At 58.3% G+C, this 43,936-nt stretch carries 42 protein-coding genes and 1 pseudogene (1 of these 43 only partly in view); 24 read left to right on the top strand and 19 right to left on the bottom strand.

From position 1 onward, the window contains the following. The 4 genes from Q674_RS34645 to Q674_RS34630 form a co-directional block, all read left to right on the top strand. A partial coding sequence (locus Q674_RS34645; protein ID WP_023009388.1) for a hypothetical protein occupies nt 1-547 on the top strand: 547 nt, incomplete at its 5' end. Beyond that, on the top strand, nt 507-1,520 hold the full coding sequence (locus Q674_RS34640; RefSeq protein ID WP_227501234.1) for a formylglycine-generating enzyme family protein: 1,014 nt from the start codon (nt 507-509) through the stop codon (nt 1,518-1,520). The genes Q674_RS34645 and Q674_RS34640, both read left to right, overlap by 41 nt. A 127-nt stretch (nt 1,521-1,647) precedes the next feature. Continuing rightward, nucleotides 1,648-2,487, top strand: a complete 840-nt coding sequence (locus Q674_RS34635; RefSeq protein WP_023009386.1) for a hypothetical protein — start codon at nt 1,648-1,650, stop codon at nt 2,485-2,487. A gap of 123 nt (nt 2,488-2,610) precedes the next feature. Next, nucleotides 2,611-3,309 (top strand): DUF3592 domain-containing protein, encoded by a 699-nt coding sequence (locus Q674_RS34630; protein ID WP_023009385.1) that lies wholly within the window; start codon nt 2,611-2,613, stop codon nt 3,307-3,309. 12 nt (nt 3,310-3,321) lie between these two features. Here Q674_RS34630 and Q674_RS34625 read toward each other — a convergent pair whose 3' ends face one another. Then, nucleotides 3,322-3,708, bottom strand: coding sequence for a thiol-disulfide oxidoreductase DCC family protein (locus Q674_RS34625; protein ID WP_014420848.1), 387 nt, complete (start codon nt 3,706-3,708; stop codon nt 3,322-3,324). A gap of 201 nt (nt 3,709-3,909) precedes the next feature. Here Q674_RS34625 and Q674_RS34620 point away from each other — a divergent pair, with 201 nt between their 5' ends. The 5 genes from Q674_RS34620 to Q674_RS34600 all read left to right on the top strand — a co-directional run bounded on the left by Q674_RS34620 (nt 3,910) and on the right by Q674_RS34600 (nt 11,745). Then, a complete protein-coding gene (locus Q674_RS34620) occupies nt 3,910-5,010 on the top strand; it encodes an AI-2E family transporter (protein WP_011785614.1) in 1,101 nt (366 codons plus the stop codon). A gap of 105 nt (nt 5,011-5,115) precedes the next feature. Next, on the top strand, nt 5,116-6,258 hold the full coding sequence (locus Q674_RS34615; RefSeq protein ID WP_031210259.1) for a zinc-binding dehydrogenase: 1,143 nt from the start codon (nt 5,116-5,118) through the stop codon (nt 6,256-6,258). Continuing rightward, on the top strand, nt 6,258-7,313 hold the full coding sequence (locus Q674_RS34610; RefSeq protein WP_023009383.1) for a proline racemase family protein: 1,056 nt from the start codon (nt 6,258-6,260) through the stop codon (nt 7,311-7,313). The genes Q674_RS34615 and Q674_RS34610 overlap by 1 nt, the downstream gene beginning before the upstream one ends. Nucleotides 7,314-7,450: 137 nt before the next feature. Then, complete coding sequence (locus Q674_RS34605; RefSeq protein ID WP_023009382.1) at nt 7,451-8,632, top strand: efflux RND transporter periplasmic adaptor subunit; 1,182 nt, start codon at nt 7,451-7,453, stop codon at nt 8,630-8,632. After that, complete coding sequence (locus Q674_RS34600) at nt 8,629-11,745, top strand: efflux RND transporter permease subunit (protein ID WP_023009381.1); 3,117 nt, start codon at nt 8,629-8,631, stop codon at nt 11,743-11,745. Before Q674_RS34605 ends, Q674_RS34600 begins: the two co-directional genes overlap by 4 nt. A 17-nt stretch (nt 11,746-11,762) precedes the next feature. Here Q674_RS34600 and Q674_RS34595 read toward each other — a convergent pair whose 3' ends face one another. The 9 genes from Q674_RS34595 to Q674_RS34555 all read right to left on the bottom strand — a co-directional run bounded on the left by Q674_RS34595 (nt 11,763) and on the right by Q674_RS34555 (nt 19,379). Further along, nucleotides 11,763-12,581 carry an ABC transporter permease subunit gene (locus Q674_RS34595; protein ID WP_031210258.1) on the bottom strand — a complete coding sequence of 273 codons (819 nt, stop codon included), beginning with the start codon at nt 12,579-12,581 and terminating at the stop codon, nt 11,763-11,765. Beyond that, nucleotides 12,574-13,503, bottom strand: a complete 930-nt coding sequence (locus tag Q674_RS34590) for an ABC transporter permease subunit (protein WP_023009379.1) — start codon at nt 13,501-13,503, stop codon at nt 12,574-12,576. Before Q674_RS34590 ends, Q674_RS34595 begins: the two co-directional genes overlap by 8 nt. A 4-nt stretch (nt 13,504-13,507) precedes the next feature. Beyond that, nucleotides 13,508-14,620, bottom strand: a complete 1,113-nt coding sequence (gene potA / locus Q674_RS34585) for a polyamine ABC transporter ATP-binding protein (RefSeq protein ID WP_227501233.1) — start codon at nt 14,618-14,620, stop codon at nt 13,508-13,510. An 8-nt stretch (nt 14,621-14,628) separates the two neighbouring features. Next, the gene (locus Q674_RS34580) at nt 14,629-15,735 is read right to left on the bottom strand and encodes a polyamine ABC transporter substrate-binding protein (RefSeq protein WP_014420855.1); all 1,107 of its coding nucleotides are present in this window, start codon (nt 15,733-15,735) and stop codon (nt 14,629-14,631) included. Nucleotides 15,736-16,045: 310 nt separating this feature from the next. Next, nucleotides 16,046-16,477, bottom strand: a complete 432-nt coding sequence (locus Q674_RS34575; protein ID WP_014420857.1) for a hypothetical protein — start codon at nt 16,475-16,477, stop codon at nt 16,046-16,048. 107 nt (nt 16,478-16,584) lie between these two features. Next, nucleotides 16,585-17,313, bottom strand: coding sequence for an anti-sigma factor domain-containing protein (locus Q674_RS34570; protein WP_023009376.1), 729 nt, complete (start codon nt 17,311-17,313; stop codon nt 16,585-16,587). Further along, nucleotides 17,310-17,855 carry a sigma-70 family RNA polymerase sigma factor gene (locus Q674_RS34565; protein WP_023009375.1) on the bottom strand — a complete coding sequence of 182 codons (546 nt, stop codon included), beginning with the start codon at nt 17,853-17,855 and terminating at the stop codon, nt 17,310-17,312. Before Q674_RS34565 ends, Q674_RS34570 begins: the two co-directional genes overlap by 4 nt. Nucleotides 17,856-17,863: 8 nt before the next feature. Next, the gene (locus Q674_RS34560; protein ID WP_023009374.1) at nt 17,864-18,397 is read right to left on the bottom strand and encodes a hypothetical protein; all 534 of its coding nucleotides are present in this window, start codon (nt 18,395-18,397) and stop codon (nt 17,864-17,866) included. Nucleotides 18,398-18,476: 79 nt separating this feature from the next. Next, nucleotides 18,477-19,379: an AraC family transcriptional regulator gene (locus tag Q674_RS34555; protein WP_022993493.1), complete on the bottom strand. Its 903-nt coding sequence runs from the start codon at nt 19,377-19,379 to the stop codon at nt 18,477-18,479. Between the two features lie 143 nt (nt 19,380-19,522). Between Q674_RS34555 and Q674_RS34550 the strand changes: the two genes are divergently transcribed. From Q674_RS34550 to Q674_RS34495, 12 genes are all read left to right on the top strand, one after another. Next, nucleotides 19,523-21,016, top strand: a complete 1,494-nt coding sequence (locus Q674_RS34550; RefSeq protein ID WP_023009372.1) for a CoA-acylating methylmalonate-semialdehyde dehydrogenase — start codon at nt 19,523-19,525, stop codon at nt 21,014-21,016. 98 nt (nt 21,017-21,114) lie between these two features. Next, on the top strand, nt 21,115-22,281 hold the full coding sequence (locus Q674_RS34545) for an acyl-CoA dehydrogenase family protein (protein ID WP_023009371.1): 1,167 nt from the start codon (nt 21,115-21,117) through the stop codon (nt 22,279-22,281). A gap of 28 nt (nt 22,282-22,309) precedes the next feature. After that, nucleotides 22,310-23,089, top strand: a complete 780-nt coding sequence (locus tag Q674_RS34540; RefSeq protein ID WP_014420864.1) for an enoyl-CoA hydratase — start codon at nt 22,310-22,312, stop codon at nt 23,087-23,089. 12 nt (nt 23,090-23,101) lie between these two features. After that, a complete protein-coding gene (locus Q674_RS34535; RefSeq protein WP_014420865.1) occupies nt 23,102-24,175 on the top strand; it encodes an enoyl-CoA hydratase/isomerase family protein in 1,074 nt (357 codons plus the stop codon). 47 nt (nt 24,176-24,222) lie between these two features. Further along, nucleotides 24,223-25,110, top strand: coding sequence for a 3-hydroxyisobutyrate dehydrogenase (gene mmsB, locus Q674_RS34530; RefSeq protein ID WP_023009370.1), 888 nt, complete (start codon nt 24,223-24,225; stop codon nt 25,108-25,110). A 126-nt stretch (nt 25,111-25,236) separates the two neighbouring features. Further along, nucleotides 25,237-26,886, top strand: a complete 1,650-nt coding sequence (locus Q674_RS34525) for an AMP-binding protein (RefSeq protein ID WP_023009369.1) — start codon at nt 25,237-25,239, stop codon at nt 26,884-26,886. After that, a complete protein-coding gene (locus Q674_RS34520; RefSeq protein ID WP_014420869.1) occupies nt 26,883-27,299 on the top strand; it encodes a PaaI family thioesterase in 417 nt (138 codons plus the stop codon). Before Q674_RS34525 ends, Q674_RS34520 begins: the two co-directional genes overlap by 4 nt. Before the next feature lie 88 nt (nt 27,300-27,387). Beyond that, nucleotides 27,388-28,194: an ABC transporter ATP-binding protein gene (locus Q674_RS34515; RefSeq protein ID WP_023009368.1), complete on the top strand. Its 807-nt coding sequence runs from the start codon at nt 27,388-27,390 to the stop codon at nt 28,192-28,194. Further along, nucleotides 28,191-28,913, top strand: coding sequence for an ABC transporter ATP-binding protein (locus Q674_RS34510; RefSeq protein WP_014420871.1), 723 nt, complete (start codon nt 28,191-28,193; stop codon nt 28,911-28,913). Before Q674_RS34515 ends, Q674_RS34510 begins: the two co-directional genes overlap by 4 nt. Nucleotides 28,914-28,985: 72 nt before the next feature. Continuing rightward, on the top strand, nt 28,986-30,194 hold the full coding sequence (locus Q674_RS34505; protein ID WP_023009367.1) for an ABC transporter substrate-binding protein: 1,209 nt from the start codon (nt 28,986-28,988) through the stop codon (nt 30,192-30,194). Between the two features lie 111 nt (nt 30,195-30,305). Further along, the gene (locus Q674_RS34500) at nt 30,306-31,193 is read left to right on the top strand and encodes a branched-chain amino acid ABC transporter permease (protein WP_014420873.1); all 888 of its coding nucleotides are present in this window, start codon (nt 30,306-30,308) and stop codon (nt 31,191-31,193) included. A 2-nt stretch (nt 31,194-31,195) separates the two neighbouring features. After that, nucleotides 31,196-32,191: a branched-chain amino acid ABC transporter permease gene (locus Q674_RS34495; protein ID WP_014420874.1), complete on the top strand. Its 996-nt coding sequence runs from the start codon at nt 31,196-31,198 to the stop codon at nt 32,189-32,191. Nucleotide 32,192: 1 nt separating this feature from the next. On the opposite strand, the gene Q674_RS34490 is transcribed toward Q674_RS34495, so the two are convergent. Then, nucleotides 32,193-32,915 carry an SGNH/GDSL hydrolase family protein gene (locus Q674_RS34490; RefSeq protein ID WP_023009366.1) on the bottom strand — a complete coding sequence of 241 codons (723 nt, stop codon included), beginning with the start codon at nt 32,913-32,915 and terminating at the stop codon, nt 32,193-32,195. A gap of 277 nt (nt 32,916-33,192) precedes the next feature. Here Q674_RS34490 and Q674_RS34485 point away from each other — a divergent pair, with 277 nt between their 5' ends. After that, complete coding sequence (locus Q674_RS34485; RefSeq protein WP_023009365.1) at nt 33,193-33,915, top strand: PEP-CTERM sorting domain-containing protein; 723 nt, start codon at nt 33,193-33,195, stop codon at nt 33,913-33,915. 592 nt (nt 33,916-34,507) lie between these two features. Here the strand turns inward: Q674_RS34485 and Q674_RS41690 are convergent. Then, nucleotides 34,508-34,681: pseudogene (locus tag Q674_RS41690) on the bottom strand (helix-turn-helix domain-containing protein); the annotation flags it as partial. Nucleotides 34,682-34,827: 146 nt separating this feature from the next. Between Q674_RS41690 and Q674_RS34475 the strand changes: the two are divergent. Next, complete coding sequence (locus Q674_RS34475) at nt 34,828-35,463, top strand: glutathione S-transferase family protein (protein ID WP_023009363.1); 636 nt, start codon at nt 34,828-34,830, stop codon at nt 35,461-35,463. Nucleotides 35,464-35,572: 109 nt separating this feature from the next. Then, on the top strand, nt 35,573-35,782 hold the full coding sequence (locus Q674_RS41515) for an MFS transporter (RefSeq protein WP_023009362.1): 210 nt from the start codon (nt 35,573-35,575) through the stop codon (nt 35,780-35,782). A 39-nt stretch (nt 35,783-35,821) separates the two neighbouring features. Here Q674_RS41515 and Q674_RS41510 read toward each other — a convergent pair whose 3' ends face one another. The 7 genes from Q674_RS41510 to Q674_RS34440 form a co-directional block, all read right to left on the bottom strand. Further along, a complete protein-coding gene (locus Q674_RS41510) occupies nt 35,822-36,034 on the bottom strand; it encodes a hypothetical protein (protein ID WP_023009361.1) in 213 nt (70 codons plus the stop codon). Nucleotides 36,035-36,083: 49 nt separating this feature from the next. Beyond that, nucleotides 36,084-37,772 (bottom strand): AMP-binding protein, encoded by a 1,689-nt coding sequence (locus tag Q674_RS34465; RefSeq protein WP_023009360.1) that lies wholly within the window; start codon nt 37,770-37,772, stop codon nt 36,084-36,086. A 40-nt stretch (nt 37,773-37,812) separates the two neighbouring features. Then, nucleotides 37,813-38,721, bottom strand: a complete 909-nt coding sequence (locus Q674_RS34460; protein WP_023009359.1) for a hydroxymethylglutaryl-CoA lyase — start codon at nt 38,719-38,721, stop codon at nt 37,813-37,815. Continuing rightward, nucleotides 38,721-40,709 carry an acetyl/propionyl/methylcrotonyl-CoA carboxylase subunit alpha gene (locus Q674_RS34455; protein WP_023009358.1) on the bottom strand — a complete coding sequence of 663 codons (1,989 nt, stop codon included), beginning with the start codon at nt 40,707-40,709 and terminating at the stop codon, nt 38,721-38,723. Before Q674_RS34455 ends, Q674_RS34460 begins: the two co-directional genes overlap by 1 nt. Further along, nucleotides 40,709-41,515, bottom strand: coding sequence for an enoyl-CoA hydratase-related protein (locus Q674_RS34450; RefSeq protein ID WP_022990982.1), 807 nt, complete (start codon nt 41,513-41,515; stop codon nt 40,709-40,711). Before Q674_RS34450 ends, Q674_RS34455 begins: the two co-directional genes overlap by 1 nt. Nucleotides 41,516-41,527: 12 nt before the next feature. Continuing rightward, complete coding sequence (locus Q674_RS34445; RefSeq protein ID WP_023009357.1) at nt 41,528-43,135, bottom strand: carboxyl transferase domain-containing protein; 1,608 nt, start codon at nt 43,133-43,135, stop codon at nt 41,528-41,530. A 170-nt stretch (nt 43,136-43,305) separates the two neighbouring features. Beyond that, nucleotides 43,306-43,936: the 3' portion of an isovaleryl-CoA dehydrogenase gene (locus Q674_RS34440; RefSeq protein WP_014420930.1), read on the bottom strand. Its footprint extends 536 nt past the window's final position; the window shows 631 of its 1,167 coding nt (coding positions 537-1,167); the start codon falls outside the window, past its right edge — the gene reads right to left on this strand; it ends in the stop codon at nt 43,306-43,308.

The following is a 43,936-nucleotide window of genomic DNA, read 5'->3' as shown; positions in this document are numbered from 1 at the left end:
GCAGTTATTCAGACCTTCCTTGGAAATTGTTCTTCGGAAGTTTGGTGACCCCGACGATCGGATAGTGCTGAATCTATCAGGCGTTCCAGCGGGCAAGCGCTTACCAACCTTATTAAGTTTCTGGGAATATTTGAGAAGCTATATGACAGTTGGCCCGTGGTTTGACGAGACCGGCAATAAGACAGGATTTAAAAATTCGTTTATAGAAAAAAGCTTGAGATCCGGCGACATTTCCTTTCTTGACTTGGTTCTCGATTCAAGGAGAACTTTGGGGAGAGAATACAGAGAGGGGGAGGGTGTTTCTGGGGCGGCTTTTCTTTCTTGGGTGACCTCTTATATGCTGTTCCTGCCAGCATTCGGCATGGAATTTGTACAGAAGATTGACAGAAAGAAGGCCCGTAAACACTGGCCTGAAGTCGTCCGAGAACGTCTAAAACCGGATGGCCCCACAACGCGCCTTATCGATATCGAAGAAGACTACATCGTACGAAAACAGCAGCAGCTGAATGATCTTCATGATCGGATGCGTAAAACTCTGCCGAGGTAAATTGAAGCCTAATGCAATAGCTATGAGAGATTTTAGGACGTTACTCGATCACTTAAGGGTCTCCTGTTTAATTGCCTCCTCAGCGCTTATTTCTGGCTGTGTTGAGGAGAGTGCCGTCTCTCACTTAGTTGAGCTGGCGATAGATAATCAGGTGTTCGTGCAAGGTGGTGAGTTTGCTCTTGGAGATGTTGGGAAGCCTGATGGCACTCCTTACGTGACTCTGACGGATCATAGCCGCCCAGTGGTTAACGTTAGGATCGATAGTTACTCGATATCGCGGTTCGAGACGACTTGGGGTGAAATGGCAGTCTACTACGAAGATCTTGAGCGAGCTCACCTATATGCAGACCAGTTCAGCTTAAAAAAGTACCTGATGGTTTCGGATGACCCCTTGTCACCCAACTATTACCGAAAGCCCGCCCGGGTACCAAATTACGGAGAGGCTGAGGGGTATTGCGCCTGGCTTGCAGAACGCACCGGGCTGCCTTTTGCTTTGCCTACGGAGGCTCAGTGGGAGTATGCGGCTCGAAGCCGGGGGAGGGCGGTGCCCTATGCCACCGATACAGGCGATGTCGAGAGGGATCCCTACCTGCGCCGCCCAAAAGAGTATGTTGACCCTTCCATACCGCCTTCTGGCAACACCCTGATGCACTCTTCGCTGAAGTTCGAGCGGCGCCCGGTTGGAAGCTACCCACCAAATCCGCTAGGCCTCTATGACATGACCGGAAACGTAGCGGAATGGACTCAGGATTGGTTTCAAGGCGACTATTACAGGAACGCACCCAAGGAAAATCCAAAGGGTCCTGACGGTCCGCTTGATACCGACAATCCTGAAAAAACCGTGAGGGACTGGGCCGGTAGAGGGGAGCACATTGGCGGTGGCGGCACCGTGTTTGCTCGAAGTGGTCAGCACATTGATTCTTCGGGGAATGGTTTCCGTTGTGTCGTTAACCACTCTGAGCCTGTTAACTGATTAACGGAGTGCAATACTCTGACGCTGTACGACAAGTAATTCCGACGATAAATATGTGAGGTTTTCAAGTTCAGAGGAAAAGCTCAGCACTTTAATAAGAGTTGATAAAACAAGGACGTTACTATCAATGCAGTATATTTCAGCCTTTCTCTTCTTACCCTCAACGCTCGTTCTTCTCAGTTATGTAGCGACGACAGTGGCCGGCGGCTCTGGATATTCTTTTCTGGGAATCGAGAATAGGGCTCTGGACATCGGGTTCCTGATCGTCTTCTTTGTCAGCAGTGTGGCTGGATGGCTGACCGTGTTTTTCGGTGTGCCTTTTCGCGATGGAGATCGTATTACCCTCATTGGTAAAGGCTTGCTGATGGGGTTTCTGACGTGGCCTTTCGTAATTATCTCACTTTTTTTCGACGGCAGGATTGCTCTCGCAAGTTGCTTGTTCTTAGGTTGGCTTGGTTTGGCTGTTTCGTTCTTGCCCGCCATGAACAGCTTCTGGAATCGCCGGTTGCCTATACTTGGCATGCTTACGGTTGCACTAGGAATTCCTGTACTGATTAATCCGGCGCTATGGGCTACCTCCAAATCGGCTCCCATACGCGAGGCTTATTGGGGCGTTTATTATCCGGACTATGCAGTAGAAGAGGGTGAAGATTTTGTGGCGTACTATCAGGACCATGAGAAGCGCTTCGAAAAAACTCCACGTTTAATAATTTCCAAAACGGGAATGTTCTTGGTTAACGTCCTGGGTCGCCCGCTATCCAATAGCTTCAACCATTGCGGGGCAAGCGACAACGTTCACGTATTTGTCAGTAGTTCCGCGGACGGTTGTGGTTTCGATAAAACGGAGTTTTCGGGGAATACCCTGGAAATTGTGTTTTACATGCCGGGAAAACTACGTTGCGTTAGTTGCCGGCAGTTTGGCAAGCCAGAGCATTGGATGTGGGTCGAGTCCCTTCAGAATCTGTGATCTGATCCCAAATTTCTAACTCTCGATGCTACCGAAGCCCGTCGATGGCATAGTTCTCAATGGTTCTATAAAATCCCGGCCAACACCTCCCAGGGAAGAACCCAAAACACAAGGATTGAACCATTGAAAACCCTGAATATCCTCAAATACGTCTTCACACTCATTGGCGCCGGTATGCTTGTTGGTGCGGTGATGAGTTACAGCAGTACAGTGTCATTTATCGAGCGAGCTACGGAAGCCACGGGCACGGTCATTGATCTGGAGCGCTCGCGTTCCAGCGATTCAACTACCTACTATCCGGTGGTCGTTTTCGGGGATATCCGTGGTCGGGAGATCGAGTTCCGGTCGCGCTCCGGCTCAAATCCGCCGTCGTTCAGTCGCGGCGAGCGTGTGTCTGTGTTTTACGAGCCGTCGGCTCCGGAGAGTGCTCGAATCAACAGTTTCTTCTCGCTGTGGGGGCTGCCCATGATTCTTGGAGGTATCGGGCTCGTGTTTGGCGCCATTGGCGGCGGGATGCTGTTGTTTGGTTGGAAGAAGAGCCGCTCACAGGCTTACCTGAAAGATCACGGCACCGAGGTGCTCGCAACATTTTCGTCGGTTGAGCAAAACACCAGTCTGACCGTAAACGGTCGTAACCCGTTCCGCATTGTCTGCCAGTGGCAGCATCCGCAAACCGGTGAGCTTCATGTATTCCGAAGCGATAACCTGTGGTTCGATCCGAGTAATCATATTCACCAGGAAACAGTGCCCGTGCTGGTCGATGAGGCCAATCTCAAGCGCTATTGGGTGGATACCTCATTCCTGCCCAAGCTGGCCAGCTAGCAGTCTTTTGCCTCAGGTTCCCGGTGGGCACGATTTTTCGTGGCCCATCGCACAAATGTATTTACGCTCATACCGTTTGTCGGCCCAGGTTTCATAAATCCGGCTGGCAATCGGGTGAATCACCGGCCACAGAAGCGGCTTGAACAACCAGCCAAATCGGGTGTGCGACCAGGCTCGCACATTGGCGTGTAATCCCGTTACCCACTCCCCGGTCCAGCTCATCAGATGCAATCGCCGAAGCAGTTGCTCCCGGGAAGGGAGTTGCTGGTTGCTCGGGTTTTGTTCGTGAATATCCGCAAAGATCAGGTTGCCGGTCTGCAATCTTCGCAGGGTGCGTATCTCACGCGCGCACAGGGGGCAGGAGCCATCGTAGAACAATGTATCGTAGCGCGGTGCCATGGGTTCTCCGCTGTCAGCTGTTTATCCCGAAGGTATACGGTGTGCTGGGCGTGGATGGTTCAGTTTCCTCAAATGCACTTGGTAATTGTTTGATAATGCGGGTGCTTCCTGTAAACGCTACACTGTGTTGCTAATAGCCAGATTGTTGAGCTGGCGAAACTCCTGTGTCCTGAGCGGCACTCCGACAAGGTAAAACAGCCCATGGATGACCAGAAGACAGAATCCCCGCAAACGAATGGCACAGGTTCGCGATCGTTCGCGGATCTCTCCACGCCAATCTACGGGTTGTTCATCCTTGGCATTCTGTACACCCTGTATATTGCTCATCAGATTGTTCTCCCGATCATCCTGGCGGTACTGACCAGCCTGTTACTGGCGCCTCTGGTCAAAAAGGCTTACTTGCGCTGGCGCATACCGCGTGTGGTATCCGCATTGGTTCTGGTGCTGGCGGTCCTTGCCGGAATTCTGGGGCTGGGTGCCGCGGTCGCCACGCCAGCTCTGGAGTGGGCCCAGAAAGCACCGGAGGGGCTGTCTCGCCTGTTGGTGGGGGAGAGTGAGATCATGCGCCAGATCGACAAGGTCAGTCAGTCTGCCGAGCAGGTCGAAAAATCGGTTGAAGAGCTTTCCAAAGATCAGGGCACCAAACCCACCACGGTGGTATTGCAAACCGACTCCTGGCGCAGTCAGTTGATGTCCAAGGCTCGGAACGGCATTGCCGGGCTGGCGCTGGCACTGGCGTTAACCTATTTCCTTTTGGTCAGCGGCGACCGGTTGATTCGCAACTTCGTCAAGCAGTTGCCCCGGTCCCAGCGCAAGACAGTGCTGAGGATCACCCACGATTCCCAGCATCAGATAGCGCAGTATCTGGCGGTGCTGGGGTTGTCCAATACGTCTGTCGGCGTGTTGACCGGCCTGATCTGTTGGGCCATCGGCCTGCCAGACCCGGCCGTCTGGGGCCTGATTGCAGGCCTTGCACGGTTTATTCCGTACCTTGGTAACATGCTTACCATCACCCTGTTGGCCATAGTCTCCGCCATTTCCCTGGACGTGCTCTGGATGATGGTGCTTGCGCCGATCAGCTTCATTGTGCTCACCACGATTGTCGGCTTTTTCCTTGAGCCCTGGATTCATGGTTTCCGGATGGCCATCAACCCCGTGATCATCTTTGTTTCGATCTTCTTCTGGGGCTGGTTGTGGGGGCCAGTGGGGGTTCTCCTTGCTGTGCCCTTGATGACGGTTATCCAGGTGGTCCTCAAGCAGATTCCGCGATTAAGGCCGGTTTATCGGGTAATCGCTCGGTAAACCGGTTGAGTCTAATGGATATCCGTAACAGGCCCTGACACACCCGTTGATCTTTCCTATTCTGTCTGGGTAGTTTATTCACCAGAACAGGAGGGTCTGTTGCCGATGATCCCGTCCTCAATGAAGGCGATGGTTCTGAAAGGCCATGGCGGAATTGATCAGCTAATGTATCAGGATGTACCGGTACCTCAGCCGAGGGAAGGCGAGGTGCTGGTTCAGGTAACTGCCACCGCCAAGAACAACACAGACCGCAAAGCCCGTGAGGGGCTATACCCCACTAAAAAAGGGGAAATGACGTCGTTCCAGATGGGCGGCAAACCTACGCTCACCTTCCCGCGCATTCAGGGGGCCGATATTGTCGGTCGTATTGTTGCTGTGGGCGCGGGTGTCAGTGAACAGCGTATCGGCGAACGCGGCTTGTTGGACTTCAACATCTATGCGGACAACCGCACAGACATCAATCTCACGCCGGATTATTACGGGCATGGCGCAGATGGCGGATACGCCGAGTACGTCGCTTTACCGTCCGATCAGTTCCATCACATTCCCAATCCGGACCTGGCCGACGCCGAGCTCGCTTCCATGGGTATGTGTTCTTATCAGACCGCCTACCACATGCTCACCTCCGCCAATATTCAGGCTGGTGAACGCGTGCTGGTTACCGGTGCCAGCGGTGGCGTAGGTACGGCACTGATTCAGCTCTGCCGGATTATCGGTGCCATTCCCTACGCTCTGAGCCAGAAGGACAAGGCTGATCCATTGCTGAAGCTTGGCGCCGAGGCCGTTCTCGACAGAACCGACATGGATAGCTTTGTCGATCGAGTGAAGGCGGAAACCGGAGGCAAGCCTCTGGACGCGGTCATGGATCTGGTGGGCGGCGACATGACGGACCGTTTCATCGACGCCATGATTTTTGACATGAATGCCCGGAGCACCTATCCGAGGCTGAGTATTGCCGGGGCCAGTGGCGGCAACATCAGCGAAATTCTCTGGACCCGCATCTATCTGTACCAGGTGCAGATTTTTGGTGTGTCCCATGGCACCCGGGAAGAGGCAGAGCAGCTTATGAGATGGATCCGGAGCGGTGATTTGAAGCCGGTACTGCACGGTGCTTTCCGGCTGTCTGAGTTGCACCGCGCGGAGGAGTACTTCGTGAACCGAGGCAGCAATTACCTGGGGAAAATCGTGATTGTGCCCGATGCCCAGTGGCAGGAGCACGGGCAACCCTACGAGGTGGAGGCGGACTGATGAAACCGGAACTGACCATTCAGTTGATGGACACTCACGCCGGTGGTGATGTCAGCCGCATTGTTACCGGCGGCATTGACCTGTTGCCCGGCGACACCGTGCGGGCGCAGATGGAGTACCTCCGGGACGATGCTGACGGCTTGCGCAAACTCCTGCTGGAGGAGCCCTACGGCATTCCCGAAATGTCCGTGGATTTGCTTGTCCCTGCCACCGATCCCAGGGCGGCGGCTGGGTACATTATTATGGAGGTGATGGGATATCCCATCTATTCGGGTTCCAACACCATATGTACGGCGACGGCGGTGCTCGAGGCGGGCATAGTGCCAAAGCAGGAGGGCAAACAACATTTCATGCTGGAATCGCCGGCGGGTCTCGTGAACATTGAGGCTATTGTTCACGACGGCGTGGTAGAAGCGGTCACCTGCGAGGGCTTGCCGAGCTACATCCACACCTACAATGCCAGTATTAACGTGCCGGGCATTGGCGAGGTTGGCTACAGTGTGGCCTATAGTGGCGGTTTCTACGCCCTGGTGGATGCCAAATCACTGGGCTTTGACCTGACCCTTGATGAGGAACGGGAGCTGGCCCGCACCGCGCATGCCATTGTCGAGGCCATTCAGGCTGCCCGTGGATTCTCCCACTACACCCTGGGTGATGTCGGGCCTCTGCCATTTCTGCACTTTATGGGGCCGGAAGAAAAAGTGGCCGATGGCTATTTCCGCTCACGATCGGCCACCTACGTCCACCCCGGCGTGATCTGTCGTAGCACTACCGGTACCGGCACCTCGGCCAGGCTTGCGTTGATGAACTACGAAGGCCGAATCCAGCCGGGTGACAAGCTGGAAACCGTTTCCCTCCGCGATACCGGGTTCATCGGTGAATTCACCACGGTAGAAACCGAAGGCGACTATCAGGTCGTCAAGAACAGTATTACCGGAAAGGGCTATGTGATTGCCCATTCGGACATCGTCGTGAACTGCGACGATCCCATGGTCGACTGTGATGGTCTGCACCACATTCTCTCAAGTCGCCATCCACAGCGCCCTGCAACCTAGACGGACGCCACCGCCTGAAGCAATGGCTGCATGCACCATCAGCGACTAAGATTGATTCAGTAACTCAATCAGTCGCTATGCGTCGTTAATGGGCAGGCTCTGGCAGGGCCTTGCCCACGATACAGGGAATGGTGTCCATGCAGCTTCTTGAGATGTCTTATAAAGAGCGACTCCGTGCACTCGGATGGTCGTTGGTGTTGTCTTTGCTGGTGGGGTGTTCCGAGTCTGCGGAGTCGCCATCGCCTCAGCCCGTTGCGGTGTCGGTGGTGGAGCTCAAAACCTCGGAGGTTCGACCTTCCCGGGAATTCGTTGCCCGCACGTCAGCGTCCGCCCGGGCAGACATCACGGCCCGGATCGAGGCCGAAATCCGTGAGGTGCTGTTCAGAGAGGGCGCGCGGGTGGAGCAGGGGCAGGTGTTACTGCGGCTGGAAGATACGCGCGCCAATGCCGATCTGCAGCAGGCTGAAGCGGAGCTGGCTGCAGCCCGTGCAGAGCTGGACTCCGCGCGCCGGAATCTGGACCGGGGAGAGGATGTTGCGGGTAAAGGCTTCCTGTCGGCAGCAGATCTCGACAAACTCAAGGACCGTTTCAACGCTGCTCAAAGCCGCCTTCAGACCGCAGAAGCGGCGCTTCAGAAGGCACGCACCAACCTTGAGTACGCGGAACTCAAGGCTCCCTTCAACGGCTGGGTAGGCCGCCTGAATTATGATGTCGGCGCGGTGGTCGGGCCGGGTACTGGTCCCATTACGTCGGTTCTGGTGACGGACCCAATGTATGTGGAGTTTCAGGTCAACGAGGCCGAATTCATTGCGTTTCGCCGGGCGGGTGCCGAATCCGCGCAGGCAGTCGCGAAGAGTCTGGACCTTTCACTGACCTTGTCCGATGGTGAAGTCTACGCCCAGCCGGGCACGCTCGACTTCGCCGATGTCCAGACCGACGCCAGTACCGGTACCGTGGCAATTCGTGCCGTGTTCCCGAATCCGGATGCGGTCCTGGTGCCTGGTCTTTACGTCACGCTGAAAGTCTCCGGACATACCGGAGAGGCCCGTGTCCTGGTACCGCAGGTGGCGATTCAGGAGACTATTGAAGGCAAGTTTGTCCTGCTGGTGGATGACCAGAATCAGGTGGCCCAGCGATTCATTAAAACCGGCGCCCGTGACGGAGCATTACTGGTCGTGGAATCCGGCCTGGAGGCCGGGGACCAGGTCATTGTTGAAGGGCTGCAGAAGGTTCGTGCCGGCGTCGCGGTGAATCCGGTCCGCAAAGACATCGATCCAGACACCGGCGTGTTGAGCCAGCCCGGTGAGGTACAGCCATGATCAGCCGCGTGTTTATTCAGCGCCCGAAGTTTGCCTTCGTTATCTCCATTCTCATCACGCTCGCGGGGGCGCTCGCGTTACGTATCCTGCCTGTCAACATGTACCCGGACATGGCGCCACCTCAGGTTCAGGTGACTGCGACGTTGCCAGGCGCCAGCGCCCAGGTAGTAGAGGAGGCCGTCATACGGCCGGTGGAGCAGCAGCTCAACGGCGTGGAGGGCATGATTTACATGGAATCATCGGCCTCCAGCGATGGTACCGCCAAAATCACGCTGACCTTTGAAAGCGGGACCGACACCGACATTGCCCAGGTGAATGTGCAGAACCGGGTCGCGCTGGCCGAGCCCTTCCTGCCAGATGAGGTCCGGCGCCAAGGCGTTATCGTCAGCAAGCAGTCCGGCAACATGCTGCTGGGCATCAACCTGACCTCCAGCCGGGACGACCTGGACGGGGTGTTTCTCAGCAACTATGCCTCAAACAATCTCGTGGAGGCATTGGGCCGGGTTGCCGGGGTGGGCTCCGCCGAAGTGATGGGTGCCAAGGATTACAGCATGCGGGTGTGGCTGAACCCCCGCCGGATGGCCGCTCTGGATGTGACGGTCGCAGAGGTGGCCGCAGCGCTAAAGGAGCAGAACCAGATTGTCGCCGCCGGTAAGCTCGGACAATCCCCGGTGCCGGCCGGGCAGCAGTTTGTCTATAGCATCCAGACGCGGGAGCGGTTATCGGACCCCGAAGAGTTCGGGCAGACGATCCTGCGGTCGCGGCCGGACGGCGGATTTGTCCGGCTGCGGGATGTGGGCCGGATTGAGCTGGGGTCGCGGTCCTACACCTCCACCGCCAAACTGAACAACCGCGATACGGCCTTTCTGGTGATCTACCAGCTCCCGGATGCCAACGCGCTGGATGTGGCGGATCGGGTAAAAGCGTTAGTCGAGAATGCCTCGGCGAGTTTTCCCGAGGGCGTGGAATACAGCGTTCTGTACGACACCACGGAGTTTATCAGCCGGTCTATCAGTGAAGTGGTTGTCACTCTGTTTCAGGCGGTTGGCCTGGTCATTCTGGTGGTGTTCCTGTTTCTTCAGAACTGGCGTGCCACGTTGATACCCAGCATCGCCATTCCGGTTTCGCTGATCGGAACCTTCGCGGTGATGTCTGTACTTGGCTATTCCATCAATACGATCACGCTGTTTGGTCTGGTTCTGGCGATCGGGATTGTAGTGGATGACGCCATCGTGGTGATCGAGAACGTCGAGCGCATTCTCAAGGAAGAAGCCCTGCCAATCCGAGAGGCGGTCAGCAAAGCCATGGCAGAGGTGACCGGCCCGGTCATCGCCACCACGCTGGTGTTGCTGGCGGTGTTTGTGCCGGTTGCCTTCATGCCGGGCATTACCGGCAAACTGTATCAGCAGTTTTCGGTCACGATCTCGGTGGCTGTGATCATATCGTCTGTTAACGCTCTTACGCTCAGTCCGGCTCTGTGTGTGGCCCTGCTCGGGCGTGGTGGCGATCAGTCTGTCCGGTGGCTTCGACCCTTTGAGACACTGATCACGCGCAGTACGGGTGGTTATTCCAAAGCCGTGGCTCAGCTTCTGCGCAAAGGAATGCTGGTGGGGCTGGTGCTGCTGGTTGTGCTGGTCGCCGGTGGCGGACTCTTCAAGGCGGTACCATCGGCGTTCGTGCCACCGGAAGACCAGGGCTTCCTGTTTGTAGATGTGCAGTTGCCAGATGCAGCCTCGTTGGAGCGAACCGATGCTGTGCTGGAAAAAGTGACGGACATGGTGCTTGAAGATCCGGCAGTGACGGATTTCATAACCGTGTCGGGTTTTTCCCTGCTGGGAGGCGCCGCATCCAACAATGGTCTCGGCATTGTCATGCTAAAGGATTGGGAAGAGAGGGAATCGCCGGAGCTTGGCCTGGGCAGCGTGATCCCCAGGCTCTATTCGAAACTCTGGACCGTATCCGAGGCCCAGGTGATGGTGTTTAATCCTCCACCGATTCCCGGCCTGGGCACCTCTGCCGGTTTTGACTATCGCCTTCAGGACAATCAGGGGCGCGATGTTTCGGAGCTGGCACAGGTGATGAATGGCCTGATTTTTCAGGCGAACCAGCATCCGGCCCTGTCCCGGGTATACAGTACGTACCGTGCCAATATCCCCCAGTACCTTCTGGAAGTGGACAGAAACAAGGCCAAGGCCCTTGGCATTCAGCTCTCCGATATTTTCTCGACCTTGCAAACTCAGCTGGGCTCCCTGTACGTGAATGATTTCACCCGATTCGGTAAAAACTACCGGGTGTTGTTGCAGGCCGAAGGCGAGTATCGCCAACGGCCAGAGGATCTCACTCACTATTTTGTCCGAAACCAGGAAGGCGACATGGTGCCACTGACAACGCTGGCGTCGTTGGAACCTGTGCTGGGGCCTTCCAGCATTCAGCATTTCAATCTCAAACGCTCGGTCACCCTGTCCGGCGAGCCCGCTCCCGGGTTTGCCAGCGGCGATGCGATCAATGCCATGGAAGCTCTGTCTGAAAGCCTGCCCCAGGGCTATGAGTTCAGTTGGTCCGGTCAGAGCCTGCAGGAAATCCAGGCGGGTAACCTGGCCGCCGTGATCTTTGTGCTGGCCCTGGTGTTTGTGTATCTGTTTCTGGTGGCCCAATACGAAAGCTGGAGCCTGCCTGTTGCGGTTCTCGGTGCGGTGCCGCTGGCACTCGCCGGTGCCATGGCCGGGCTCTGGCTGGTGGGGCTGGCGAACAACATCTACGCCCAGGTGGGGCTGGTATTACTGATCGGTCTTTCCACCAAAACAGCCATCTTGATTGTCGAGTTTGCCATGCAACTTAGGGTATCGGGACTGTCTACGGCCGAGGCGGCTCAGAAGGCCGCCGTGCTGCGATTCCGAGCGGTTCTGATGACGGCGCTGTCGTTTGTATTGGGCGTTCTGCCGCTCGTCTTCGCCAGCGGCGCCGGCGCCGCCAGCCGTGTGAGCCTCGGTATTACCGTGCTCAGCGGCATGGTGGCGGCGACGATTCTGGGGACACTGCTGGTGCCAGTGTTCTATCAGTGGATCCAAAGCATTCGGGATCGGCGAATGGCAGCGGGTCAGGGCGCTTTGTAGCCCGGTCGCGGCACAGATCAGGCCCTGGTTCGTCGTTTTTCTGCTCGCCGCATCCAGAGCCAGGCGATAAACGCAATCACAGACACCGCCGCGATAATCAGCGTCGCCAGTGCGTTGATCTCTGGTGACACTCCCATCCGAACGGAGGAGAACACCACCATTGGCAAGGTGGTGGCTCCCGGGCCAGACACAAAGCTGGCAATTACCAGGTCGTCCAGCGACAGGGTAAATGCCAGCAGCCAGCCGGAAACCAGTGCCGGAGCGATTACTGGCAGGGTGATGACAAAGAAGGTTTTCAGCGGCGTGCAGCCCAGATCCATGGCGGCTTCCTCAATGGAACGATCCACTTCTCTCAGGCGCGCACTCACCACCACAGCCACGTAGGCGCTGCAGAAGGTGGTATGGGCAATCCAGATGGTGGCCATGCCACGATCCATCGGCCAGCCGATCAGTTGGGCCATTTGCACAAACAGCAGCAACAATGACAGGCCGGTGATTACCTCTGGCATTACCAGAGGGGCGGTGATCATGCTGGACAGCAACGTACGCCCGCGCATCTTCTTGAACCGGGTGATCACGAACGCGCACAGGGTGCCCAAACACACCGCCATGCTGGCGGAATAGAAGGCAATGCGCAGGCTCATCCACACCGCCGACAGGATCTGTTCGTTGGCGAGCAAGGCGCCGTACCATTTGGTGGAGAACCCGGCCCATACCGATACCAACCGTGAGGCGTTGAACGAGTATACGATCAGCACCACCATGGGCAGATACAAGAACAGCATGCCCAGCATCAGCATGGTCTTCGAGAAACTTGGGGCTTTTAACCTAACCATTCTTTTCCATCTCCCGGGCCTGGAAGCGGTGGAACAACACAATGGGTACCAGCAGCAGCGCCAGCATCACGATTGCCAGCGCAGAGGCCACCGGCCAGTCTCGGTTGTTGAAGAACTCTTCCCAGAGCACCTTGCCGATCATCAGGGTATCCGGACCACCCAGCAGTTCCGGAATCACGAATTCGCCCACGGCTGGAATGAACACCAGCATGGAGCCAGCCAGGATTCCGGCCTTGGACAACGGCAGGGTAATGGCCCAGAAGGTGGTCAGGCTGCGGCAGCCCAGATCCGACGCCGCTTCCAGCAGGCGTATGTCCAGCTTCACCAGATTGGTGTAGATGGGCAGGATCATGAACGGCAGGTAGGCATAGACGATCCCCAGAATCACCGCGAAGTTGGTGTTCAGCATTTTCAGCGGCGATTCGATCACGCCCAGCCACAGCAGGAAGCTGTTGAGCAGGCCCTGGTTACCGAGTATGCCCATCCAGGCATACACCCGAATCAGGAACGAGGTCCAGGACGGCAGCATCACCATCAGCAGGAACACCAGTTGCCAGTGCTTCGGCGCGCGGGCCATGGCATAGGCCATGGGGTAGCCGATCAGCAGGCAGAACAAGGTGGCCAGAAACGCGGTTTTCACCGAGCCCCAATAGGCGGCAATGTAGAGGCTGTCGGAAGCCAGGAACAGGTAATTGCCAAAGTTCACCACCACCGACAGGGTGTTCGCCACCCATCGGAACACCGGCTCGTAGGGCGGAATAGCCATCACCGCCGAGGTCAGGCTGATCTTTAAAACCAGCGCAAACGGCAGCAGGAAGAACAGCAGCAACCAGGCGAAAGGCACACCGAAGACAACCCGCCGGTGAAATACCACCGCCCGCACCCGCTCCGCCAGAGGGGTTGCCAGAAGCTTCTTGGTCATGGCGTCAGTTCCAGAGCAGGATAGGGCTGGAGGCTTCCCAGGATACATAGACCCGGTCGCCCCAGGTGGGCCGCTCACCACGGCGTTCCACATTGGCCATGGTGGCCTGCACCCGCTTGCCGCTGGCGAGCTTCACGTAGTAAGACGTGATGTCACCCAGGTAAGCAATGTTGTCCACCGTGCCGCAGCTCCAGTTGCTTTCGCCTTCGGGCTTCTCGGTCGTCAGGTAGATCTTCTCCGGGCGCAGGGCGATCAGGGTTTCTGTGGTTTCTGCGGGCGTGGTCACGCCCCGGTCGATAAACACCGGAGCATCCAGCAGGTCGCTGGTCAGCGAGATGCTGTCGGAGTTGTCTTCCAGGATATTCGCCTCGAAGATATTCACCGAGCCAATGAACTCCGCCGTCATGCGGCTGTTCGGGCTTTCGTAGATATCAATGGGCGAGCCCACTTGGGCAATCCGGCCGTAAGACATGATGGCAATGCGGCTGGCCATGGTCATGGCTTCTTCCTGGTCGTGGGTCACCATCAGGCAGGTCACGCCCACCTTCTCCAGAATATCCACCAGTTCCAGCTGCATTTCGGTGCGCAGTTTTTTGTCGAGCGCGCCCATGGGCTCGTCCAGCAGTAGCAGTTTGGGCCGTTTCGCCAACGAGCGGGCCAGGGCTACGCGCTGTTGCTGGCCGCCGGAAAGCTGTTGCGGCTTGCGTTTGGCGTAGGGCTCCATTTTCACCAGCTTGAGCATGGCGGCCACTCGGTCGGTGATTTCGTTCTTCGGCAGCTTGTCCTGTTTCAGACCCATAGCAATGTTCTGCTCCACGGTCATGTGCGGGAACAGGGCATAGGACTGGAACATCATGTTGGTGGGTCGCAGGTACGGCGGCAGGGCCGTGATGTCCTGACCATCCAGCACAATGCGGCCGGAATCCGGGGTCTCGAAGCCCGCCAGCATGCGCAGCAGGGTGGATTTGCCACAGCCGGAGCCACCCAGAAGAGCAAAGATCTCGCCCTTGTGGATGTCCAGGCTGACGTCATCTACCGCCAGGGTGCTGTCAAAGCTCTTGGAGATGCCCTTGATGCTGAGAAGTACCTCCGCTTGCGCGGAGGTATTGTTGATCACGGCCACCGTCAGCGACCGGATTTCACGCTGGTCCAGGTACGGGTCATCAGACGCTGGGCGTCCTGAGGCCGACCTTCCATGATGTACAGCTTCTTCATCACCTCATCGGTGGGATAGATGCTGGTGTCGTTACGGATTTCTGCCTCCACAAACTCATCGGCCGCTTTGTTCGGATTGGCGTACCACACGTAGTTGGTGACATCGGCGATGATTTCCGGGCGCATCAGGAAGTTCATCAGCTTGTGGGCGTTCTCCACATTCGGCGCGCCGGCCGGAATGGTCATCATGTCAAACCACAGCACCGCGCCCTCTTTGGGGATGGTGTAGCGGATGACGTTGCCGTTCTCGGCTTCTTCCGCGCGGGCAGCGGCCTGCAGGATGTCGCCGGAGTAGCCGGCGGCCACGCACAGGTCGCCGTTAGCCAGATCGCCAATGTAACGGGAAGAGTGGAAATAGGTGATGTTCGGGCGCACAGCCTTGATCACTTCACCGCCTTTTTTGATGTCGTCGGCGTTGTTGCTGTTCGGGTCCAGGCCGATGTAGGCCATGGCGGCACGCACCATTTCTTCACCGGAATCCAGCATGGCAATGCCACAGCCGCCAGCGGCCAGCTTGCCGGTCACTTCCGGGTCAAACACCAGAGCCCAGGAGTCGGTCGGTGCGGTGTCACCCAGAATCTCCTGAATGCGGCCTTCGTTGTAGCCATAACCGTTGGTGCCCCACAGGTACGGCAGGGAGAACTGGCTGCCCGGGTCGACCTTTTCCAGCTGGGTCATCAGGTCCTGGTTCAGGTTGGTCATGTTCGACAGTTGGCCATGGTCCAGCGCGACAAAGGCTTTGGCAGAAATCTGCTTGGCCACGTAGTGGTTGGAAGGCACAACCAGGTCGTAGCCCGAACGGCCAGACAACAGGGCGGCTTCCAGCACTTCGTTGCTGTCGTAAACGTCGTAAACAACTTTGATGCCGGTTTCCGCGGTGAACTTCGCCAGGGTGTCCTCGGCGATGTAATCAGACCAGTTGTAGACACGCACTTCTCCGGCTGCAAAAACCGAAGAGGCACCCAGAGACATAGCAACAGCGGCGGCAAGCGCCTGTGGCTTACACAACTTCAACATTGGATGGTGTCCCTCACTGAAAAGGGATGGATACAAAGCGTGCAGGACGCACGCGGTGTTGTGCAGGTCTGCTGAGGGTGGCCGGAGGTGGCAGGTGTTTGTGAAAACACCGGGGTGCCGCCTTTTGACTCCTTTGAGGCTTATCCTGGAAACGGTGGTGGGGAATCCGACCGTATTCGCGCGATATTTATCATGAGAATTCTGGCCGCGCCACTTTTTTTTTCCGGATTTGATAAGCGCTTGTGCCTACCGTTTTCCGCGGGCCAGAAAAGGCCGCCCGCAGCGTGGCGGGCGGGTTTAAGACGGGTGCTTACTGCACGGTGATGGTTTTTGTGACCAGCTTGCCATTCTTTCGGATAGGTCCGTCTTCCTTGGCGCCTAGCGTGTATTCAAAAATGCCGGTCTGGTTGCCACCGGCTTCGCTGTGGACCATAAGCATGAGCATGTCACCGGCGGATACTTCCTCGGTAAGAATCGCCGCCACATCCATATTTTTGCCGGCCCTTAATGGTGCGTGGGCGACCACCGGGCCAGGCTTCATAGCCGAATCGGTACGGTGAACCACCAGCCAGCCGTTTTCCTCGGCAACGACTTTGCGGGCAGAGACCACGCCATTGCCCACGGACTGATCCATGGCCCAGACACCGGCCTTGTGATCCTCGGCCTGGGTGGTCGGGGTAAGCGCCAGTGCCGACGCTACGGTGGCTGCCATAAACAGGATGTTCTTGCTGTGCTTTTTCATTACGTTCTCCTTGCTTCACTTAGGTAAAACCCATCAAGGCTGTTGTTTTCTGATGGGTTACCGGCAGCTACGGAGACAACGTCCGAAAGTTTCAGGGAATGTGATATTTACAGACGGTTGGTATCAGCACCCTCACCGGTGGGATACAGAAAACCGTGAAGCGCGGGCCCGGTGGGCTGTCCGGTGGGCGATCCGCCCCGGGGCTCCAGACTGATGCCAAACGTTGCGCGACGCAGCAGCTCCGCGTCGTAATTCGTGAGCGCGGCCGGGTCTACTTCAAAATGCTCGTTCAGGACGCCCACGGATCTTGGCGTCGGGCCAAGTTCGTCATCCTTTATCCAGAGTTGGTAAGACTGGTTCCCGGCGGGCCGGGCGGTGACGGGTTGAATGTTCAGTTGTTTCCTGGCCAGATCCACCGTCAGCAGGAAAGCCGGCTGTTCGTCATTGTGCTGGAACACAGCCACATAGGGGCTTTCTGTTGGGGTGGGCTCAAGCATCATCACGGCAATCAGAAGCATCGCGGCAATCGAAGTTGCCGCTGTGCTCAGGCGCCACCTGGACACTTGTTGCCGGAGCCTGACCACCTCGTTGTGCTGCGACGAGGCCTGCTCCAGCTGATCAATGGAACGCTCAATCCGGGCGAAAAGCCCGGGGGCGGGGTCGACCGGTTCGATTTCCTCGTTCAGAGTGGACAGCCGTGATTCCCACTGCAGTATCTGCGCGTCCAGCTCTGGATGGGTGGTCCGCAGGCGCTGAACGCGCTGGCGATCTTCGACCGGCAGGGTCCCCAGAACGAACTCTGCCGCCAGCATGTCCAGGTCGTCTCGTTCGATCATGAGTCCAGGCACCTTTTCAGCTGTTTAAGGGCGCGGTGAAGCCAGGTTTTTACGGTGTTGACCGGCTGTTCGAAATAGTCTGCCAGTGCATCGCGGGTCCAGCCATTCAGATACGCAAGCCGCACCATGTCCGCACGGTCCTTATCCAGTTCTTCGAAACACCGGTTGAGCCGGGCCTGGGCCTGCACATCGTCAATCCGGTCGATCACGTTTGGCGAACGACTTGGGATCTCGTCAATATCGGTTTCCTGACCTTCCCGCTCTACCGGTTGTTTGCGTAGCGCGTCAATGGCCGCATTTCTGGCAATAGAAACCAGCCAGGTGATAGGGGAGGAACGGGTTTCGTCAAACAGCGCAGCCCGTTGCCAGACCTTGATAAACGATTCCTGGAGTACATCCTCCGCCCGAGCCCTGTCTTTCAGGATACGCAGTATGACCCCCAGAAGTTTCGGGGCTGTGGCCCGATACAGTTCAGCAAAGGCCGTACGGTCTTTCTCAGCAACCGCGTGGAGCCAGGCCGTGACGGGGTGATCCGATGCCACCACCGGCCTCAGTTAGCCGGCTCGGGGGATCGGCCCGGGGTGCCGATATAGAGATAAACGGAGTGCTGTGAACGGTCCTGAACGCGATGCAGAGAGACGGCCGGGCCGGCCTTGCCGCTGTTCTGATAACGCGTCACTTCACCGGCGGGGCGGCCATCCCGTTCGCGCCCGGCTTCGGTACCTTGCCAGTTTTCCCCAAGGCAGGCGCTGAGCTGGTTGTTAGCTTGCTGATACATGGCTGTTGCCACCTCCTGGTTCGGTGCGCCGACCGTGCAGGTGTATGCGGCATCGCCGTTGCCCCACTCCCAGATTTCGCAATGGCCTTTGATTAACTGCTCTTTGGCCCGGTAAAGGGTCACCATGGCGTAGCTTGAGCCATTGCCGCGATAGGCATCAAAGCCGGTGGTGTAATCGGCAACAACCGATTGCAGGGTTGCACAGGGATCATCGGTTCCGCTGGTGACGGGCCCGAAACTGCTGCAGCCAGACAGCAAAGCCAGCGAGGCAGACAGTGCCAGCATGGGGCGACGGTTCGTGGTCATCGATCATTCCTTGTTCGGGGGAAGTGCCAGAACCCTATTTGAGCCCAACCATCAATGGGATGCAATGCCGGTGCATGAATCAGTGCCGCGCTGTGTGGCGATAGTCTGTGGGCGACTTCCCCATCACTTTTTTGAACAGCCGTGAGAAGTAATAGGCATCGTCATAGCCCAGTTGCCGGCTGATGTCGGCGAAGCTCTGGCTGGTGGTATCCAGCAACTCACAGGCCCGTTCCACTTTGAGATGCAGGAAGTGCTGGATTGGCGAGGTGCCGGTCTGTTCCCGATACCGGGTGGCGAAGTGAGCCGGCGACAGGCCGGAAAGCTCGGCCAGCTGGTTCAGGGTCAGGCGTTCCTCCAGGTGCTCCCGCATGAAGCTGTGCAAGGAGTCCAGCTCGGCCTGCCGGGCCTGGCTGGTTTCGTCGGCGTTGATGGGCACGGCGGCCAGCAACTGTCGTAGCCGATTGCTGGCGTGGATCAACCCACGGGCCCGGAAGCCCGTCTGCCGCACCGACAGCAGGCCGTTGAAATCCACCAGTAACCGGGGCTGTCTGCCCAGATGCCGGATGCGGGTGCTGTCATCAAAGCCCATGTACTGGCCGAAGTCTTCGGCCAGGGGGCCGGTATAGTGAACCCAGTGAATGGTCCAGGGGTTGTCCGGGTCGGCGGTGTACCGATGGCTGGCGCCGGCGGGCAGTAGCAGGAGGTCGCCGGCCTCGACTGTGTGGGGCACGCCGGCGACGTTCAGAAAGGCCTTGCCGTCTGTGCAATAGATCAAAAGATTATCACGGTGGTGTTCCCTATGCATGTGATGCCCGGCCGCTCTCCGATAATGCCCGAAGGCAAGTGGATACAGCTCCCGGGTGAGCGGATGTGCCGCCAAAAGCCGCACAATAGGCTCTGGCACCACATAGCGAACACTGTCGGCTGGCACGGGCCACTGTGAGGTTTGAGTGGCCGGTTTCTTGGCTGGGATCTCAGTCATCGAAAAATAATCCATCATGGGCGAAATTTAGTCAATCACCAACCGTAAATCCGCGTGCTAGTCTTTCTTCAAATCATCGTCGGATCTGCCTTGTTATCGGTAGGCCGGCTCATCCCGGATAACAACAAACAGGGAACATCATCATGAAAAATGTACCTCAGTTTATTGCAGGGGAATTCGTTCAGAGCCAGACCCAGAACTGGATCGACGTGACCAACCCCGCCACCAACGAAGTGATTGCCCAGGTGCCCTGCGCCACTGCCGACGAGATGCGTCAGGCGATTGATAACGCCAGTGAAGTGTTCAAGAGCTGGAAGGAAACCCCGGTTTCTGAGCGAGCACGGGTGATGCTGCGTTATCAGGCGCTGCTTAAAGAACATCACGACGAAATCGCCGAGATCCTGTCCCAGGAAACCGGCAAGACCTTTGACGACGCCAAAGGCGATGTCTGGCGTGGCATTGAAGTGGTGGAACACGCCGCCAACGTGGCTTCCCTGATGATGGGCGAGACCGTTGAGAACGTGGCCCGCGAGGTAGATACCCATTCCTGGATCCAGCCTCTGGGGGTGTGTGCCGGCATTACGCCATTCAACTTCCCGGCCATGATCCCGCTGTGGATGTTCCCCATGGCCATTGCCTGCGGCAACACTTTTATTCTGAAACCGTCCGAGCAGGACCCGCTGACACCAACCCGCCTGGCCGAGCTGTTTGAACAGGCCGGCGCACCCAAGGGTGTACTGCAGGTGGTTCACGGGGCCAAAGAGCAGGTTGATACCCTGCTGACTGATCCGGCCATCAAGGCCGTATCCTTTGTCGGTTCGGTTCCGGTCGGGCAGTACATCTACGAAACCGGTACCCGCAACATGAAACGGGTGCAGAGCTTCGCCGGCGCCAAGAACCACATGGTGATCATGCCGGATGCGGACAAACAACAAGTGATCAACGCCCTGGTAGGTGCCTCTGTAGGTGCCGCAGGCCAACGCTGTATGGCGATCTCGGTGGCGGTCTTCGTGGGCGCTGCCCAGGAGTGGATTCCGGAGCTGAAAGAGGCCATGGCGAAAGTGCGCCCCGGCGCCTGGAACGATTCCGGTGCCAGCTATGGCCCGGTGATCAGTGCCAAGGCCAAAGACCGCATCGAATCGCTGATCGCCACCGGTGAAGCCCAGGGCGCCAAACTGCTGCTGGACGGCCGTGGCTGCACCGTTGACGGGTTGCCGGAAGGCAACTGGGTAGGGCCGACCCTGTTCAGTGAAGTCACACCGGACATGGATATCTACAACGAAGAGATCTTTGGCCCGGTGCTGTCCTGCGTCAACGTTGACAGCCTTGGTGATGCCATCGAGCTGATCAACGCCAGCCCGTACGGCAACGGAACCTCCATCTTTACCAGTCATGGCGGCGCGGCGCGTCGGTTCCAGCACGAGATTGATGTGGGCCAGGTGGGTGTGAACATTCCCATTCCGGTGCCCCTGCCGTTCTTCTCGTTCACCGGCTGGAAGGGTTCGTTCTACGGTGATCAGCACGCTTACGGTAAACAGGCGGTGCGCTTCTACACCGAGACGAAAACGGTGACCTCCCGCTGGTTCTCCAGTGAGGCGACCTCATCCGAGGCCAACTTCTCCATCCAGCTTCGTTAATCTCGTTGTCGGTGAGGTTATTGGGCCGGTTCCCCCACCGGCCCCTTTTTCCGCTTCTTCAGTGGAAGCCCCGACCGTAACAACCAAGGAGCCTGACGATGGATTTTAATCTCACTGAAGACCAGCAGGCGTTTCGGGATGCTGCCCGAGCCTTCGCTGAAAAATCCATGGCGCCCCAAGCCGCCCAGTGGGACGCCGAGCATATTTTTCCGGTCGATGTCATGAAAGAAGCCGGAGCCATGGGTTTTATGGGTATGTATACGCCTGAATCCCTGGGTGGTATGGGCTTGTCTCGCCTGGATACCTCGGTGATTGTGGAAGAGTTGGCGGCAGCGTGCCCGTCCACCGCCGCCTTCATCACCATCCACAACATGGCCACCTGGATGGTGGCAAGTTTCGCCTCTGATGATCTTCGCCAGGAAATTGTCCCCAGGCTGGCCAGTGGTGAATGGCTGGCTTCGTATTGCCTGACTGAACCCGGTGCCGGCTCCGACGCCGCCAGTCTCCGCACCCGCGCGGTTCGGGATGGCGACAGCTATGTGATCAATGGCAGCAAAATGTTCATCTCCGGCGCTGGCGCAACCGATATTCTGGTTCTGATGGCGCGCACCGGAGACGCCGACAGCGGTTCGAAGGGCATCTCTACCTTCGTGATACCAGCGGATGCCGACGGTGTCTCCTACGGCAAGAATGAGGAAAAGATGGGGTGGCATAGCCAGCCCACGCGCCTGGTTACCCTGGAAGACGTTCGCGTGCCTGCCAGCAATCGGGTGGGTAATGAAGGCGATGGCTTTGCCATTGCGATGAAGGGCCTGGACGGCGGCCGCCTGAATATCGCCACCTGTTCCCTGGGCGGTGCCCAGGCGGCCTTGCTCCGGGCCCGGAATTATATGCACGAGCGCCAGCAGTTTGGTAAGCCGCTGGCGGCCTTCCAGGCGCTGCAGTTCAAGCTGGCAGACATGGTTACCAACCTGGTGGCTGCCCGGCAGATGGTGCGTTTGGGTGCGTTCAAACTCGACAGTGGCGACCCGGAGGCTACGCTGCATTGTGCCATGGCCAAACGATTCGCCACCGACGCCTGCTTTGAGGTGGCCAACGAAGCCCTGCAGCTGCATGGCGGCTACGGTTACATCCGGGAATACCCGCTTGAGCGTTACCTTCGGGATTTGCGGGTACACCAGATTCTGGAAGGCACCAACGAAATCATGCGCCTGATCATTGCCCGCCGGCTGCTGGACGACGGCGTTGCCGAAGCGATCCAGTAACCGGCCACGGACTATAGAGGAATTTGTGATGAGTGAACTGATTCAACTGGAAAAACGCGGCCACATTGCGGTATTGACCATCGCCAATCCGCCGGCCAACACCTGGACGGCCGATTCCCTAGCCGCGCTGAAGGCGACCGTGGAAGAGCTCAACGCCGACCGGAATATCTTCGCGCTGGTGGTGACTGGCCAGGGGGAAAAGTTCTTCTCCGCCGGTGCTGACCTGAAAACCTTCGCCGACGGCGACCGGGCTCGCGCCAACGACATGGCGCAACGATTCGGTGAAGCGTTCGCAGCGCTGACGGCGTTCCGTGGCGTATCGATTGCCGCCGTAAACGGTTATGCCATGGGTGGTGGCCTGGAATGTGCCATGGCCTGTGATATCCGGATTGCAGAAGAGCATGCCCAGATGGCTCTGCCGGAGGCCAGCGTTGGCCTGCTGCCCTGTGCCGGCGGCACCCAGAACCTGCCCTGGCTGGTGGGTGAGGGTTGGGCCAAGCGCATGATTCTGTGTGGTGAACGGGTAACCGCCGCCAAGGCCCTGGAAATCGGATTGGTGGAAGAAGTGGTGCCCACCGGCAACGGCCTGGAAGCCGCCCTGAAACTGGCGGAAGGTGCCTGTAAGCAGAGCCCTTCGTCCATCGCCCGCTGCAAGCAGTTGGTGATGAGCGCCCGCGACGGTCGCAGCCACAGCGACGGCTGGCGCATGGAGCGTGAATTGTTCGTGGAGCTGTTCCATACCGAAGACCAGAAAGAAGGCGTGAATGCGTTTCTTGAGAAGCGTAAGCCCGACTGGAAAAACCGATAACCCGGATTCGCTATGAGTGATCAACCAATCGTATTTGAAGAATGGAAAACCGCTGATGGTGAGCTGATTGCCGTGGCACGGCTGAACACGCCGCGCAATCTCAACTCACTGTCGATGGATATGATCAGCCTGCTCAAGCCCCAGCTCAGCCGCTGGGCCGAGGATCCCAAGGTTCAGGCTGTCTGGCTGGAAGCCGAGGGTGACAAAGCCTTCTGCGCTGGCGGCGATATCGTCTCGCTGTACCGGGCCATGACCGAGCCGGGCAAACTGGCGGAGGGCGAGCGCTTCTTTAACGAGGAATATGAGCTGGATTACCAGATCCACACCTACCCGAAGCCCATCGTTTGCTGGGGCAACGGCATTGTGATGGGTGGCGGTATTGGTCTGATGGTGGGTGCTTCTCACCGGGTGGTGACCGAACACTCGAAGCTCGCCATGCCGGAAGTCAGCATCGGCCTGTACCCGGATATCGGTGCCGGCTGGTTCCTGAACCGCATGCCCATGCGCACGGGCCTGTTTCTGGGACTGACCGGTGCCCGCATGAACGGCGCCGATGCATTGTTCGTGAACATGGCCGACCGGTTTATCTCCCATGGTCTGAAAGACCAGGTTGTGGATGCCCTGAAAGCGGCGGATTGGCAACGAGCGGAGGCGCAGGCGGTGGTGAGCGCAGTGCTGCGGCAGTTTGAACAGCAGAGCCGTGAGGCCTTACCCGCGTCTCCCGTGCGTGAGCATTTTGAAGACATCCAGCAGGCCACCGATGCGGATTCTCTGGAGCAGGTGGTGGCGCAACTGGACGAGCTGGGGGCTCGGGAAGATTGGCTCGGCAAATCGGTGAAGGGGCTGAAGGCCGCGTCTCCGACCTCCCTGGCCCTGATGTGGCAACACTACCACCGCAGCCGCCTGCACAGCCTGAAAGAGGTGCTCGACAACGAGTTGGTGATGTCCCACAACAGCCTGAAGAAAGGTGAATTTGCCGAGGGCATACGGGCATTGCTGATCGACAAGGATATGCAGCCCCGCTGGCGCTATGCCTCACTCAGTGAAGTGGACAGCGCCTGGGTTAACGGATTTTTCAGCCAGTAGTCTGCCTTTGCGCAGCGATGACCCGTACAACAACAAGGAGAAGCAACATGGCCAAGATTACCTTTATCGGCCTGGGCAACATGGGTGCGCCAATGGCGGCCAACCTGCTCAAGGCCGGCCACGACGTTACCGTGTTCGATTTGTCCAAGCCAGCAGTTGAGGCCCTGGTGGCCGAAGGTGCCCGCACGGCGGATTCCGGCAAAGCCGCCGCCGAGGGCGCAGAATGCGTGATCACCATGCTGCCGGCCGGCAAGCATGTGGAGGCGGTCTACCTGGGTGACGATGGCCTGCTGGCTGCATTGCCAGCCGGCACGCTGGTGATCGATTCTTCCACGATTGCCCCGGAAACGGCCTGCAACGTCGCCGAACAGGCGGCTGAGCGAGAGCTTGCGTTTATTGATGCCCCGGTATCCGGAGGTGTGGGTGGTGCCAAAGCCGGCACGCTCACCTTCATCTGTGGCGGCGACGCGAGTACCTTCGAGAAAGCCAAGCCGATTCTGGAAGGCATGGGTAAAAATATCTTCCACGCCGGCCCCCATGGTGCCGGGCAGGTGGCCAAGATCTGCAACAACATGCTTTTGGCGATCCTGATGGCCGGCACCAGCGAAGCCCTGGCCCTGGGTGCGAAAAATGGCCTGGACCCTGCCGTACTCTCGGAAATCATGAAACAAAGCTCTGGCGGTAACTGGGCACTGAATGTCTATAACCCCTGGCCGGGGGTGATGGAGGGTGTGCCAGCCTCCCGCGAGTATCAGGGCGGTTTCCTGGTGAACCTGATGGCGAAGGATCTGGGCCTGGCCTTCGACAACGCGGTGACCAATCAGGCGTCGATTCCCATGGGCTCCCTGGCCCGAAACCTGTTCCAGCTGCATGCCGGGCAGGGCAACGGAGAGCTGGATTTCTCCAGCATTCTGCGGCTGTACAAACCGGAGTAAGCAGGGGAGGGCGATGGCAGGTCGCCCTTTCTTTTTAGCCTAAAGTTTACCTTTACGTAAAGTGAAGGCTATGCTAAACCTGACTAAATCTTGTGCAACCAACAACGACAACAAATGGAGTGTACGATGAGCCTACCGCACTACAACGAGGTGTATGACAACTTTGATGCGGCCGCACTGGAAGCGGAAATCCTGGACGGGCGCCTGGACAGTGGCCTGAACGTCTGCCACGAAATCTGTGATAAATGGGCTTCCGACCCGCACAAGGTTGCGCTGTTTTACGAGAAAGTGGGTGGTGGTGATGGCGTGCTTACCTTCGCAGAGCTGAAAGCAGCCTCGGCCCGCTTTGCCAACTATCTGAAGTCTCATGGTGTCAAAAAGGGTGACCGGGTAGCGGGCCTGCTGCCGCGGGGCCCGGAACTCCTGATCGTGATTGCCGGCACCTTGCGCCTGGGTGCGGTTTACCAGCCGCTGTTTACCGCGTTTGGCTCCGGGGCCATTGAATACCGCCTGGAAAAAGCCGGCACCAAACTGGTGGTCACCGATCCGGACAACTATCCCAAGCTGAACGACGTCAACAACTGCCCGCCGGTGTTGTGCGTGAACGCCGCCGCCACGGGCGAGGACGTTGCAGACTTCCAGCAGGTACTGGACCAGCAGTCAGACCAGTGTGAGCCGGTGATGATCACCGGCAGCGATCCGTTCCTGCAGATGTTCACCTCCGGTACTGTCGGCAAAGCGAAAGGCGTGGCGGTGCCCGCCAAAGCCCTGTTGGCCTTCTATGTGTACATGAAGTACGCCATTGAACTGCGCGACGACGATGTGTTCTGGAATGTGGCTGACCCCGGCTGGGCCTATGGTCTGTACTACGCCGTTACGGGCCCGCTGTTGATGGGCCACGCCACGCATTTCAACCCCAACCCGTTCACCCCTGAATCCACCTACGACATGATCCGCAAGTACAAGATCACCAACCTGGCGGCGGCGCCCACGGCGTATCGGCTGTTGAAGGCCAACGATCAGGTCTTGCCGGAAGGGGAGAATCTGGGGTTGCGGGTGTGCAGCAGTGCGGGTGAACCACTGAACCCGGAAGTGGTGAACTGGATTGCCCGCCGGCACTTCTGCCCGGTCAAGGATCATTATGGCCAGACAGAAACCGGTATGACCTGCTGCAACTTCCATGGCCTGGAGCACACCATTCGCCAGGGTTCCATGGGGTACTCATCGCCCGGGCATCGGGTGGTGGCGCTGAACGAGAAAAACGAAGAGGTGGGGGCCGGCGAGATTGGCCAGTTGGCGGTGGATATCAAAGCCTCGCCACTGTTCCATTTCGATGGTTACACCTGGGGTGAGAAAGACCCGTTCGTGAACGGCTACTACCTGACCGGTGACATGGTGATCTGCCATGGCGATGGCGGCTATTCTTTCAGTGGCCGGGACGATGACATCATCACCACCGCAGGCTACCGCGTGGGGCCGGCCGATGTCGAAAGTACCTTGCTGGAACACGCCGCTGTTGCCGAATCCGGTGTCGTGGCCAAGCCCGATGAAAAGCGCGGCTCGATCATCAAAGCCTATGTTGTGATCAAAGCTGGCCAGGAGCCGGTGGACGACCAGGCGCTCAAGGAGGAGTTGCAGGAACTGGTTCGCCGTCGTCTGTCCACTCACGCCTATCCGCGTGAGATCGAATTCGTGGATGAACTGCCGAAAACGCCCAGTGGCAAGATCCAGCGCTTCGTGCTGCGCAACCGGGCCCAGGATGAGGTGCCGGCATGAAAGTGACCTTCGAGGAGCTGAAAGACTTCCTCGAGGTTCAGTTCCCCCAGGGGGCCGCATACGGCTCCCTGGAGGCACTGGGTGACGGCTGGGCGGAAATGACCCTGGCCGTGGAGGATGATCACCTGCGCCCGGGCGGGACCGTATCCGGGCCAGCGATGATGGCGCTGGCGGATGTCACCATGTACGCAGCCTTGCTCAGCCGGATTGGCCTGGTGCCGTTGGCGGTGACGACGAACCTGAATATCAACTTCCTTCGCAAGCCCGTGGCACATGCGCCGATACGGGCACGGGCGACCCTGTTGAAGGTGGGGCGCACCATGGGCGTGGGCGAGGTTTTCGTCTATTCCGATGGCATGGAAGACCCGGTGGCACACTCCACCATGACCTATTCCATACCGCCCGAGAAATAACAAAATTAGTTCTTGACGTTTACGTGCACGTAAATCTAATCTGTGTGCTAGTTGCGAAATACAACAATAACAAAAGGTGAAGTGGCTCATGAGTGAACAGTACGTTCTCGAGACCCGTAACCTGGTCAAGGAATTCAAGGGGTTTGTTGCCGTTAACGACGTCAACCTCCAGATCCGTCAGGGGGATATCCACGCCCTGATCGGCCCCAACGGTGCCGGCAAGACCACCGTATTCAACCTGTTGACCAAGTTCCTGATTCCCACCCGCGGGCAGATTCTGTATCGCGGCGAAGACATCACTCCCCTGAAATCCGCCGCCATTGCCCGTAAAGGCATTGTTCGCTCCTTCCAGATCTCTGCCGTGTTTCCCCACATGACCGCGCTGGAAAACATTCGCGTGGCCCTGCAAACCGCAGAGGGCTCCTCCTACAGCTTCTGGAAATCCGGCAACTCCCTGCACAAGCTCAACGAGCGCTGCATGGAGCTGTTGGAGTCTGTTGGCCTGGCCGAGTTCGCCAATACCACCACGGTAGAGCTGGCGTATGGCCGCAAACGGGCGCTGGAGCTGGCCACCACCCTGGCCATGGAACCCCAGTTGTTGCTGCTGGACGAACCCACCCAGGGCATGGGCTCGGAAGACGTTGACCGCGTTGTGGAACTGGTGCGCAAGGCCGCACAGGGCCGGACGGTACTGATGGTGGAGCACAACCTGAGCGTGGTCAGCAAACTGTGTGACCGCATCACCGTACTCGCCCAGGGTGCAGTCTTGACGGAAGGCGATTACCAGACGGTCTCCGCCGACCCGCGTGTGCGCGAGGTGTATATGGGCAGTGATGGCAGTGGCGAGCGGGGGTTACAGGCCGCCGCCAGCGAAAATGTGGAGGCGGCCCAATGAGCAAGAATCCGGACCGCGAATACGAGCAGCTGCGCATTTCCGGCCTGCACGCATTCTATGGCGAATCCCACATTCTGCACGGCATCGACATGGTGGTTCAGCGGGGCGAACTGGTCACACTGCTCGGCCGAAATGGCGCCGGGCGCAGCACCACGCTGAAAGCCATCATGAACATGGTGGGCCGGCGCACGGGCTCCATCATGATCAACGGCGAAGAAACCATGCAGTGCGCGCCTCATCATATTGCCAGGTTGGGTGTCGGGTATTGCCCCGAGCATCGGGGCATTTTTTCCTCCCTCAGCGTGCAGGAAAACCTCACCCTGCCGCCGGTGGTGCGCAGCGGTGGCATGAGCCTGGAAGAAATCTACACCATGTTCCCCAACCTCTATGAACGCCGCTTCAGCCAGGGCACCAAGCTCTCTGGTGGCGAACAACAGATGCTGGCCATGGCCCGCATTCTGCGCACTGGCGCCAACATGCTGTTGCTGGATGAAATCACCGAAGGCCTGGCCCCGGTGATCGTGGAGAAACTGGGGGAAGTCCTGATAGCCCTGAAGAACAAGGGCCTGACCATTGTTCTGGTGGAGCAGAATTTCCACTTTGCCGCGCCGTTGGCCGACCGACATTACGTGGTGGAGCACGGCCAGATTGTGGAAGAAATCAGCGCCAACGAACTGAGTGCCAAACAGTCGGTGCTGGATGGCTATTTGGGGGTCTGACCCCGGATAGAACGAGAGTAATAAGAGCAACAACAACCCGAACCAACGCAAGACAGTAGCGGAGAAACAACAATGACAATGATGAAAAAGCTTCTGACCTCAGCCGTTGCATCAGCTCTGATGGCCAGTGGTGCCCAGGCGGCAATCTCGGACAACACTGTAAAAATTGGCTACCTGGCCGATATGTCCGGTACCTATCGAGACCTGGCCGGCCCCAATGGCCTGACTGCCCTGGAAATGGCGATCAAGGATTTTGGCGGTACCGTCAATGGTGCCAGGATTGAAGTGGTAAGTGCTGACGACCGCAACAGCCCGGACACCTCCTCCAGCACCGTTCGCCGCTGGGTGGAAAACGACAAGGTGGATCTGGTGGCCGGTATGGTGGCTTCCTCGGTGTCCATCGCCGTGAGCAAGATCCTGGAAGAGAACGACCGGCTGGGCATCATTTCCGGTTCGGCGGCTTCCAGCATCACCAACGAACACTGCACACCCAACCACATTCACTATGTATACGACACCTATCCGCTGGCCAATGGTACGGCCAGTGCTGTAGTGAAGGAAGGCGGCAAGACCTGGTATCTGCTGACCGCCGACTACGCCTTCGGCCACGCCCTGGAAGCCGACGTTACCCGCGTGGTTGAGGCCAACGGCGGCGAGATCGTGGGCAGCGTGCGCCATCCGTTCCCGACCCAGGATTTCTCTTCCTTCATCCTCCAGGCCCAGGCCTCGGGCGCGGATGTGGTCGGCCTGGCGAATGCCGGTGCGGACACCACCAACGCCATCACCACCGCCAGTGAGTTCGGGGTAACCCAGGCGGGCCAGACACTGGCGGCGTTACTGCTGTTCCTTACCGACGTCCATGCCCTCGGTGCGGAAACCGCGCAAGGCATCCAGCTGACGACCGGCTGGTACTGGGACATGAACGATGAAACCCGCGAGTGGTCTGATCGCTTCATGAAAGAAACCGGCGTGCGCCCGACCATGGTTCATGCCGGCATTTACTCCAGCACCATGCAATACCTGAATGCGGTGGCCGCCACCGGCTCGGATGATGCCCAGACCGTGCGCAAGCAGATGATGGATACACCCATCAAGGACATGTTTGCCAAGAACGGCAAAATCCGGGTAGACGGCCGTATGGTGCATGACATGTACCTGGCGGAAGTGAAAACCCCGGCGGAGTCCAAGAATGAATGGGATCTGTACAAGATCCTGCGGACGATTCCGGCGGATGAAGCCTACCGTCCGCTCTCTGAGAGCAAGTGCAAGCTGGTGAACTAAGCAACGGGGAATGACCCGGTGCCCGGTCTCTAAGCGCGACCGGCGCCGGGTACCCGCCCGGACGAACACCCCAACAAAAACAACGTCTGCGCTGCTTGTGGAGTTAGCAACATGACCATGATTTTCGGCGTCCCCCTTGCTGTGCTGTCTGGCCAGCTGCTGATCGGGATTATCAACGGCGCCTTCTACGCCCTGTTAAGCCTTGGCCTCGCGGTTATCTTCGGTCTGCTGAAGATCATCAACTTCGCCCATGGCGCCATGTACATGCTCGGTGCCCTGGTCACCGTGGTTCTGTTTGACCTGCTGGGCGTCAATTACTGGGTCGCGCTCTTTGTCGCTCCCGTACTGGTTGGCGCGTTTGGTATGCTCATCGAATACTTCCTGCTCCGGCGCATTGCCGGCCAGGATCATATCTACAGCCTGCTGCTCACCTTCGGGGTGGCCCTGATCATCCAGGGCGTGCTCACCAATATCTACGGCGTGTCCGGACTTCGATATTCCATGCCGGACATGTTCAAAGGCGGCATCAACCTTGGCTTCATGTTCCTGCCGTACTACCGGGCCTGGGTGATCGTGGTGGCCCTGCTGGTGTGTTTTGGCACCTGGTTCATCATCGAGAAAACCAAACTGGGCTCCTACCTCCGGGCGGGCACAGAAGACTCACAGCTCATGCAGGGCTTCGGCATTAACGTACCCTTGCTGGTGAGCCTGACCTACGGATTCGGCGTCATGCTGGCGGCTTTCGCCGGTGTGCTGGCGGCACCCATTTATTCGGTAACTCCGGTGATGGGGTCCAACATTCTCATCGTGGTCTTTGCGGTGGTGGTGATCGGGGGCATGGGCTCCATTGGCGGGGCCATAATCACGGGCATCCTGATGGGCGTGATCGAAGGCCTCACCAAAACGTTTTACCCGCCGGCGTCTTCGGCCGTTATCTTCCTGGTGATGGTCCTGGTGCTGATGATCCGACCCACCGGCCTGTTCGGTAAGGAGGCATAATCATGAACCAGCCTGTTAATCCTGCCGATATCCACAAGGCCATTGTCGAGCAGCAAAAGATCCAGGACCGCAAGAAACTGATGGTGAACGGCGTGCTGCTGCTGTTGCTGCTGGCCGCGCCCTTCGTGATGTACCCGGTCTTCCTGATGAAGATCCTGTGTTTTGCCTTGTTTGCGGTGGCCTTTAACCTGCTGTTCGGCTTTACCGGCCTGCTGTCCTTCGGCCATGCGGCCTTCCTGGCCACCGGAGGTTACACCACGGGCTACCTGCTCAGTCATTTCTCCGGCCTGACCACCGAGATGGGCATCATTGCCGGTACCGCCACGGCCACCTTGTTGGGACTGGCCTTTGCGTTACTGTCGATCCGCCGGCAAGGCATCTACTTTGCCATGGTGACCCTGGCGCTGGCACAGCTGGTGTTCTTCTTCTTTGTGCAGTCGGAATTCACCGGCGGCGAAGACGGCATGCACGGCATCCCCCGGGGCGAGCTGTTTGGTCTGATTAACCTCGAAGACAACCTCAACATGTACTACTTCGTGCTGGTGGTGTTTATCGCCTGTTATCTGCTGGTGCAGCGCATTGTCAGCAGCCCGTACGGGCAGATCCTGAAAGCCATCAAGCAGAACGAGCCGCGGGCGGTCTCGCTGGGTTACAACGTGGATCGTTACAAGATCCTGGCCTTTGTGATCTCCGCCGCGCTGGCGGGCCTGGCCGGCTCCATGAAATCCGTGGTGTTCCAGTTGGCGTCTCTCAATGATGCCCACTGGCATATGTCGGGCGAGGTCATCCTGATGACTCTGGTGGGCGGCATGGGTACGCTGCTTGGGCCGGTGGTGGGCGCCACCTTTGTGGTGAACATTGAATACCAGCTGTCCCAGGGGCCGCTGCGCGACTGGGTAGACCCGATCCTTGGCGGCATTTTTGTGCTGACGGTACTGGCCTTCCGCAGCGGGATTGTGGGCGAGCTGCAGAAATTCATGCGCAAGAACCTGGGATGAGTTACGGGGGCGGCAGCCCCCAGTCCTGTTCGGCCAACGCCTGCGCGATAGCGCGGTAGCCCTTGTCGCTCGGGTGGTAGCCGTCCCGGGCGAGCAGGGCAGGGTCTGACACCGTGGGGTAACCCAGATACCGGAAATCTTCTGGTTTCCTTGCCGCAAGCACCTGATACACCCTGTCCAACTGCCGCGCCCGCCATCCCATAACCTGGCGCAGGGGTGCCGGCAAGGCCGAGAATTTGTCCATGGGCGGCACGCTGAGCAACGTAATGGGCGCCTGATACCGGGTTGCCAGGGTTTCGCGGAGCTGAATCAGTTGCCGGCGAAACCGGAACCGTGGAGTGAAACCGGTAGTGTCGTTTACCCCCATGCTCAGTAATACTGCATCTGCCGGTGGCAAGTCGGCGGAGCCCAGCGCATCAAGCAGCGCACCCAGCCGAATACCATTCACCCCAAAGGTAGACCAGCCAATACAGAGCCCGGTGCGTTGATGTAACTGCAACGCCAACTGGCTTGCCAGACCCTGGGCGTGGCTTTCAACCCCCACGCCCGCCGCAGTGGACTCGCCCAGCACCAGCAACCGAAAAACGGGCTCTCCCTCGCCGTACTGGCCTGCGCAATCCCCAGTGGCCTCTGGCAGCCGTGGCGTCATCCGCCGGGTGCGCTTGCCCTGATAGAGCAACACCGGAAACAGCAAAGCCGTAGTCAGCCAGAAAGGCGCCTGCATAGACGGTTCTCTTGAGAGTGAGTGATGTTTAAGTATTGCCTTTTAAAATTGTTGTGAGCTAGCACTTCGAGCTTATTCTTTCTCAATTGATCGTAACCCCCCCCCTCAACATGTGTCGGATAAATTTACAGGTAGTGTGTTTGAGATAAATTTCCAGGTTGTAAAATATGATTATTTGTTATTGTGGAATGATTTTTGCTAGTTGATTGCGGCTCGAGAAGCATACGTTACCAAACCTGGTATTAAACTTCACAAGTATCGGAGAAAACTCAGGATTATGGGGATTCAAATAAAAAAAGTAGCTGCGTTCGTTGGCTTATCACTGGTCGGCTCATCGCTCCAGGCGGCACTCATCAGCGAAAGCGACATCATTTCCGATTGGAGTTCAGAAACAACGCTCCTTTACGATATTCAAAGCACTGCGAACTGGGGGGCTTCTGGAAATACAATTGCCAATGGCGGCAATATGCATGGAGCGTTAGTTAGTGATTTCTCCTCTGTGGGCGACTTTGGCTTTCGCACGTCGGTTCGAGCTAATGACCGCGATAATGATTACATGGGTATCGTTTTTGGGTGGCAGGACAGCGATAATTCTTACGGTCTCGGCTGGGGCGGTGGTGGCGTAGGCAGCCTATATGGCTTTGATGGTATTGGCCTCTATAAAGAAGTTGACGGTGTGAGAACAATCCTGGCCTCGGATGCTGCGGTCTGGAGAAGTGGTATTGTTTACGGCTTTGAGGTTGGCCGATCAGGGAATGATATTTTTGCCAGCATTACACAAGGAGGTTCTACTATCTTTTCGGCAAGAATCGCTGATGCAGCGTTCATGTCTGGTAAAGTTGGGTTCGATACATTCAGTCAGTCCGCTTCGTTTGGCTTTGGAAGAACGGATTATAGTGAAGCGACACCGGTACCTGAGCCTGGCTCCCTAGCTTTGCTTGGCTTGGGCATTGCGGGTATAACTCTATCCCGAAGAAAGGCTGTTAAAAGCGCTAGCTAGAATCCTGTTGTTCCGGGTTTAGCTTTAGCAAAAGCCCTTGGCCGCCTCTGCGGTAAGGGCTTTTTAGTTTCTACTATGCATGGTCAGACTGCCACAGGTTGTACTTTAAACTCGGTTTGGTTCATCAGTAAGGCCCAGATAATCCGGGCATCGTGGCCGAGTTTGGTTAACTCCCGAGCCCAGTAATGGGCACCGGAACAGGCTTCCATGCCGCCCCCGACTGGTTAAATTCAGGCGAACTCGCCAACTGGACAACTAGGCTGACAGAGGGGGGTTGTGGAGCGTGGTAAATGCACTGGACCGAACGAGCCGTTTCTGTGGCGGTGGCCAGCGTGTCCAGTGCATGTTCATCAAGGTTTGGCTCTTTGCGCGGCAGGATTACCCTGGCTGTTTCGCTGATGGTGCGAGCCCGGCCTTTTAACTTGTCGGGCATTACCCGCTCCAGTTTGGCTTGAACACTGGCAATGGCGGGCGCTGCATCGGTCAATCCAAGTTGCTTCGCGGAAAGCAGGCCCAGCGAGATCGCCAGCGTTTCCTCGTTGGTGAACATCATCGGCGGTAGTTTGAAGCCCGCCACCAGTCTGTACCCACCGTAGCGTCCCTGTTCTGTCATCACAGGGATACCCAGATCCTCCAGTATCCGGATGTAGCGCCGAACCGTGCGCCGGTTTACGCCCAGCCGTTGCGCTAACTCCCCTCCGCCCAACTGGCCATGAGCCTGAAGTAGTTCCAGAACAGTCAATACACGGGTGGTTGGGCCAGACATGGGCGCCTCCGGGGAGCTGAATCAGCCGTCAGATGATGCCACGAATTATTTCATTTATTTAGGACGGATTCTTGCCTAATTGCCGCATAAGCTGGCGCTGCAGTACACACAATCATGAAAACAACTGGCAGGAAAAGGAGATCAATATGTCAGATCTGACGCTTTATACCCATCCCATGTCCCGTGGGTGCGTGGTTCGATGGATGCTGGAGGAAGTGGGCGCCTATTATACGGTGAAAACACTGGAGTTTGGCGGGGATATGAAGGGGCCAGAATACCTGGCCATTAACCCGATGGGCAAGGTGCCCGCTATCAAGCATGGCGACGTGGTGGTGACTGAAGTCGCCGCAATCGGTGCCTATCTGGCCGACCAGTTTTCGGAAAAGAACCTGGCTCCAGGTCTTCGTTCCCCGGAACGTGGCAGTTACTACCGCTGGCTGTTTTTTATGGCGGGTCCGTTTGAAATGGCGACCAGTGCCAAGGCTTATGGATGGCGGATCGATAGCGATAATGAGCAGTCTGTAGGTTGCGGCCCCATCGACGCCAGCATCGAAACCCTTGAGCAAGCGCTGGCAAAAACACCCTATATCTGCGGTGAGCAGTTCACGGCTGCAGATGTGTTGGTGAGCAGCTACCTGTGGTGGGAAATGATGCAGGAAAATATCCCCAAACTCGATGTGTTCCGGGAGTACACCGACAGAATGGAAAGCCGGTCAGCGGCTAGACTTGCCAACGTGTTGGACGACGAGCTGGCAGAGCAACTCAAAGTTGCCGCTGGCTGAGGTTGGCGACTACGCTGACATTTGAATACATGGTTTACCATGCTTTTCAGTCAGCGGAGGTGGCATTAGGTTTCCCTCAAGCACAGCATTCGCATTACTGGGCGCAGGGTTGATTGCGATCAGCTTCGGCCTTGCGCGCTTTGCATTCGGCTTGTTCGTTCCGCCCATTCGTGCGGATCTGTCTTTGTCGCCCCATGTGATCGGTATTATCGGTGCACTCCCTCTAATCAGCTTTGCCCTGGCGTCGGTGGTGGCGCCCTGGTGTGCCGACCGTCTCGGTGCCCGGAATACGGCGATGGCCTCCTGCGTTTTTGGGTGAGTCGGACAGGCTTTGATCAGTCAGTCGGGCGGTGCCCTGTCACTGGGGCTGGGCGTATTTGCCTGTGGTATCTGCACGGGCCTGATGATGCCTGCCCTGACAGCGGCCATGCAGGCACTGGTTCGGCGCTCGATGCATGGCCGGGTCAGCTCGGTGATGAATGCTGGCACCAGCGTGGGGGTGATGGTCGCGGTGCCCACGGTTCTTTTTCTGGCCGGGGCGGCTGTCCATGGGGCCGGTGCTGCCATTCATGGCGGTGTCTCTGGGACAGGCAGCGGGCTCGCCTGTGGGCGGTATTCGATTATTGCTTCAGTCCCATTTCCTCAATCGAGATTTCCCGCATCTTGAACTTCTGGATCTTCCCGGTCACGGTCATCGGGAAGGCATCCACAAACTTGTAGTTTTTGGGAATCTTGAAGTGGGCGATCTTGCCCTTGCAGAAGGCCTGCAGGTCCTCTGCGGTTACCGGGTCTGCATCGGGCCGCAGTTTCACCCAGGCAATCAGCTCTTCACCGTACTTCTCGTCCGGAATACCGGTTACCTGCACCTCTTCAATGGACGGGTGAGTGTAGAGGAACTCTTCGATCTCTTTCGGGTAGATGTTTTCACCACCGCGGATCACCATGTCCTTGATGCGGCCCACAATCTGGATGTAACCATCCTCGTCCATGGTCGCCAGGTCGCCGGTGTGCATCCAGCCGGCATCGTCGATGGCTTCGCGGGTCTTTTCCTCGTTGTTCCAGTACTTCAGCATTACGCTGTAGCCGCGGGTACACAGTTCGCCAATCTCTCCTCGGGGCATGACGTTGCCGGTGCCCGGGTCGACAATCTTGGTTTCCAGGTGCGGCTGGGTGCGGCCCACGGTGGTGACCTGCTTCTCGAACGGGTCGAGGGAACTGGTCTGGGTGGAAACCGGGCTGGTTTCCGTCATGCCGTAGGCAATCTGCACTTCCTTCATGTTCATCTTGCCGTTGACCTTCTTCATTACTTCGGCGGGGCAGATGGAACCTGCCATGATGCCGGTGCGCAGGGTGGAGAGGTCGTAGCTGTCGAACTCCGGGTCGGCCAGTTCGGCGATGAACATGGTGGGCACACCGTACAAGGCCGTGGCTTTTTCCTGGTGGACGGCCTGGAGTACGGTTTTCGGATCAAAGCCTTCGCTCGGGTAGATCATGGCGGTGCCATGGGTGATGCAGCCCAGGTTGCCCATCACCATGCCGAAGCAGTGGTAGAGCGGCACCGGAATCACCAGCCGGTCGTTCTCGGTCAGGCGCTGGCTTTCACCAACAAAATAGCCGTTGTTCAGAATGTTGTGGTGGGTGAGCGTGGCGCCTTTCGGGTTGCCGGTGGTACCGGAGGTGAACTGGATATTGATGGGGTCGTCGAACTGCAGCTCATCCTGACGCTTGGCAAGGTCCGCCTCTGATACGTCGCCGGCAAAGCCCAGGAAATCCTGCCAGGTCCACATACCCTCGTGGTTATCCGGGTGTACGTTAATGACGGCCCGGAGATCGGGGACGTTGTCAGCTTTGAGTTTACCGGGTGCGCTGCGCTTCAGTTCCGGGGCCAGCTCGTAGATCATTTCCCGGTAGTTGGAGGTTTTGAAGCTGTCGGCGGTAACCAGAACGCTGATGCCGGCCAGATTCATGGCGTACTTCAGCTCGTGTACACCGTAGGCCGGGTTGATGTTTACCAGAATGGCGCCCACTTTCGCGGTCGCAAACTGGGTAACGGTCCATTCGTAGCGGTTGGGTGACCAGATGCCCACGCGATCGCCACGCTTGACGCCGATGGCCATGAACGCCCGGGCCGCCTCGTTTACCTTGTCGACGAACTCTTTGTAAGTCCAGCGAATGTCCTGGTGCAGGCACACCAGAGCCTCGTTGTCGGGAAACTGTTGGGCGGTGCGGTCCAGCATATCGCCGATGGTCATGCCCAGCAGTGGCTTTTCTGCGATACCACTGGTGTAACTTGGGAGAGTCTTGCTCATGTCTCTGCCTCCATTGTTTTTGTAGTTGAGGGCTGGAAAGTTACTGGCACAGGCCCCCGAGTGCCTGGCCCACTTTAGAGCCGTTATGACGTTTCAGTTGCGCGCAGATCCAGTCGCCGGTTTTCACCAGCTTGTTCAGATCCACGCCGGTATCGATGCCCAGGCCGTTAAGCAGGTATAGCACGTCTTCGGTGGCTACGTTGCCAGAGGCCCCTTTGGCATAAGGGCAGCCGCCCAGACCGGCCACAGAGGCGTCAATCACGCTTACGCCCTCTTCCAGTACAGCGTAGAGGTTGGCCAGGGCCTGGCCATAGGTGTCGTGGAAATGCGCCGCCAGTTTGTCCATGGGCACATGGGCAGCCACGGCTTCGAGCATGCGCTTGGCTTTCAGGGGCGTACCCACGCCGATGGTGTCGCCCAGGGAAATTTCGTGGCAGCCCATGTCGTACAGGGCCTTGGCCACGGTGGCCACTTGTGCCGGTTGGATATCGCCCTCGTACGGGCAGCCCATCACGGTAGACACGTAACCGCGCACGGGAATGCCGTGTTTGCGGGCTTCTTCAACCACCGGTGCAAAGCGCTCCAGGCTTTCAGAAATCGTGCAGTTGATGTTCTTTTGGGTGAAGGACTCCGATGCTGCACCGAATACCGCCACTTCGTCGGCCCCGGCCGCCAGGGCGCCCTCGAACCCTCTCAGGTTCGGGGTGAGGGCCGAGTAGCGAACGCCGGGTTTACGGGTGATGCCGGCCATCACTGCGGCCGCGTCGCCCATTTGCGGCACCCATTTGGGTGATACGAAGCTGGCGGCCTCGATGTGGCTGAGACCGCAATCGGCCAGCCGGTCGATCAGGCCGGTTTTGACCTCGGTGGCAATCACATCGCCGGGCTCATTCTGAAGCCCGTCCCTAGGGCTCATTTCCACCAACCGAGCCTGCTTCGGAAAGGCCATTATTCTGCCTCCCCGGTGTCGATGGCTATGAGTTCCGCACCCTCGGCCACCTGGTCACCCTCGGCGTAGAAAGTCTCTGAAACCACACCATCGGCGGGTGCCTTGATGGCGTGTTCCATCTTCATGGCTTCCATGATCACCAGCGTCTGGCCGGCCGTTACCTTGTCGCCTACCTTGGCCTGAATCGCCACCACGGAGCCGTTCATGGGCGCCGCCAGGCTGCCTTCGCTGGCCATTTCCTCAAACCCGTAGGTTTCCCGGTACACGGTGCACTTGAAGGTATCGCCCTCGTAGAAGAGCACCAGTTCCTCGTTGTGCAGGTTGCCGTGCACGCTTAGCCGGTGGCCGTTGATGACCGCCTGCAGGAAATCGTCGTTCAATTTCGCGTTCAGGTGGTACACGCTGCCGCCCACAAACACCTGGTAGCGGTCATCCCGTTCCAGGATCTTGAGTTCGTGTTTGTCGTCGCCCACCTGAAGGGTGAGAGGCTGGGCGTATTCGGAGTTCATGCGCCAGCTGTTCTTGCGGCCGAACGGCGACCAGGGATCGCCGGTAACCGGTTCCGCTGATTTGCGTTGCTCCAGGATGAATCCAGCGGCAAGCACCAGTGCCTTGTCCAGATCCAGTCTGGATTTCGGGAACAGCAGGTTGTTGTGAGTGGCAATGAAGTTGGTGGTCAGTTCGGCTTCGCGGAATGGCTGAGCATCCACCGCCGCGTGCAGGAACCGGATATTGGTTTTCAGCCCGGCGATACGGTAGTGCTCCAGGGCCTGAACCATGCGGTTGACCGCCTGTTCGCGGGTCTCGTCCCACACGATGAGTTTGGCAATCATCGGGTCGTAGTGGATGCTGATTTCATCGCCTTCGGTCACGCCGGTATCTACCCGCACGTGGGCAGACTCATCCGGAGTGCTCAGGTAACGCAGGGTTCCGGTGGCTGGCAGGAAGTCCTGATCCGGATCTTCGGCGTAGATACGCGCCTCGATGGCGTGGCCACGGGTCTTTACCTGGTCCTGGGTCAGCGGCAGGGGCTCACCCCAGGCCACTTTCAGTTGCCATTCCACCAGATCCTGGCCGGTGACCATTTCGGTGACCGGGTGTTCTACCTGCAGGCGGGTATTCATTTCCATGAAGAAGAAGGAACCGTCCACGTCGTACAGAAACTCGACGGTGCCGGCGCCCACGTAGTTGATGGCCTGGGCCGCCCGCACCGCGGCTTCGCCCATGGCTTTGCGGGTGTCTTCACTGAGGCCGGGGGCGGGCGCTTCTTCCAGCACTTTCTGGTGCCGGCGCTGCACGGAGCAGTCCCGCTCGGCCAGATAGATGCCGTTGCCGGATTGATCGCAGAACACCTGGATTTCGACATGGCGTGGCTGGGTCAGGTAGCGCTCGATCAGCATGTCCGGGTTGCCGAACGCATTTTTTGCTTCGCGCTGGGCCGCGGCCAGGGCATCGTCGAATTCGGCCATGTTTTCGACCACCCGCATGCCTTTGCCGCCGCCGCCGGCAACCGCTTTCAGCAGCAGCGGGAAACCGCATTTTTCGGCTTCAGCCCGCAGCAAGTCCGGCGACTGGTCTTTACCGTGGTAGCCGGGCACCAGGGGGACACCGGCGTCTTCCATGATGGCCTTTGCGGCGGACTTGGAGCCCATGGCGGCAATGGCCGACGAGGGCGGGCCGATAAAGACAATGCCGTTGGCCTCGCAGGCTTCGGCAAAGTCGGTGTTTTCAGACAGAAAGCCGTACCCGGGGTGGACGGCCTGGGCACCACTTTCTTTGGCAATCTCGATAATTTTATTGGCCCGCAGGTAGCTTTCGGAGCTTGGAGCGGGGCCGATGTAGAACGCCTCGTCGGCCATGGCCACGTGCCTGGCGTTGGCGTCGGCTTCGGAGTAGACCGCCACACAGCGGATACCCATTCGATGGGCCGTTTGGATGATCCGGCAGGCGATTTCGCCCCGGTTGGCTATCAGGATCTTGTTAAACATTATTGTGTCTCCGGAATCCAACTGGCCTTTCGTTTGTTCAGGAAAGCGCTAAGCCCTTCCTGGCCTTCTTTGCCCACACGAATATCGGCGATGCGCTGCGCGGTATCGTCAATCACTTCGGAGGTGATGGTCTTGTGGCTGACCGCAAAGACCAGCTCCTTGGCTGCTTTCATGGCTTCGGGACCGTTCAGCGCGAGTTGCAGCAGCAGTTCATCGCAACGCTGGTGCATGGCCTGTTCGTCTTCGCACACCAGGTGAACCAGGCCGTAGTGCTGCGCCTCCTGAGCACCGAAGACTTCCGCCGACAGGAAGTAGCGCCGGGCCTGACGTTCGCCGATGGCTCGCACCACATAGGGGCTGATCACGGCCGGAATCAGGCCGAGTTTGACTTCGCTCAGGCAGAAGCTGGCTTTTTCAGTGGCCAGCACAATGTCGCAGCAGGCCGCGAGGCCGACCGCGCCGCCGAAGGCCGCCCCCTGCACCAGGCCGATCACGGGCTTGGACAGGTGGTTCAGGGTGTTCATCAGACGGGCCAGTTCCCGGGAGTCGTCCAGGTTTTCCTGGCGGGTGTTGTCCGCCATGCGGCGCATCCAGCCCAGGTCGGCTCCGGCGGAAAAGTGTTTGCCCTCTGAGCGCAGGATAACGATCTGGGTTTGCTCATCCCGGTCCACGTGTTCCAGAGCCTGAATCAGCTGCTGGATGATCACGTCGTCGAAGGCATTGCGTTTGTCCGGGCGGTTCAACACCACTTCCGAGACGCCATCGCCCCGTTGGTGCAGCAGAACCGCTGTGTCTTGCTGTGACATGGCTGCGCTCCTTTACATGCGGAACACGCCGAAGCGCGTGGGCTTGGCGGGCCGGTTGAGGGTGGCAGACAGGCTCAGGGCAACCACTTCCCGGGTCTGGGCCGGGTCGATCACGCCGTCATCCCACAGGCGGGCGCTGGCGTAGTAGGGGTGGCCCTGGTGTTCGTAGGTTTCGGTAATGGGCTTCTTGAACTCGGCTTCTTCCTCCGCGCTCCAGCTCTGGCCTTTACGCTCCAGGCCTTCCCGGCGCACCTGCGCCAGCACGCCGGCTGCCTGTTCGCCGCCCATCACGGAGATCCGGGCATTCGGCCACATCCACAGGAAGTCCGGGCTGTAGGCGCGGCCACACATGCCGTAGTTGCCAGCGCCGTAGCTACCGCCAATCAGAACGGTGATCTTGGGCACGTTGGCACAGGCCACGGCCATCACCATCTTGGCGCCGTGTTTGGCGATGCCCTCAGCTTCGTACTTCTGGCCCACCATAAAGCCGGTGATGTTCTGCAGGAACAGCAGCGGTATGTTGCGCTGGCAGCACAGTTCAATAAAGTGCGCGCCTTTCTGGGCGGATTCGCTGAACAGGATGCCGTTGTTGGCGATGATGCCCACGGGGTAGCCGTGGATGTGGGCAAACCCGGTCACCAGGGTGGAGCCGTAGTAACGCTTGAATTCGTCGAATTCTGAGCCGTCGACGATGCGGGCGATGACGTCGCGCGCATCAAACTGCTTGCGCAGGTCGGTGCCGACGATGCCGTAGATTTCTTCCTGATCGTACAGCGGGGCGCGGGGCTTCTGGACCTCAACCGGTACCGGTTTGCGGCGGTTGAGGTTGGCCACGCAACGGCGGGCGATTGCCAGGCCGTGGGCATCATTCTCGGCGTAATGGTCGGCGACACCGGAGATTTTACAGTGCACATCGGCGCCCCCCAGGTCTTCCGCGCTGACCACTTCACCTGTGGCGGCTTTTACCAGCGGAGGGCCGGCCAGGAAGATGGTGCCCTGGTTCCGGACGATGATGGATTCGTCGGCCATGGCGGGTACGTAGGCGCCCCCGGCGGTACACAGGCCCATGACGACGGCGATCTGGGGAATGTCGTCTGCGCTCATGCGGGCCTGGTTGTAGAAGATGCGGCCGAAGTGGTCGCGGTCGGGGAAGACTTCGTCCTGTTGGGGTAGGTTGGCGCCACCGGAATCCACCAGGTAGATGCAGGGCAGGCGGTTGGCCATGGCGATTTCCTGGGCCCGCAGGTGTTTTTTCACGGTCAGCGGGAAGTAGGTGCCGCCTTTGACGGTGGCGTCGTTGGCGATAATCATGCACTCGGTGCCGGAGACGCGGCCGATGCCGGCGATGACGCCAGCGGCAGGCACTTCTTCCTTATAGACGTTGTAGGCGGCGAACTGGCCGATTTCGAGGAAGGGGGAGCCTTCGTCGATGAGGGTGTTGATGCGCTCGCGAGGCAGGAGTTTGCCTCGGTCGGTGTGGCGCTTCTGGTAGTCGGGGCCGCCGCCCTGGTGGATCTTTTCGACTTTTTCCCGGAGGTCGGCGACGGCTTGTTGCATGGCCTGGTGGTTGGCCTGGAATTCGTCGGACCTTGGGTTGATTTTGCTTTGGAGTATCGTCATGTTCCGTGGTCCCTCGGGTTGGGGGCACGGGCCTGGAGGGGTGTCGTTCCGAAAACCGCTACGAGCACATCCATGTGCGCTTCTCTCCGGCCATCCATGGCCTCCGAAATTTTCGGAACGACACCCCTCCAGTCCCTAGTCGTACAATTGGAGCTGGATTCTGTGCGTCGTTACTTGTTCAGGAACAGCTCGCGACCGATCAGCATCCGTCGGATTTCAGACGTTCCAGCGCCGATTTCGTAGAGTTTCGCGTCCCGCAGCAGGCGGCCGGTCGGGTATTCGTTGATGTAACCGTTGCCGCCCAGCAGCTGGATGGCGTCCAGGGCCAGTTTGGTGGCCATTTCGGCGGAGTAGAGGATGGCGCCGGCGGCGTCTTTGCGGGTGGTTTCGCCGCGGTCGGCGGACTGGGCCACCATGTAGACGTAGGATTTCGCGGTGTTCATCCAGGTGTACATGTCGGCGACTTTGCCCTGTACCAGTTCGAATTCACCGATGGCCTGGCCGAATTGTTTGCGCTCGCGGATATAGGGGACGACCACGTCCATAGCAGCTTGCATGATACCTAGCGGGCCGCCGGAGAGGACGAGGCGTTCGTAGTCGAGGCCGCTCATGAGGACTTTGGCACCGTTGCCCACGCCGCCCAGGACGTTTTCTTTGGGAACTTTGCAGTCCTGGAACACCAGTTCACAGGTGTTGGAGCCGCGCATGCCGAGTTTGTCGAGTTTCTGGTGACGGCTGAAGCCCGGGTAGTCGCGCTCTACGATAAAGGCGGTGACGCCTTTCGAACCGCCTTTCGGGTCG

Origin of the sequence: Marinobacter sp. EVN1, assembly GCF_000475375.1 — a bacterium.
Lineage (GTDB): Bacteria > Pseudomonadota > Gammaproteobacteria > Pseudomonadales > Oleiphilaceae > Marinobacter > Marinobacter nauticus.
This window is presented reverse-complemented; position numbering and strand designations above follow the sequence as displayed.

What these genes read in the sequence shown, in the direction of transcription:
- Q674_RS34610 (WP_023009383.1), top strand. Translation starts at nt 6,258, where the DNA reads ATGAAACCGGAACTGACCATTCAGTTGATGGACACTCACGCCGGTGGT.
- Q674_RS34580 (WP_014420855.1), bottom strand. Translation starts at nt 15,735, where the DNA reads ATGTTGAAGTTGTGTAAGCCACAGGCGCTTGCCGCCGCTGTTGCTATG.
- Q674_RS34590 (WP_023009379.1), bottom strand. Translation starts at nt 13,503, where the DNA reads ATGACCAAGAAGCTTCTGGCAACCCCTCTGGCGGAGCGGGTGCGGGCG.
- Q674_RS34500 (WP_014420873.1), top strand. Translation starts at nt 30,306, where the DNA reads ATGACCATGATTTTCGGCGTCCCCCTTGCTGTGCTGTCTGGCCAGCTG.
- Q674_RS34615 (WP_031210259.1), top strand. Translation starts at nt 5,116, where the DNA reads ATGATCCCGTCCTCAATGAAGGCGATGGTTCTGAAAGGCCATGGCGGA.
- Q674_RS34550 (WP_023009372.1), top strand. Translation starts at nt 19,523, where the DNA reads ATGAAAAATGTACCTCAGTTTATTGCAGGGGAATTCGTTCAGAGCCAG.
- Q674_RS34595 (WP_031210258.1), bottom strand. Translation starts at nt 12,581, where the DNA reads ATGGTTAGGTTAAAAGCCCCAAGTTTCTCGAAGACCATGCTGATGCTG.
- Q674_RS34475 (WP_023009363.1), top strand. Translation starts at nt 34,828, where the DNA reads ATGTCAGATCTGACGCTTTATACCCATCCCATGTCCCGTGGGTGCGTG.
- Q674_RS34515 (WP_023009368.1), top strand. Translation starts at nt 27,388, where the DNA reads ATGAGTGAACAGTACGTTCTCGAGACCCGTAACCTGGTCAAGGAATTC.
- Q674_RS34450 (WP_022990982.1), bottom strand. Translation starts at nt 41,515, where the DNA reads ATGTCACAGCAAGACACAGCGGTTCTGCTGCACCAACGGGGCGATGGC.
- Q674_RS34490 (WP_023009366.1), bottom strand. Translation starts at nt 32,915, where the DNA reads ATGCAGGCGCCTTTCTGGCTGACTACGGCTTTGCTGTTTCCGGTGTTG.
- Q674_RS34625 (WP_014420848.1), bottom strand. Translation starts at nt 3,708, where the DNA reads ATGGCACCGCGCTACGATACATTGTTCTACGATGGCTCCTGCCCCCTG.
- Q674_RS34455 (WP_023009358.1), bottom strand. Translation starts at nt 40,709, where the DNA reads ATGTTTAACAAGATCCTGATAGCCAACCGGGGCGAAATCGCCTGCCGG.
- Q674_RS34465 (WP_023009360.1), bottom strand. Translation starts at nt 37,772, where the DNA reads ATGAGCAAGACTCTCCCAAGTTACACCAGTGGTATCGCAGAAAAGCCA.
- Q674_RS34540 (WP_014420864.1), top strand. Translation starts at nt 22,310, where the DNA reads ATGAGTGAACTGATTCAACTGGAAAAACGCGGCCACATTGCGGTATTG.
- mmsB (WP_023009370.1), top strand. Translation starts at nt 24,223, where the DNA reads ATGGCCAAGATTACCTTTATCGGCCTGGGCAACATGGGTGCGCCAATG.
- Q674_RS34495 (WP_014420874.1), top strand. Translation starts at nt 31,196, where the DNA reads ATGAACCAGCCTGTTAATCCTGCCGATATCCACAAGGCCATTGTCGAG.
- Q674_RS41510 (WP_023009361.1), bottom strand. Translation starts at nt 36,034, where the DNA reads ATGAATGGCAGCACCGGCCCCATGGACAGCCGCCCCGGCCAGAAAAAG.
- Q674_RS34570 (WP_023009376.1), bottom strand. Translation starts at nt 17,313, where the DNA reads ATGATCGAACGAGACGACCTGGACATGCTGGCGGCAGAGTTCGTTCTG.
- Q674_RS34605 (WP_023009382.1), top strand. Translation starts at nt 7,451, where the DNA reads ATGCAGCTTCTTGAGATGTCTTATAAAGAGCGACTCCGTGCACTCGGA.
- Q674_RS34505 (WP_023009367.1), top strand. Translation starts at nt 28,986, where the DNA reads ATGACAATGATGAAAAAGCTTCTGACCTCAGCCGTTGCATCAGCTCTG.
- Q674_RS34485 (WP_023009365.1), top strand. Translation starts at nt 33,193, where the DNA reads ATGGGGATTCAAATAAAAAAAGTAGCTGCGTTCGTTGGCTTATCACTG.
- Q674_RS34620 (WP_011785614.1), top strand. Translation starts at nt 3,910, where the DNA reads ATGGATGACCAGAAGACAGAATCCCCGCAAACGAATGGCACAGGTTCG.
- Q674_RS34535 (WP_014420865.1), top strand. Translation starts at nt 23,102, where the DNA reads ATGAGTGATCAACCAATCGTATTTGAAGAATGGAAAACCGCTGATGGT.
- Q674_RS34445 (WP_023009357.1), bottom strand. Translation starts at nt 43,135, where the DNA reads ATGACGATACTCCAAAGCAAAATCAACCCAAGGTCCGACGAATTCCAG.
- Q674_RS34545 (WP_023009371.1), top strand. Translation starts at nt 21,115, where the DNA reads ATGGATTTTAATCTCACTGAAGACCAGCAGGCGTTTCGGGATGCTGCC.
- Q674_RS34635 (WP_023009386.1), top strand. Translation starts at nt 1,648, where the DNA reads ATGCAGTATATTTCAGCCTTTCTCTTCTTACCCTCAACGCTCGTTCTT.
- Q674_RS34525 (WP_023009369.1), top strand. Translation starts at nt 25,237, where the DNA reads ATGAGCCTACCGCACTACAACGAGGTGTATGACAACTTTGATGCGGCC.
- Q674_RS34560 (WP_023009374.1), bottom strand. Translation starts at nt 18,397, where the DNA reads ATGACCACGAACCGTCGCCCCATGCTGGCACTGTCTGCCTCGCTGGCT.
- Q674_RS34510 (WP_014420871.1), top strand. Translation starts at nt 28,191, where the DNA reads ATGAGCAAGAATCCGGACCGCGAATACGAGCAGCTGCGCATTTCCGGC.
- Q674_RS34600 (WP_023009381.1), top strand. Translation starts at nt 8,629, where the DNA reads ATGATCAGCCGCGTGTTTATTCAGCGCCCGAAGTTTGCCTTCGTTATC.
- Q674_RS34640 (WP_227501234.1), top strand. Translation starts at nt 507, where the DNA reads ATGATCTTCATGATCGGATGCGTAAAACTCTGCCGAGGTAAATTGAAG.
- Q674_RS34575 (WP_014420857.1), bottom strand. Translation starts at nt 16,477, where the DNA reads ATGAAAAAGCACAGCAAGAACATCCTGTTTATGGCAGCCACCGTAGCG.
- Q674_RS34520 (WP_014420869.1), top strand. Translation starts at nt 26,883, where the DNA reads ATGAAAGTGACCTTCGAGGAGCTGAAAGACTTCCTCGAGGTTCAGTTC.
- Q674_RS34555 (WP_022993493.1), bottom strand. Translation starts at nt 19,379, where the DNA reads ATGACTGAGATCCCAGCCAAGAAACCGGCCACTCAAACCTCACAGTGG.
- Q674_RS34460 (WP_023009359.1), bottom strand. Translation starts at nt 38,721, where the DNA reads ATGGCCTTTCCGAAGCAGGCTCGGTTGGTGGAAATGAGCCCTAGGGAC.